49 protein-coding genes, 1 pseudogene and 1 CRISPR repeat array (1 of these 51 running past the window's edge) are annotated in these 57,671 nt (G+C 68.0%); of the genes and pseudogenes, 34 read left to right on the forward strand and 16 right to left on the reverse strand.

From position 1 onward, the window contains the following. The first annotated feature begins 153 nt into the window (after positions 1 to 153). Both CW348_RS14315 and CW348_RS14320 read left to right on the forward strand, forming a co-directional pair. A complete protein-coding gene (locus CW348_RS14315) occupies positions 154 to 1,386 on the forward strand; it encodes a VWA domain-containing protein (protein WP_011291895.1) in 1,233 nt (410 codons plus the stop codon). A 252-nt stretch (positions 1,387 to 1,638) separates the two neighbouring features. Next, complete coding sequence (locus tag CW348_RS14320) at positions 1,639 to 2,661, forward strand: acetylxylan esterase (protein WP_041427982.1); 1,023 nt, start codon at positions 1,639 to 1,641, stop codon at positions 2,659 to 2,661. A 387-nt stretch (positions 2,662 to 3,048) separates the two neighbouring features. Then, positions 3,049 to 6,069: direct repeats of the CRISPR family, unit length 28 nt; unit sequence GGTCCATCCCCACGTGCGTGGGGCTCAC. 386 nt (positions 6,070 to 6,455) lie between these two features. Here the strand turns inward: CW348_RS14320 and CW348_RS14325 are convergent. Together CW348_RS14325 and CW348_RS14330 are read right to left on the reverse strand one after the other, a co-directional pair. Further along, on the reverse strand, positions 6,456 to 7,259 hold the full coding sequence (locus CW348_RS14325; protein WP_061783507.1) for an SDR family NAD(P)-dependent oxidoreductase: 804 nt from the start codon (positions 7,257 to 7,259) through the stop codon (positions 6,456 to 6,458). A 71-nt stretch (positions 7,260 to 7,330) separates the two neighbouring features. After that, entirely contained in the window at positions 7,331 to 7,972 is a 642-nt protein-coding gene (locus tag CW348_RS14330) for a TetR/AcrR family transcriptional regulator (RefSeq protein ID WP_011291898.1), read from the reverse strand. 103 nt (positions 7,973 to 8,075) lie between these two features. On the opposite strand from CW348_RS14330, the gene CW348_RS14335 reads away from it, so the two are divergent. Together CW348_RS14335 and CW348_RS14340 are read left to right on the forward strand one after the other, a co-directional pair. After that, on the forward strand, positions 8,076 to 10,226 hold the full coding sequence (locus CW348_RS14335; protein ID WP_011291899.1) for an acyl-CoA dehydrogenase family protein: 2,151 nt from the start codon (positions 8,076 to 8,078) through the stop codon (positions 10,224 to 10,226). Beyond that, positions 10,227 to 11,363 (forward strand): nitronate monooxygenase family protein, encoded by a 1,137-nt coding sequence (locus tag CW348_RS14340; protein WP_011291900.1) that lies wholly within the window; start codon positions 10,227 to 10,229, stop codon positions 11,361 to 11,363. 59 nt (positions 11,364 to 11,422) lie between these two features. Here CW348_RS14340 and CW348_RS14345 read toward each other — a convergent pair whose 3' ends face one another. After that, positions 11,423 to 11,884, reverse strand: a complete 462-nt coding sequence (locus CW348_RS14345) for a nuclear transport factor 2 family protein (RefSeq protein WP_104613085.1) — start codon at positions 11,882 to 11,884, stop codon at positions 11,423 to 11,425. A gap of 155 nt (positions 11,885 to 12,039) precedes the next feature. On the opposite strand from CW348_RS14345, the gene CW348_RS14350 reads away from it, so the two are divergent. The 16 genes from CW348_RS14350 to dctP (CW348_RS14425) all read left to right on the forward strand — a co-directional run bounded on the left by CW348_RS14350 (position 12,040) and on the right by dctP (CW348_RS14425) (position 28,885). Beyond that, positions 12,040 to 13,491, forward strand: a complete 1,452-nt coding sequence (locus CW348_RS14350; RefSeq protein ID WP_016188667.1) for an aldehyde dehydrogenase — start codon at positions 12,040 to 12,042, stop codon at positions 13,489 to 13,491. A gap of 14 nt (positions 13,492 to 13,505) precedes the next feature. Continuing rightward, positions 13,506 to 14,354 carry an SDR family oxidoreductase gene (locus CW348_RS14355; RefSeq protein WP_016188668.1) on the forward strand — a complete coding sequence of 283 codons (849 nt, stop codon included), beginning with the start codon at positions 13,506 to 13,508 and terminating at the stop codon, positions 14,352 to 14,354. 5 nt (positions 14,355 to 14,359) lie between these two features. Then, positions 14,360 to 16,501 (forward strand): acetate--CoA ligase family protein, encoded by a 2,142-nt coding sequence (locus CW348_RS14360; protein WP_234351656.1) that lies wholly within the window; start codon positions 14,360 to 14,362, stop codon positions 16,499 to 16,501. After that, complete coding sequence (locus CW348_RS14365; protein WP_011291905.1) at positions 16,495 to 17,283, forward strand: SDR family NAD(P)-dependent oxidoreductase; 789 nt, start codon at positions 16,495 to 16,497, stop codon at positions 17,281 to 17,283. The genes CW348_RS14360 and CW348_RS14365 overlap by 7 nt, the downstream gene beginning before the upstream one ends. A gap of 281 nt (positions 17,284 to 17,564) precedes the next feature. Further along, entirely contained in the window at positions 17,565 to 18,860 is a 1,296-nt protein-coding gene (gene dctP / locus CW348_RS14370) for a TRAP transporter substrate-binding protein DctP (RefSeq protein WP_011291906.1), read from the forward strand. An 88-nt stretch (positions 18,861 to 18,948) separates the two neighbouring features. Beyond that, positions 18,949 to 19,485: a TRAP transporter small permease gene (locus CW348_RS14375; protein WP_011291907.1), complete on the forward strand. Its 537-nt coding sequence runs from the start codon at positions 18,949 to 18,951 to the stop codon at positions 19,483 to 19,485. 12 nt (positions 19,486 to 19,497) lie between these two features. Continuing rightward, positions 19,498 to 21,018 (forward strand): TRAP transporter large permease, encoded by a 1,521-nt coding sequence (locus CW348_RS14380; protein WP_011291908.1) that lies wholly within the window; start codon positions 19,498 to 19,500, stop codon positions 21,016 to 21,018. Between the two features lie 12 nt (positions 21,019 to 21,030). Next, on the forward strand, positions 21,031 to 22,242 hold the full coding sequence (locus CW348_RS14385; protein ID WP_011291909.1) for a cytochrome P450: 1,212 nt from the start codon (positions 21,031 to 21,033) through the stop codon (positions 22,240 to 22,242). A 5-nt stretch (positions 22,243 to 22,247) separates the two neighbouring features. After that, on the forward strand, positions 22,248 to 22,463 hold the full coding sequence (locus tag CW348_RS14390; protein WP_011291910.1) for a ferredoxin: 216 nt from the start codon (positions 22,248 to 22,250) through the stop codon (positions 22,461 to 22,463). Continuing rightward, positions 22,456 to 23,685 (forward strand): CaiB/BaiF CoA-transferase family protein, encoded by a 1,230-nt coding sequence (locus tag CW348_RS14395; RefSeq protein WP_104613083.1) that lies wholly within the window; start codon positions 22,456 to 22,458, stop codon positions 23,683 to 23,685. Before CW348_RS14390 ends, CW348_RS14395 begins: the two co-directional genes overlap by 8 nt. Then, positions 23,682 to 24,902, forward strand: coding sequence for a CaiB/BaiF CoA-transferase family protein (locus tag CW348_RS14400; protein WP_011291912.1), 1,221 nt, complete (start codon positions 23,682 to 23,684; stop codon positions 24,900 to 24,902). The genes CW348_RS14395 and CW348_RS14400 overlap by 4 nt, the downstream gene beginning before the upstream one ends. Continuing rightward, positions 24,899 to 25,495 carry a MaoC family dehydratase N-terminal domain-containing protein gene (locus CW348_RS14405; protein WP_011291913.1) on the forward strand — a complete coding sequence of 199 codons (597 nt, stop codon included), beginning with the start codon at positions 24,899 to 24,901 and terminating at the stop codon, positions 25,493 to 25,495. The genes CW348_RS14400 and CW348_RS14405 overlap by 4 nt, the downstream gene beginning before the upstream one ends. Further along, entirely contained in the window at positions 25,488 to 25,946 is a 459-nt protein-coding gene (locus CW348_RS14410; RefSeq protein WP_011291914.1) for a MaoC family dehydratase, read from the forward strand. The genes CW348_RS14405 and CW348_RS14410 overlap by 8 nt, the downstream gene beginning before the upstream one ends. Continuing rightward, complete coding sequence (locus tag CW348_RS14415; RefSeq protein ID WP_011291915.1) at positions 25,943 to 27,112, forward strand: thiolase family protein; 1,170 nt, start codon at positions 25,943 to 25,945, stop codon at positions 27,110 to 27,112. Before CW348_RS14410 ends, CW348_RS14415 begins: the two co-directional genes overlap by 4 nt. Before the next feature lie 17 nt (positions 27,113 to 27,129). Beyond that, complete coding sequence (locus CW348_RS14420) at positions 27,130 to 27,534, forward strand: Zn-ribbon domain-containing OB-fold protein (protein ID WP_011291916.1); 405 nt, start codon at positions 27,130 to 27,132, stop codon at positions 27,532 to 27,534. Between the two features lie 55 nt (positions 27,535 to 27,589). Continuing rightward, the gene (gene dctP / locus CW348_RS14425; protein ID WP_011291917.1) at positions 27,590 to 28,885 is read left to right on the forward strand and encodes a TRAP transporter substrate-binding protein DctP; all 1,296 of its coding nucleotides are present in this window, start codon (positions 27,590 to 27,592) and stop codon (positions 28,883 to 28,885) included. 98 nt (positions 28,886 to 28,983) lie between these two features. Here the strand turns inward: dctP (CW348_RS14425) and CW348_RS14430 are convergent, their stop codons facing one another. After that, positions 28,984 to 29,901 carry an alpha/beta hydrolase gene (locus tag CW348_RS14430; protein ID WP_011291918.1) on the reverse strand — a complete coding sequence of 306 codons (918 nt, stop codon included), beginning with the start codon at positions 29,899 to 29,901 and terminating at the stop codon, positions 28,984 to 28,986. A 130-nt stretch (positions 29,902 to 30,031) separates the two neighbouring features. On the opposite strand from CW348_RS14430, the gene CW348_RS14435 reads away from it, so the two are divergent. Further along, entirely contained in the window at positions 30,032 to 32,002 is a 1,971-nt protein-coding gene (locus tag CW348_RS14435) for an FAD-dependent oxidoreductase (RefSeq protein WP_011291919.1), read from the forward strand. 8 nt (positions 32,003 to 32,010) lie between these two features. Beyond that, the gene (locus CW348_RS14440; RefSeq protein WP_104613025.1) at positions 32,011 to 33,093 is read left to right on the forward strand and encodes an NAD(P)-dependent alcohol dehydrogenase; all 1,083 of its coding nucleotides are present in this window, start codon (positions 32,011 to 32,013) and stop codon (positions 33,091 to 33,093) included. Between the two features lie 424 nt (positions 33,094 to 33,517). On the opposite strand, the gene CW348_RS14445 is transcribed toward CW348_RS14440, so the two are convergent. Next, positions 33,518 to 35,146 (reverse strand): NAD(P)/FAD-dependent oxidoreductase, encoded by a 1,629-nt coding sequence (locus tag CW348_RS14445; RefSeq protein WP_011291921.1) that lies wholly within the window; start codon positions 35,144 to 35,146, stop codon positions 33,518 to 33,520. 488 nt (positions 35,147 to 35,634) lie between these two features. Between CW348_RS14445 and CW348_RS14450 the strand changes: the two genes are divergently transcribed. Genes CW348_RS14450 through CW348_RS14465 form a run of 4 tightly spaced genes read left to right on the forward strand, consistent with a single transcriptional unit; the run spans position 35,635 to position 39,690 of the window. After that, the gene (locus CW348_RS14450; protein ID WP_011291922.1) at positions 35,635 to 36,678 is read left to right on the forward strand and encodes an iron-siderophore ABC transporter substrate-binding protein; all 1,044 of its coding nucleotides are present in this window, start codon (positions 35,635 to 35,637) and stop codon (positions 36,676 to 36,678) included. Between the two features lie 47 nt (positions 36,679 to 36,725). Beyond that, on the forward strand, positions 36,726 to 37,757 hold the full coding sequence (locus CW348_RS14455; RefSeq protein ID WP_011291923.1) for an iron ABC transporter permease: 1,032 nt from the start codon (positions 36,726 to 36,728) through the stop codon (positions 37,755 to 37,757). Next, positions 37,754 to 38,794, forward strand: coding sequence for an iron chelate uptake ABC transporter family permease subunit (locus CW348_RS14460; RefSeq protein ID WP_011291924.1), 1,041 nt, complete (start codon positions 37,754 to 37,756; stop codon positions 38,792 to 38,794). The genes CW348_RS14455 and CW348_RS14460 overlap by 4 nt, the downstream gene beginning before the upstream one ends. Then, entirely contained in the window at positions 38,791 to 39,690 is a 900-nt protein-coding gene (locus CW348_RS14465; RefSeq protein ID WP_287464054.1) for an ABC transporter ATP-binding protein, read from the forward strand. The genes CW348_RS14460 and CW348_RS14465 overlap by 4 nt, the downstream gene beginning before the upstream one ends. On the opposite strand, the gene CW348_RS14470 is transcribed toward CW348_RS14465, so the two are convergent. The 7 genes from CW348_RS14470 to CW348_RS14500 all read right to left on the reverse strand — a co-directional run bounded on the left by CW348_RS14470 (position 39,653) and on the right by CW348_RS14500 (position 46,416). Continuing rightward, on the reverse strand, positions 39,653 to 40,864 hold the full coding sequence (locus CW348_RS14470; protein ID WP_104613024.1) for an SfnB family sulfur acquisition oxidoreductase: 1,212 nt from the start codon (positions 40,862 to 40,864) through the stop codon (positions 39,653 to 39,655). The genes CW348_RS14465 and CW348_RS14470 overlap by 38 nt on opposite strands. 108 nt (positions 40,865 to 40,972) lie before the next feature. Next, positions 40,973 to 42,226 carry an acyl-CoA dehydrogenase family protein gene (locus CW348_RS14475; RefSeq protein WP_061783500.1) on the reverse strand — a complete coding sequence of 418 codons (1,254 nt, stop codon included), beginning with the start codon at positions 42,224 to 42,226 and terminating at the stop codon, positions 40,973 to 40,975. A 90-nt stretch (positions 42,227 to 42,316) separates the two neighbouring features. Next, positions 42,317 to 43,474 (reverse strand): dimethylsulfone monooxygenase SfnG, encoded by a 1,158-nt coding sequence (sfnG, locus tag CW348_RS14480; protein ID WP_011291928.1) that lies wholly within the window; start codon positions 43,472 to 43,474, stop codon positions 42,317 to 42,319. A 129-nt stretch (positions 43,475 to 43,603) separates the two neighbouring features. Continuing rightward, on the reverse strand, positions 43,604 to 44,128 hold the full coding sequence (locus tag CW348_RS14485; protein WP_011291929.1) for a flavin reductase family protein: 525 nt from the start codon (positions 44,126 to 44,128) through the stop codon (positions 43,604 to 43,606). A 37-nt stretch (positions 44,129 to 44,165) separates the two neighbouring features. Continuing rightward, on the reverse strand, positions 44,166 to 44,708 hold the full coding sequence (locus tag CW348_RS14490; RefSeq protein ID WP_011291930.1) for an NAD(P)H-dependent oxidoreductase: 543 nt from the start codon (positions 44,706 to 44,708) through the stop codon (positions 44,166 to 44,168). Positions 44,709 to 44,728: 20 nt separating this feature from the next. Next, positions 44,729 to 45,895, reverse strand: coding sequence for an LLM class flavin-dependent oxidoreductase (locus CW348_RS14495; RefSeq protein WP_016188677.1), 1,167 nt, complete (start codon positions 45,893 to 45,895; stop codon positions 44,729 to 44,731). 59 nt (positions 45,896 to 45,954) lie between these two features. Further along, positions 45,955 to 46,416: a winged helix-turn-helix domain-containing protein gene (locus CW348_RS14500; RefSeq protein ID WP_016188678.1), complete on the reverse strand. Its 462-nt coding sequence runs from the start codon at positions 46,414 to 46,416 to the stop codon at positions 45,955 to 45,957. 543 nt (positions 46,417 to 46,959) lie between these two features. On the opposite strand from CW348_RS14500, the gene CW348_RS14505 reads away from it, so the two are divergent. The 8 genes and pseudogenes from CW348_RS14505 to CW348_RS14545 all read left to right on the forward strand — a co-directional run bounded on the left by CW348_RS14505 (position 46,960) and on the right by CW348_RS14545 (position 54,545). Next, entirely contained in the window at positions 46,960 to 48,054 is a 1,095-nt protein-coding gene (locus CW348_RS14505) for an LLM class flavin-dependent oxidoreductase (RefSeq protein ID WP_011291933.1), read from the forward strand. After that, entirely contained in the window at positions 48,051 to 48,917 is an 867-nt protein-coding gene (locus CW348_RS14510) for an ABC transporter permease (RefSeq protein WP_011291934.1), read from the forward strand. Before CW348_RS14505 ends, CW348_RS14510 begins: the two co-directional genes overlap by 4 nt. A 36-nt stretch (positions 48,918 to 48,953) precedes the next feature. Beyond that, positions 48,954 to 50,003 (forward strand): ABC transporter substrate-binding protein, encoded by a 1,050-nt coding sequence (locus tag CW348_RS14515; RefSeq protein ID WP_011291935.1) that lies wholly within the window; start codon positions 48,954 to 48,956, stop codon positions 50,001 to 50,003. Between the two features lie 121 nt (positions 50,004 to 50,124). Next, positions 50,125 to 50,774, forward strand: a pseudogene (locus CW348_RS14525) (ABC transporter ATP-binding protein). A gap of 108 nt (positions 50,775 to 50,882) precedes the next feature. Continuing rightward, positions 50,883 to 51,431: an RNA polymerase sigma factor gene (locus tag CW348_RS14530; RefSeq protein WP_227480866.1), complete on the forward strand. Its 549-nt coding sequence runs from the start codon at positions 50,883 to 50,885 to the stop codon at positions 51,429 to 51,431. Then, positions 51,424 to 52,206, forward strand: coding sequence for a methylated-DNA--[protein]-cysteine S-methyltransferase (locus tag CW348_RS14535; RefSeq protein WP_011291938.1), 783 nt, complete (start codon positions 51,424 to 51,426; stop codon positions 52,204 to 52,206). Before CW348_RS14530 ends, CW348_RS14535 begins: the two co-directional genes overlap by 8 nt. 393 nt (positions 52,207 to 52,599) lie before the next feature. Next, on the forward strand, positions 52,600 to 53,856 hold the full coding sequence (locus tag CW348_RS14540; protein ID WP_104613022.1) for an MFS transporter: 1,257 nt from the start codon (positions 52,600 to 52,602) through the stop codon (positions 53,854 to 53,856). Between the two features lie 80 nt (positions 53,857 to 53,936). Beyond that, a complete protein-coding gene (locus CW348_RS14545) occupies positions 53,937 to 54,545 on the forward strand; it encodes a hypothetical protein (RefSeq protein ID WP_011291940.1) in 609 nt (202 codons plus the stop codon). 34 nt (positions 54,546 to 54,579) lie between these two features. Here CW348_RS14545 and CW348_RS14550 read toward each other — a convergent pair whose 3' ends face one another. The 4 genes from CW348_RS14550 to CW348_RS14565 form a co-directional block, all read right to left on the reverse strand. Further along, positions 54,580 to 55,329 carry an HAD family hydrolase gene (locus tag CW348_RS14550; protein WP_104613021.1) on the reverse strand — a complete coding sequence of 250 codons (750 nt, stop codon included), beginning with the start codon at positions 55,327 to 55,329 and terminating at the stop codon, positions 54,580 to 54,582. A gap of 102 nt (positions 55,330 to 55,431) precedes the next feature. Beyond that, positions 55,432 to 55,968: a MerR family transcriptional regulator gene (locus tag CW348_RS14555; RefSeq protein ID WP_011291942.1), complete on the reverse strand. Its 537-nt coding sequence runs from the start codon at positions 55,966 to 55,968 to the stop codon at positions 55,432 to 55,434. A gap of 127 nt (positions 55,969 to 56,095) precedes the next feature. Next, the gene (locus CW348_RS14560) at positions 56,096 to 57,244 is read right to left on the reverse strand and encodes an acyl-CoA dehydrogenase family protein (protein ID WP_104613020.1); all 1,149 of its coding nucleotides are present in this window, start codon (positions 57,242 to 57,244) and stop codon (positions 56,096 to 56,098) included. Positions 57,245 to 57,458: 214 nt separating this feature from the next. Next, positions 57,459 to 57,671: the 3' portion of an acetyl-CoA carboxylase gene (locus tag CW348_RS14565; RefSeq protein ID WP_016188681.1), read on the reverse strand. The gene runs 36 nt beyond the window's last position; only the last 213 of its 249 coding nucleotides appear in the window; its start codon lies off the right edge, out of view — the gene reads right to left on this strand; its stop codon occupies positions 57,459 to 57,461.

The following is a 57,671-nucleotide window of genomic DNA, read 5'->3' on the forward strand; positions in this document are numbered from 1 at the left end:
GGCTGTGTCAAATGTGTAAAAACGACAAACCCACCGCCACCTCGACGCCCCCCCCCCCGCCCCGCCCGCCGACCCCCAGCACGCCCCCCCCGCAGTGCCCACCGCCGCCCCCCCCCCCGCCCCCCCCACCCCCCCCTGACACCCGAAAGCCCCATGACCAACCGTTCTGAACCCACCCCACTCCTGCCCGAACGAGCCCGCCGCTGGCGGCTCGTCCTCGGCGAAGCCGCCGAAAACGCCTGCGCCGCAGCAACCGGAGCCACAACCCCCGCCACAGGCACCGTGCTCAACCGCGACGACGCCCGAATCGACGCGGCCCTCGCCGCCCTCTACAACTACTCCGACACCGGGGGACGCCTCCGCGGCCCAGGGAAACGCAGCGCAAGCCTCGACTCCTCCGCACCCACCGTGGCCCGCTGGCTCGGCGACATCCGCACCTATTTCCCCAGCAGCGTGGTCCGGGTCATCCAACACGACGCGCTCACCCGGCTCAACCTCACCACCCTGCTGCTCGAACCGGAAATGATGGACGCCGTCGAACCCGACGTCCACCTGGTGGGCACCCTGCTGGCCCTCAAAGACGTCATGCCGGAAAGCGCCCGCGAAACAGCGCGCACCGTCGTGCGTCGCGTCGTCAACGACCTGGAACGGAAACTCGCCCACCACACCCGTTCCACCGTGCAAGGCGCCTTGGACCGCTCCGCCCGCACCACCCGCCCCCGCCGAGTCTCCGACATCGACTGGGACCGCACCATCCGCCGCAATCTCCAGCACTACCTGCCGGAACACCGCACCATCGTCCCGCAGACCCTTGTCGGCTACGCTCGCCGCAGCCGCGGCGTGCAACGCGACGTCATCCTCGCCGTCGACCAGAGCGGCTCCATGGCCTCTTCCGTGGTGTACGCCAGCGTGTTCAGCGCAGTGCTGGCATCACTCCGAACCCTGCGCACCTCCCTCGTAGTGTTCGACACCGCTGTCGTTGACCTCACCGACCAGTTGAGCGACCCCGTCGACGTGCTGTTCGGCACCCAACTCGGCGGCGGCACCGACATCAACCGGGCCATCGCCTACTGCCAAGGGCTCATCACCCGCCCCGCCAATTCGATCTTCGTGCTCATCAGTGACCTGTACGAAGGGGGAATCCGCGAAGAAATGCTGCGCCGGGTCGCAGAAATGACCGCGGCCGGAGTCCAAGTCATCGTGCTGCTCGCCCTCTCCGACGACGGGGCACCCGCCTACCACCACGACAACGCCGCCGCCCTCGCCGCCCTCGGCGTGCCTGCCTTCGCCTGCACCCCCGACAAGTTCCCCGACCTCATGGCTGCGGCCATCCAAGGCCAGTCGCTCACCGCCTGGGTCGAACAGAACATCTACGACGCCTCCTAGCCCGTTCCCCGCAGAATGTTCGTCGAGTGTGGCCGTGGCATGCGGCCACACTCAGACCGCTGCGGGCGTCAAACCACGGTGGTGCACCCGGCCAGCCGACACAGTAGGGGAGCGGCCGGTGACGCAACTACGCCCTACGCCGGGAACCGGATAATGGTGCGCGTGCGCCGCGGGGCACCACCCAACCCCCACCCCACTCCGGGTGTTCCTGCTGGCGTTTCGGTGCGGCCCTCAACGGTTGAAAGGACCGGCATGTACGTCGACCTCCCCCTGGACCGACTCCGGGAGTACCGGGCAGAACGCGAGGCCCCCGCAGACTTCGCCGAGTTTTGGGAACAGTCGCTCGCTGAGGCCCGCACACATCCTCTCGGCCTGCAGGTCACTGCGGTAGACACGCCGATCCGCACCCTCGACACCTACGACGTCGTCTTCCACGGCTACGACGGGCACCCGATCCGGGCCTGGCTGAAAACCCCCAAGGACGCCACCGGTCCGCTGCCGGTCGTCGTTGAATTCCCCGGCTACGGCAACGGCCGCGGCGACGTCGTGGAATCCCTGGAATGGGCTAGTGCCGGGTTCGCACACCTGAGCATGGACGCCCGCGGCCAAGGCGCGGCAGGCAGCCGTGCCGGGGCCACCCCTGACCCGGTAGGCAGCGCCCCATCCCATCCCGGTTTCATGACCCGCGGCATCGAAGACCCCGCCACCTACTACTATCGGCGAGTCATCGTCGACGCAGTCCGGGCGGTAGAAGCCGCACGGGCCCTCGACATCGCAGATCCGGAACGGGTGGCGGTGGTCGGCGGATCCCAAGGCGGCGGGCTGGCGCTCGCTGCCGCCGGACTCGTCGACGGCCTCGCCGGGGTGGTCTCTTGTGTGCCGTTCCTTTGCCACATCGACCGCGCCATCACTATCACCGACGCCCACCCCTACGCGGAGATCACCAAATACCTCTCCATCCACCGCACTAAAGCACCCGCCGTCCTGCGGACCTTGTCCTATATCGACGGCGTCCACTTCGCGGCTCGTGCTACCGCTCCTGCACTGCTCACCGTCGGACTCATGGACCCGGTCTGTCCCCCGTCAACAGTGTTCGCCGCTTACAACGCCTACGCGGGGCCGAAAGACCTGCTCGTGTGGCCCTACAACGCCCATGAGGGAGGCGGGGTAGAGGACCTGCGCGCTTCGATGGCTTTCCTTGCTCCGTTGCTCGACGGCAGACCAGTAGCAGCCCACAACACCGTCACCATCCATGACCAAGCAGCCACGGGGTGAACGCGTCCAGGCCTGTCTGCTCCTGGCAGCGGGGGAGAAACCGCAGGAGCCGAAAGGTCCGAAAGCTGCCTGAGAGGTAGTCGCCTCTACGCCCTCCACGAAAAGTGGGTGTGACGCAGCTCAAGGATCGAGGCAGGAATACTGGGGTGAGCTGACAAGACCAGGAATCACTTCGCAAAGTCGGTCTGGGGCGCGAAGAAGCAAAGACCGCTCTTCTCGTAGCGCGGATTCCGGGAACGGCATTACCTACGGGAAGAGTGGACAGCGTTCCCGAACTATGCCGGCGATTCGTGTGTGCTCCGCTATGCACTGTCGTCTTAGTGCAGAGCGCCAATAGTTCCGGCTAGGGGACAGCGGCCCGGTCGTCTCTATGACACAGTTCACTGACGATCCATCCCCACGTGCGTGGGGCTCACCGAGTGTTCGCCCTGGTCAACTCGTCGGTCGACGGTCCATCCCCACGTGCGTGGGGCTCACTCGTTGTACACAACGCGCGCACACCCGAACGCCGGTCCATCCCCACGTGCGTGGGGCTCACCGCTCCACCCGAAGAAGAACCGAGTGGGCAGAAGGTCCATCCCCACGTGCGTGGGGCTCACCCCCGCGTAGCTAGCGCGAGTCAGGTTCGGGTCGGTCCATCCCCACGTGCGTGGGGCTCACTGCATGCTGGACATCCCCATCCCGGACAGCGTCGGTCCATCCCCACGTGCGTGGGGCTCACTTTGTGTGGTTTACGCGAGACGATGAACTCGTCGGTCCATCCCCACGTGCGTGGGGCTCACGCACACCCCTGATGCCACCCCTGACAGCGATCCGGTCCATCCCCACGTGCGTGGGGCTCACAGCGTCCCGTCTTCCGCGCCGTGCCGTCTGCGCGGTCCATCCCCACGTGCGTGGGGCTCACCACAACGCTCGCTTCTGTCCTCGCCGCCGCGGCGGTCCATCCCCACGTGCGTGGGGCTCACCGAACTAATCGAGTGTCTGCAGCTCACCCCATAGGTCCATCCCCACGTGCGTGGGGCTCACTGCCTCGTCTGGCAGAACCCCGCTGGGAACACCGGTCCATCCCCACGTGCGTGGGGCTCACAACGTGGTGGGGGGATGGCACACGGGGGATCCCGGTCCATCCCCACGTGCGTGGGGCTCACTAGGCAATACAGAATCAGGGTCAAAATCGTCACGGTCCATCCCCACGTGCGTGGGGCTCACGCGGTCAGGGACGTGGTCCAGGCCCAGACGTTCGGTCCATCCCCACGTGCGTGGGGCTCACCAGCTCGCCGCCCTGGAGGCGACGCGGTTCGTCGGTCCATCCCCACGTGCGTGGGGCTCACGGGGTGGTGTTGACGATACGCATGAGGAAGGCCCGGTCCATCCCCACGTGCGTGGGGCTCACAACCTAGGGGAGCAGACATACCCCATAGAACGCGGTCCATCCCCACGTGCGTGGGGCTCACCGCCACCGGGATGGGTTACTCAGCGTGGCGTTCGGTCCATCCCCACGTGCGTGGGGCTCACACCCCTAGGAGAGCACGGAGCGTGATGACATGCGGTCCATCCCCACGTGCGTGGGGCTCACGGGCCGCTCCACCGCTGTTCCGCGCTGCTGCTCGGTCCATCCCCACGTGCGTGGGGCTCACTCCGGTGCGCACGCCACCGGCGCGCCCGCGGCCGGTCCATCCCCACGTGCGTGGGGCTCACGAGCGCCACGACCCAGAAAACCAGGCCACCGACGGTCCATCCCCACGTGCGTGGGGCTCACTTTTACACCTACACCTACACCTACACCGGACCCGGTCCATCCCCACGTGCGTGGGGCTCACCGCCACCGGGATGGGTTACTCAGCGTGGCGTTCGGTCCATCCCCACGTGCGTGGGGCTCAGTGGAGGTCGATGGGGGAGAACGGTTCGGCCTCCGGTCCATCCCCACGTGCGTGGGGCTCACCTCCTGTTCGGTCAGGGGGAGCGGGCGACCGGAGGTCCATCCCCACGTGCGTGGGGCTCACCCCCCGGCCGTCCTGGAGCCGAGCGGCCCCGCCGGTCCATCCCCACGTGCGTGGGGCTCACGCACCGCGGCGCGGACATGGCGGACCATCTCGCGGTCCATCCCCACGTGCGTGGGGCTCACCTTGGCGTCTAGTTGTTGTGCCACATCCAGCCCGGTCCATCCCCACGTGCGTGGGGCTCACCTTGGCGTCTAGTTGTTGTGCCACATCCAGCCCGGTCCATCCCCACGTGCGTGGGGCTCACCCAGGAACGCAGGGACACCGCGCTGGTCGGCGCCGGTCCATCCCCACGTGCGTGGGGCTCACATCCACCACGATTGGAACCGCGCGCCCCGCGGCGGTCCATCCCCACGTGCGTGGGGCTCACAACGAAAGGCCCCGTGAATCTCGCCACGGGGCCGGTCCATCCCCACGTGCGTGGGGCTCACGTCGGCAGTTCATCGATGGGGAGCCGAGACAGCGGTCCATCCCCACGTGCGTGGGGCTCACGCAATAACGGAAAGACCGTCACCTGGAAGAACCGGTCCATCCCCACGTGCGTGGGGCTCACAAAAAGGGGGGAGCGCGGCCGTTACCGCGCTCCCGGTCCATCCCCACGTGCGTGGGGCTCACCTGACCCTATCGGCGTCCTCATGTCGCTTATGAGGTCCATCCCCACGTGCGTGGGGCTCACGCACTCCCACACGGCTACAAGGCGGTAGTGCACGGTCCATCCCCACGTGCGTGGGGCTCACCTCGACCCAGCAGGCCACACCTACCGCGCCCACGGTCCATCCCCACGTGCGTGGGGCTCACCCAGTACACCACGATGGTCATGACCTATGCCGCGGTCCATCCCCACGTGCGTGGGGCTCACACATGGTCGAGGCTGTGCCGGCCTCAACGACGCGGTCCATCCCCACGTGCGTGGGGCTCACGGACGTGTCCTCGATCGACGGCACGAAGTAGACGGTCCATCCCCACGTGCGTGGGGCTCACTGGTCTGTGGTGGACATGGTCGGGGCGGTAACCGGTCCATCCCCACGTGCGTGGGGCTCACGTGAAATCCTCAACCTCCTCCTCCACCGCTCCCGGTCCATCCCCACGTGCGTGGGGCTCACTCCACGCCCATGACTGGCTGGCGGGGATCAGCTGGTCCATCCCCACGTGCGTGGGGCTCACGGCGATCGAGCACGGCGTTTCCGCAGATCACGCGGTCCATCCCCACGTGCGTGGGGCTCACTCCCTATCTACACGTAGAGTTTCGCCAGTTGACGGTCCATCCCCACGTGCGTGGGGCTCACCCCCACCACCTGGGCGACGTCGCCGGGATCGTCGGTCCATCCCCACGTGCGTGGGGCTCACTAGTGGAGGAGGCGACCCTCGGCCTCCAGGCGCGGTCCATCCCCACGTGCGTGGGGCTCACAGAAGCTGACCTGCAATTTTGTGGAGCGTTATCTCCTCGTTATTAATCTTGCAGGCGGCTTCATCATACAGATCACTCTAGATCGTTTTCAGTGGATGCGCTCTCTCGCGACTGATTTGTCCTTTTTGTGTGTATTTAAGAATGGCTGTTGTCCGTTGGCTGGGGTGGGGATTCACGGGCTATCTTCAAGCCGTTGAATATCAGTGGCGGGAAGCGGGGGAGGAGCATCCCGCGCTTCCCTTAGTGCGTTGGTAGCGCGCGGCAACGACCGGCAGGGCCTGCCGCACCCGTTAGTCCGCTGCGCGCTGAATAGCGGATCGATACCGTCCTCAACAGCCGCCTTCGGATTGACGATGGGGAAGCAGTTGGGGCGGCTGCCACGAGGGTCAGTCGGTGGGAATGGTCCCTACCGCGCCGCGTCCGCCGTCAACGGGGTAGATGCCCCCGGTGATCCAGGCGGCTTCGTCGCTGGCGAGGAAGAGGGCGAGGGAGGCGATCTCCTCCACTGTGCCGAGACGGCCCAGGGGGTAGTTGCGTGCGGCGATAGCGTTGGCTTCCTCGACGCTGCTGGCGGTCAGGCCGCGCTTTTGACGGGACAGTTCCACCAGCGGGGTGTAGACCCCGCCCGGGCAGATCGCATTGACCCGGATGTTGTGGGGTGCGTAGGCGGCGGCCATTTGCCGGGTCATGGAGATCACGCCGCCTTTGGCTGCGGCGTAGGGGAAGATGCCGGGGATGCCGATGAGCCCGCCGACGCTGGCCTGGTTGATGATGACCCCGCTGCGGCGTTCGACCATGTGCGGCAGCGCGTATTTGGAGGTCAGCCAGACGCCTTTGAGGTTGATGGCGATGACCCGGTCCCATTCTTCTTCGGTGGTGGTGTGGGCGTCGCCGGAGCCGGGGATGCCCGCGTTGGCGAAGACGATGTCGATGCGGCCGAAGTGTTCCAGCGTGGTGGTAGTCATTCGTTCCGCGTCGGCAGCGGAGGACACGTCGGCGGTGAGTGCGAGGGCGGTGCCGCCTGCGGCGGCGATGTCGTCAGCGGCGCTGTGGGCAGCGTCAGCGTTGCGGTCGACGCAGACCACGGAGGCTCCTTCAGCTGCGAAACGCAGGGCGCTGGCGCGTCCGAATCCCGATCCGGCTCCGGTGATGAGTGCGATCTTGTCCGTCAAACGGCCTGAAATGGCCATGGGTGCCTCCTGAAAACGCCGACAACACACCAAAAACAGTTCATTTGATTATCAGCAAATCGGTGTGGTGTCTATAGCCGGGCGGATTCCTCAACGCCGCGTTCCGCGGTGTACTCCTGCAGGGAGGAGAGGAGGAAGTCGACGAGCTGTCGGGCATAGCGGCGCCGCGCGTCGGTTTGGGAGCGGATGTGTTCCGGGGCGGCGATCGAGTGGTTGACGATTGCGCCGTGGAGGGCGTCGAGCAGCACCCCTATGGGGGTGTGCGGGCTGAGTTCTCCGCGGGCAACGGCCCGTTTGACGATGGCTCGGGAGGCGCGGATCTGCGATTCGCGGACCCGGTTCCAGCGTTCGGTGATGTCCGGGATGATGTGCGATTCGACGGCCATGCGCCGGGCAGCTAGTCCGTGGGGGCCGCAGAACAGGTCGAGGAGGAGGTCGGCGAACTCTACGAGGTCGGCGCGGACGTCGCCGTTGTCGATTTCAGCGATGGGGGCGAATCTGCTGGCGACGGCTTCGGTGAGGAGGTCGGCTTTGCTGCTCCAGCGCAGGTAGAGGGAGGCTTTGCCGACTCCGGCGGTGCGTGCCACGGCTTCCATGCTGAAGCCGGACCAGCCGGAGAGGCCGAACACCTGCAGGGCGGCTTCGATGATGCGCCGGTCGACGTCCGGGTCGCGGGGACGGCCGCCGCGGTCTTTGGGTGCGGGCAGGTTCATGGGTTCCAGACTCGCATATCTCGGGTCGCAGGGGTTGACTTACTGAACAGGTGCCGTTCATTATCAGGGTTAATGTACGGCAACCGTTCAGTAAAGAGGGGACGTGGCTACCGGAATCCGCGCTGAGGCCGAGGACTTCGGCCACACTGTTGCTGCTGTTCTCGACGCCCGGTGGGGGAATGCCACCGCGGCTCCCCACGGCGACCTCGCCGGGGTGTGGCAGGCCGCCGTCGAGCACGGCTGGTTCGAACTCGCCTCTGAGCGGGCTCTGGACTTCCTCATCGCCGCGGTGCGCGCGCTTGGCGTCCGCGCCTGCCCGCTGCCGCTCGTTGACGGCTACGTGGCCGGGCTGCTGCTCGGCGCCGACGTTAGTCGGCGGATTGCTTCCGGGCAGGTGCGACCGGTCGTGGCGGTCACCGGCACGGTGGATACGGACACGGTCCACCACTGCGAGGCCGCGCCGTGGGCCACCCACGTTCTGCTGCTGCACCCCGCAACGGGCCGGGTGCGGCTCGCCCCGATCGCTCAGGTCGAGCCCACACCTGGGCTGGCCGTGCCGTCCTGGTCACGGGTGACGGTCGCCGCACCGGAAGCAGAGATGCGGGTTGAGCCTGCGGTGGTCGAGGACGCGCTTGCGGTGTGGACGCTGGGACTGGCGGTGCGCGCGCTTGCCGCGGCGGAGCGCAGCCACGAACTCGCGGTCGCCCACGCCACCACGCGGGAGCAGTTCGGCAGGGTCATCGGCGGTTTTGGGGCGGTGCAGCAGCGGACCGCTGCCTGCCACATCGACGTGGCCGCCTCGAACGCGCTGGTGGCTGACGCGGTCGGCCACGGCCTGGCGGGCAGCGGGGAGTGGACGCTGGCCGCGGCACTGGCGGTGCGCCACATCAGCGATGTGGTTACGTCGATCATGTTCGGAGCGCAGCACACCCTGGGCGCGGTCGGTTTTTTCGAGGAGCACGAGGCGGCTTGGCTGTTCCGTCGCGTGCACGCCGATGTGGTCCGGTTGCGCGCGGTGTCCCGGTACGCGCTGCGGGTCAGCCGTGCCCTGGTGGAGCGGGGCCGTTCCCTGCCGTCCTTCCACTTGGGGGAGGCTGCGGAGCGGTTCCGCGCCGAGGTGCGTGCGCTGCTTGCCGAGCACCGCACGGTGGACGAGCACGGCCGGGAGGAGTACGACCGGGAAGGTCTGCGCGCAGCCATGGCGGAACGCGGACTGTTCAGTCTCGGCTGGCCTGAGGAGCTGGGTGGTCGGCGGGCTGGGGTTGCCGAGCGGGCCGTGCTGAATGAGGAGATGAAGTATGCGTGCGGCCCGGTGGACCGGGCGATGAGCGCCACCATGCTGCTCGGACATTCGATCCTGCGGCACGGCACCCCGCAGCAGCAGGCCGAGTTCTTGCCGTTGATCCGGCGCGGTGAGCTGCGTTTCTGCTTGGGCTACAGCGAACCGGAGGCCGGGTCGGATCTGGCGTCGCTGCGGACGCGGGCAGTGCGAGACGGCGACCACTGGGTGATCAACGGTCAGAAGGTGTGGACGACCCGGGCGCACACGGCCAGCCACGTGTGGTTGGCGGTGCGGACCGACCCGGATGCGGTGCCGCGCCACGCGGGCATCACGATTTTCCTGGTGCCGATGGACACGCCGGGGATCACGGTCCAGCAGCACACCGCGCTGTCCGGCGAGGTGTCCTGCACGGTTTTCTACGACAACGTGCGGGTGCCGGACAGTATGCGCGTGGGCGAGGTCAACGGCGGGTGGCGGGTGATCACGGACGCGTTGGCCGCCGAGCGGGTCGTCATGGGCGGGGTTGCGGCCACGCTGCTCCGGCAGCTCGACGACCTGTTGGGTTATCTGCGTGCTGATCCGCAGCGGCTGCTCGGTGCTGAGGATTCGGCAGCCCGGGACCGGTTGGAAGGGTTGGCGGCCCGGCTGCAGGCGACCCGGGCCTTGGTGTTGGAAGCGACCCGGGCGATGGCGGAAGGCAAGGCGTCGGATCTGGCTGCCCCCATGGCGGGGGTGTTGGGCGGGGAGCTTGCCGAGGATTTCGGTCAAGGCGTGCTGGAGCTGCTGGGGCCGGAGGCTGCTTTGGGAGCAGAAGTGCCCGGGGTTCCCGGCCACGGAGTGTTCGAACGGGCTTTGCGCACGTCGCCGATGTTCGTGATCGGTGGCGGTACCAACGACATCCAGCGTGCGATCATCGCGCGCGGCCTGGGGCTGCCGCGGGAAGAGCGTGCGGTGCGGGCGAAGGGGCGGTAGATGCGGACGGCGTTGACGGAATTGTTCGGTATCGACGTGCCCCTCGTCGGGTTCAGTCGGTCTCCGGCGGTGGTCGCGGAAGTGTCGAAGGCCGGCGGGCTGGGGGTGCTGGCCGCCACCGCGTACGGGCCGGAGGAGTTGGACGTCCAGCTCACGTGGATTGAGGAGCAGGTGCGGGGGCGCCCTTACGGGGTGGATGTGCTGGTGCCCGCATCGACAGTGGGGGACCGGCGGGAACTGGTGGCGAGGCTGCGCGCGCAGATCCCTGCCGAGCACATCGAGTTCGTCCGCTCACTGCTGGAGAAGTACGGGGTGGAACCGGGGGATCTGGCCCGGGGACATGGTGCAGCTGACGACCAGGTGGTGGGGGTTGCGCCTGAGGGGGTGGAGGCCCTCGTGGATGTGGCGTTCTCCCACGATATTGCGCTGATCGCGAATGCGCTGGGCCCTGCACCGCCGTTCCTGGTGGAGCGGGGCAAGCGGGAAGGGGTGGTGGTGGCCGCGCTGGTGGGGAATGCGCGGCATGCTGCCCGCCAGTTGGATGCGGGGGTGGATCTCCTGGTCGCTCAGGGCACGGAGGCGGGGGGACACACCGGCACGGTGGCGACCATGGTGCTCACCCCGGAGATCGTGGAGTTGGCGGGAGCTACCCCGGTGCTGGCGGCGGGTGGGATCGCTTCCGGACGGCAAATGGCCGCTGCTCTTGCGCTGGGTGCGGCGGGTGTGTGGTGCGGGTCGGTGTGGCTCAACAGTGTGGAGGACATTACCCCCGACTACATCAAGCGGAAGTTCCAGGCTGCGGAAAGCACGGACACTGTGCGGTCGCGGACGCGGACCGGTAAGCCGGCGCGGCAGTTGCGGAGTGCCTGGCATGACGAGTGGGAGCGTCCGGATGCTCCGGAACCGTTGGGGATGCCGTTGCAGATGATGCTGGCCAAGGACGCGTGGCAGCGCATTGATGCGGCGGCGGAGCAGGGGGTGGCGGGCGCGCACGCGTTGGGGTCGTTTTTTGTTGGCCAGGTGGTGGGGTCGTTCGGGGAGTTGCGTCCTGCAGCGCAGATTGTCGCTGACATGGCGGCGGAGTGTGCCGAGTGCATCACTGGCCTGCAGCGGGTGATTCACGGGGGTGCGGCATGACCGTGGGCTGGGTGGAGCAGAGCCGCCTGGCGGGGTGGGTTCGGCCAGGCGGCGCGGGCTCAGGCGGGCCAGCCGGTGTGCAGGTCGGTGCCGACGTGCAGCTCGATGGTTTTCTCGGCGATCAGCGGGGTGCCGTCGACGATGCGGATGCGGTCGAGGTAGGTGCCCCAGCCGAGGACCGAACGGTTGGTGCCGCGACCGGTGAAGAGGAAGTAGGAGGCGATCTCGACCAGGCCTGGGGCCAGCCACGTGGTGTGGGGCGAGGTGATGAAGTGCCGTTTCTCCGAGGGGTCGCGTTCCAGGAGTCGGCGGTAGAAGTCGGCGATGCTGGTGCGGCCTACGGCGGTGCCGCGCCCGGTGCGGAGGATGCCGTCGTCGGTGAACAGGGCGGCGACCGCTTCGGGGGTGGGGTTGTCCAGGGTGGCTGCGTAGCGGTGCAGGTGGTTGCGGGCGATTTCCATCTCTTCGAGGCGGCGGAGGCGTTCTACCAGGGTGTGCAGGATGGGGTCTGCGGCGGTCACAGTCTCTCCTTTGGGTGCGCGGACGGGCGGTTTCCTGGGGCGGTTGGGCAGCGGAAGCCCTTGACCCACCCTCATTAATGTGATTAATATCATAATTATCATTACTATTGTTTGTGTGGGGGAGTCACCTTCGGGTGAGGAGAGGGGAGGAACAGGTGTCACTCACGGAGCGTCCCCAGCTCTTCATCGGCGGACGCTGGGTTGACAGCAAAGGCGGCCGGAAAGTCGACGTGCACAACCCGGCAACCGGGGCCTACGTCGGCAGCACGGTCCTGGCTTCGACTGCCGACATCGACGCTGCGGTCGCCTCAGCCCGCGCTAGTTTCAACTCCGGGGTATGGGCCAACACTCCGCCTGAGGAGCGTGCCGCTGTCCTGCACCGTGCCGCCGACCTGCTCGAGGAACGCGCCCCGGAGCTCGCCAAGCTCATCACCTCGGAACTGGGCTGCCCCATCTGGTTCAGTGAGCGCGCCCACGTCCCCAACCCCATCCGCCACCTGCGCTACTACGGCACCCTCGCCAAAGACTTCGCCTACGACGAGCGCCGCAGCGACGGCACCAACACCAGCCTCGTCACCCAGGTCCCCGTCGGGGTCGTTGCCGCCATCACTCCCTGGAACGGGCCGTTGAGCACCCCGTCCCTCAAAGTCGCCCCCGCGCTCGCCGCAGGCTGCTCGGTCATCCTCAAACCGCCGCCGGAAACCCCGCTCACCGCCTACAACCTCGCTGACGCGCTGAGCCAGGCCGGGCTGCCCGACGGGGTCCTCAACATCGTCCCCGCCGACCGGGAGGAAGGCGCCTACCTTGTCAGCCACCCCGACGTCGACAAGGTCGCCTTCACCGGAAGCTCCGCCGCGGGCAAGAAGATCATGGCCGCCTGCGCTGAACGGATCGCCCGCGTCACCCTGGAACTCGGCGGCAAATCCGCTGCGATCATCCTCGACGACGCGGACGTCGACACGGTCGTCCCCGCGCTCCTGCCGATGGCGTTCATGGTCAACGGCCAGGCCTGCATCGCCCAGACCCGGCTGCTGGTCCCCCGCTCCCGCAAAGACGAGTTCATTGACGCGTTCGCCCAAGCCGTGGCTGCGCAGCGGGTCGGCGACCCGATCGACCCGGCCACGCAGATCGGCCCCATGGTGAGCAGACGCCAGCAGGAGCGCGTCGAAGGCTACATCGCCACCGGACGCCAGGAAGGCGCCCGGGTCGTTGTCGGCGGCGAGCGGCCCTCCCTGCCTTCTGAGCTGGCGGGCGGCTGGTTCGTCGCCCCCACCCTGCTCGCCGAAGTGCACAACTCGATGCGCGTCGCCCAAGAGGAGATCTTCGGGCCCGTGCTCGCCGTCATCGAATACGACGGGGACGACGAGGCGGTCGCTATCGCCAACGACTCGGTCTACGGCCTGTCCGGATCGGTGTGGAGCAGCGACGAGGAACGCGCGCTGGCGATCGCCCGGCGGATGCGCACCGGCATGGTCAGCATCAACGGTCGGCCCCAGGCCGCCAACTCGCCTTTCGGCGGTTTCAAACAGTCCGGCATCGGCCGGGAGATGGGCCCCGAAGGTTTCCACGCCTACCTGGAAACCATGTCCATCGCTGTCGGCTCCTGACCTCGGAGGACACCATGACCCAACGCCTGCGAGGACGTGTCGCGGCGATCACCGGCGGAGCCAGCGGGATCGGGGAAGCCACCGTGCGGCGCTTCCACACCGAAGGGGCGAGCGTGGTCATCGCCGACATCCAAGCGGAAGCGGGCCGGCGCCTGGCCGACGAACTGGGCGACCGCGCAGTGTTCGTCCGGACCGACGTCAGCGAGGAAGCGGACGTGGCTGCGCTCGTCGACACCGCAGTGGACCGCTTCGGGCAGCTCGACATCATGGTCAACAACGCCGGGATCATGGGTGCGCTCGGCCCAATCGACGCCACCCGCATGTCCGACGCCGACCTCACCATCGCAGTCAACTTGCGCGGCGTCATCTGCGGGATGAAGCACGCCGCCCGCGTCATGAAACCCCGGCGCAGCGGTGTCATCATCTCCACGTCCAGCCCGGCTGGAGTGCTCGGCGGGATCGGACCGCACATCTACAGCGCGGTCAAAGCCGGCATCATCGGCCTGTCGAACTCGGTAGCCGCGGAACTACGCCAGCACGGGATCCGGGTCAACACGATCATCCCCGGCTCGGTGGTGTCCCCCATGACCGCGGGCATCGTCGTCGACGATGCGCACAACCTCGCCGGAGCCCAGGAAGTGCTGGGCCGCACCGCGCTCCTGGGGCGCCCCATCCAACCCGCGGACGTGGCCGCCGGAATCCTCTACCTGGCCAGCGACGACGCCGCGTTCGTCACCGGCGCGGTCCTGCCGGTGGATGCGGGGCTGACCGGGGCGAGCTGGCCTTCGCCCTACACGTCGGGACGCTACGCAAAGCCCGTGGCCCTGCTGGAGGCCGGGCGGCGCATCGGAGGGGAGGAGTGACCGCCGTGGTGACCCCCCAGCGGTTGCGGGAGTTCTTCCACCCCCGTTCGTTTGCGCTCATCGGCGCGAGCGACAAGTCGACCTTCTCCGCGCTGCTGTACCGCAACCTGGTCGCGGCCGGCCACGGCGAGGTGACCTACCTGGTCAACCGCCGGTCGGACCAGGTTCATGGGCGGCGCGCGTATGCGAGCTGCCGTGACATCGGGTGCCCCGTCGACCTGGCTTTCGTCATGGTGCCCGCGCCCGCGGTCGGCGACGCCCTGCGCGACGCCGCCGCGGCCGGGGTGCGCAGCGCGCTCGTGCTCAGCTCCGGCTATGCCGAGGCAGGCGAAGAAGGGCGGCGCCGCCAGCGTGAACTGGTGGAGCTTGCCGCCGAGCTCGACCTGCTGCTGCTCGGCCCTAACGTGCTGGGGTTCACCAACGTGGCGGCGGGCGTGCCCGCCATGGTGCTCGCCGACCCGCCCACGACACCCGGCGGGGTTGCCCTTATTTCGCAGAGCGGCGCGAGCTGCGGTGCAATGAAAGACTTCGCGGCGCTGGCCGGGGTGGAACTGTCCTATGTGATCACCGTCGGCAACGAAGCGATGATCACTGTCGGGCATCTGATCGACTACCTCGTCGACGACGAGCACACTCGGGCCATCGCGGTGTTCATGGAAGGGATCCGTGAACCCGAGGTGTTCGCCGCGGCGGCCCGCCGTGCCGCGGAAGCGGGCAAAGCCGTGGTCGTCCTTAAAGCGGGCCGCAGTGAACTGGCTGCGCGGACCGCTGCCTCACACACCGGGGCGCTGGTCGGCGACGACCGGGTCGTCGACGCCGTGTTCGCCCGCCACGGGGTCATCCGGGTCGACACGATCGAGTCGATGCTGGTCACCGCCGGGGTGGCAGCGCACACCGGGCCCTTGGCCCGGCCGGGGGTGGGCGTGGTCTCCATCTCCGGCGGGGCCTGCGACATTCTCGCGGACCTCGCCCAGGCCGCTGGAGCAGCCCTCCCCGAGTTCACGGCGGAGACGACGGAGCGGCTGCGCACGGTGATGCCCTCCTACGGGAGCGTGCACAACCCGCTGGACATCACGGGCGCCGCCATCCTTGACCCGTCCCTGTGGGAGGAAGCGGTCGCCGCGGTCGGCAACGACCCCAATGTGGGGGTCGTGGTCGCGGTCAACAGCCTGCCCTGGCGGGACAGCAGTGAACCGTTCTACGGGCAGAAGTATGTGAACGCGATCGGTGCGGGCGCAGCACGCTCCGCCGCCCCCGTCCTCTACCTCACCCAGGTGACGCAGCCGATCGGCGCCCAGGCCCGGGCTGTCCTCGACGAGGGCGGGGTGGCGCACGTTGTCCCCGGCCTGCACTTGGGCATTACGGCCCTGGCGCACCTGGCGCGCTGGTCGCAGGACCGCGAACAGATCCTCCGTGAGGTGGTGCCGCCGCCACGGCGCATCCGTGACATGGATCCTGTCCCGCTGTCGGAGGTTGCGGTCCGCGCCCTGCTGGAGGAGGCCGGCGTTCCCGTGGTGCCCGCCCGCCACGTCCACTCGGCGGAGGAGGCCGAGGCGGCAGCCCGCGCCTTCGGGGGCCGGGTAGCGATGAAGATCGTCTCCGCGGACCTGCCGCACAAGAGCGACGTGGGCGGGGTACGGCTGAATGTGGACGCTGCGGCGGCAGCCGCTAGCTACGACAGCCTGCTGGCGGAGTGCACGGCGAAAGCCCCGCATGCCCGGCTTGACGGGGTTCTGGTCTCCCCGATGCGGGATACGGGACTGGAACTGCTGGTGGGCGTAACGCGGGACCCCCAGTGGGGGCTGGTGCTGGCTGTCGGTTTGGGCGGGGTGTTCGTCGAGGTCCTCGACGATGTCGCCCTCACTCCGCTGCCGGTCTCCCCGGACCGGATCCGCGCCTTGGTGGAGAGTCTGCGCGGCGCCGCCCTGCTGCACGGGGTGCGGGGCCAGCAGGCAGCTGATCTTGCCGCACTGTCTGCGACGGTCAGCGCGGTCGGCCGGCTCGCCGAGGAGCTCGGGCCGCGCCTGGAATCCCTGGAGATCAATCCGCTGCGTGTTGCCGGGGACCGCATCGAAGCCTTGGACGCGCTCATCACCTGGCGCGATGCCGCCCCCGCGGCCGTGGGAAAGGAGAGTCGTGCATGCTGACCGACAAAAGAGTCCTCGTCACCGGGGCTGGCGGCGGGATCGGGCGGGAGATTGCGGTGGAAGCGGCCCGGCAGGGCGCGGCCTGGGTGACTGTTGCGGACCTCAACCCGGCCGCGGCCGCTGAGACCGCGGAAATGGTTGCAGGGGTCGGGGCGCGCGCTCACGCGGTCGCCGTTGACCTGGCGGATTCCGCTCAGGTGCGGCGCATGGTGGAGGAGGCTGTGGCTGCGGGAGGCGGGCTGGACACACTCGTCAACAACGCTGGCGTGCTGGACTCGGCTTTCACCGACACCCCCACGGTGGAGGAGCTGCCGGAGGAGGCATGGGACCGGGTTTATGCCGTCAACGTCAAAGCGGTCTGGCTGGCCACCAAGTTCGCGGCACCCCATTTGCGGGCCTCGGAGCGCGGCCCGTCTGTGGTGAACGCGGCGTCGGTAGCGGGGATGACCGGCTACGGTTCCCCGGCCTACGCGTCGAGCAAGGGCGCGGTCATCCAGCTCACCCGTTCCATGGCGATTGCGCTCTCACCGCAGGTGCGCTGCAACGCCTACTGCCCCGGGTCGATTGAGACTCCGATGAGCCGGGCGCACCTGGAGGCGAGCGAGGACCGGGAAGCGCGGCTGCGCTCCATGATCGGCGCGCATTTGATCCCCCGTTTCGGCAGGCCCAGCGAGGTCGCCAAAGTGGTGTGCTTCCTCGCGTCCGACGATGCTTCCTTCGTCACCGGCGGGATTTTTCCCGTGGACGGGGGGACAACTGCCTGGCGCGGGCTTCGAGAGTAGGCGAGGGCTGTCGGACGCGGGCGTGCTCCGTGGCGAAAACACGAACACGGAGACCGCTTCAGTCTGCCGTGACCAGCATATATCACTCTAAGTAATCACATGTGGGCGGAGTGGCTGAAGTGAAAATTGCTGCTCAGGAACTCTTGACCGACGCCCAAACAAGGCTAATGATGATCATTAGCTTGGTGATATAGATCACTCGTTTGTCGAGTGTTGTGCGTCGTCGGCACCGCGGAGCCGTTGCCTCACAACCCCCCAAATCCAACCAACGGAGTTCACTCATGGTCACACGACGTGGAAACAAGGGTGCCGCCACTGCGGCATCCTGTCTCGCCCTCGGCGTGGTGGGCGCACTCACCCTCACAGCCTGCGCCGACACAGCAACCAGCGCCGGTGGCGGCTCCGGCCAGGGCGTCGAATACGGGGCCAGCAAAGAGGAGTACCAGGCCGCCTTCGCCGACCTGGACACCATCACCCTGACCACCCAGAGCCCCGCCCCCAAAGGCTCGGTGACCGGGGCGAACGTCGAAGCCTACTTCGAAGCCCTCACCGAATGGTCCGGCGGCAAACTGCAGTTCGACATCGCCTACGCCAACGCGATCGTCGACCCCGCTGAAGCCGACGACGCGCTGATCGACGGCCGCCTCGACATCGCCCAAGTCCTGCCGATCTACGAACCAGCGGAATACCCGGCCAACGCGGCCCTCATCGAAGCCAGCTTCCTCTCCGACCACAGCGTCGTCGTCGGCGCCCTGCAGTCCAACGCCTGGCCGCTCGAAGTCGCCTTCAACACCCCCGAGGTCATGCAGGAGTACGAGGACAAAGGCATCAAACTCCTGCTGCCGTCCTACAACTCCGGCTCCAACGCGCTGTTCTGCAGCAAGGAACGCCGCAGCCTCAAAGACCTCAAAGGCATGCAGGCCGCGGCCGGCGGACAAGCCCAGACCAAGGAGATCGAAGCCCTCGGCGGATCCGCCGCCTCCGTCGCCTACCCCGAGCTGTACGAGAGCCTGCAGCGCGGCGTCGTCGACTGCAGCGTCTCCAGCCTCACCGTGGGTGTCCTCGGCGGATTCATCGAAGCCGCCCCGCACGTCGTCGTCGACCCCGAGGCAGGCTTCGCGCTGGCCCCCGGCGCCATGGCCATCAGCCAAGCCACCTGGGACTCGCTGCCCCTCGTCGCCCAGCAGCTCATGTGGGACCGTCTCGACGTCTTCCTCAGCAGCAACATCTCCGACAAGATCTGGCCGAACATCGTCGAAGCCTCCAAGCAGGTCGCCGACGCCGGCGGCTCCATCGAAGTCTTCGAAGAAGACGCCCGCAAGGCTCTCAACGACGTCAACGCCGAACTCCTCGAGGAGCTGAGCACCACCCCGGCCATCGAGGACGGTGACGCGTTCGTCGCGCGGATCAAGGACGCGTCCGCCAAATGGTCGACGATCGTCGAAGACGAGCTCGGCTACACCAACGAGACCGACTACAACGGCTTCGCCGAGTGGTACACCGAGGACGCGGTCGACCTCGACCCCTACGTGGCCAAGGTCTTCGAGGAGATCCTCCTCGAACACCGCCCGTCGTGATCACGCCCCTCACCCCCGCACGGTCCGGGGCGGACCCCCGCCCCGGACCCCCTCGCCTCCTCACCGCTGTCCATTCCGCGGAGATGCCATGAGCGCACCATCGAAGCCCAAGGGCCGCCGCATCGCCGAACTCCTCATCGAAGTCCCCGCCGTAGTCGTGATGTTCGTGATGATGTTCCACATCACGGCCAACGCCCTGCTGCGCTTCTTCGCCAACAGCCCGCTGCCCAACACGTTGGAATACGTGCAGTACTGGTACATGCCGATCGTCGCCCTACTCGGGTTCGTCGCCGCGCAACTACGCGGCCAGCACATCGCGGCAGACCTGGTCTTCCGCATGCTGCCCCGGGCAGCCAAGCCCTACGTCACCGCGGTGGGCTGTGCGGCGAGCGCGCTCCTGGCCGCAGGGTTCGCCTGGTACGGCTGGCAGGAAGCCGTGCACGCCTGGGAGATCACGATGACCGCCGGGGTCAGCGACGTCATCTCCTGGCCCGTCTACTTCCTCGTCCCCCTCGCCTTCGCCAGCCTGACCGTGCAGTTCGCGTGGGCCACCGTGCGGGCTATCCGCCACCCCGACGCCGACGAGGACGACGAGCAACCGGGTACTGAGCCCGCTGCCGCGTAGTTGGAGACCACCATGACGAGCGCAACCGAAACCAGCGCGACCCTCGACAACACCAACCCGGCACGCTCCACGGAATCCACCGGAACGGTGAAAGAAGGCCGCCGGCCGTGGATCGTGGCCGCAGTGACGCTGATCGTCCTCGGCGGCTCCGCGGTCTGCGTGTTCCTTCCCCTCGTCCCCGAAGCCATCGGGGCCATGGCCTGCGTCATGATGCTGGCCCTGCTGTTCCTGCGGGTGCCGGTCGCCGTGGCCATGCTCATCCCCTCACTGCTCGGCCTGTACGCCCTGCGGGGGATGCCGCTGATCGAAAGCACCTTCAGCAAGCTGGTCTACAACGGTGTCGCCGAGTGGACCCTCAGCGTGGTCCCCATGTTCGTCCTCATGGGGCTGCTGCTGTGGCGGTCCGGCATGACCGACAGCATCTACCTGGCGGGACGCCACTGGCTCAACTGGCTGCCCGGCGGACTCGCCGTGGGCACCAACGTCGCCGGAACCGGCCTGGCCGCGGTGAGCGGCTCCTCCGTCGGCACCGCCTACGCCCTGGCCCGCATGGGCATCCCCGAGATGCTCAAAGCCGGATACGACCGCAGGATGGCGATCGGCGCGGTCATCGTCGCGGGCCTGCCCGGCCAGCTCATCCCGCCCAGCATCATGCTGGTGATCTACGCCGGCATCGCCGAGGTGCCCATCGGCCCGCAACTGCTCGCCGGTATCGGCCCCGGCCTGCTCGTGGCCGTCATGTTCACCCTGATGATCGTCGGCTTCGCCGTCGTGCGGCCGGAACTGGTCGGCAAGACCAAAGGCGCGGCAGTCGCACAGGACCAGACCACCTGGAAGGAGCGCCTGGTCAGCCTCGTCCGGATCTGGCCGGTGCCGCTGCTGATCGTCCTCATCATCGCCGGCATGTTCTCCGGTGTGTTCACCGCCACCGAAGTGGGTGCCGCCGCCGCCCTGTTCTCGCTCATCGTCGCCCTGATGTGGAAGCGCAAGAACCGGCCGTTTGCCGCCGTGGTGGAATCGGCGGTGGCCACCGTCAGCAGCGTCGGCGCGATCTTCTTCATCCTCATCGCCGCGGCCGCCCTGACCAGCCTGCTCACCCTCACCGGCATCAGCACCGGCATGGCCGACGCCGTGGAAAGCCTCGGCCTGGGCCGGGTGCAGTTCCTGCTGGTCATGGTGGTGGTCTACCTGATCCTCGGCATGTTCATGGACCCCATGGCCATCATGGTCCTGACCATTCCGATCCTGATCCCCACCCTGAACTCGCTCGACATCTCCCTGATGTGGTTCGGCGTGTTCACCGTGTTCATGGGAGAACTCGCCGTGGTCACGCCGCCCGTCGGCATCCTCGCCTTCATCATCCACGGAATGGTCAAAGACCCCGACGTGAACATGGGGCACAAGATCAGCCTCAAAGACGTGTTCGTCTCCGTCGGCTGGTTCCTGCCCATGGCGATCGCTGTCGCGGTGATCCTCATCCTCGTCCCGGAGATCGCCACCTTCATCCCCGACATGGCAGCCGCACAGAAGTAGGAGGAGCCTGTCATGCCCGCACCCATCCGCATCCAGCAGTGCCCGGTCAGCCACACCGACTTCAGCACGGACACGGAAATCTACGGCCACTACGCGATGCTCGACGCGGAGCGGGAAGCCAGCCGGTTCCGGTTCAACGACACCACCGACCGCGGCTTCCTCATGATCCAGCGCTACGACGACGTCGTCGAAGGCTTCCAGCACCACGAGACGTGGACCACCAAAGTCCGCAGCGCCATCAACCCTGACTCCCGTTCCGGCACGGCACTGCTGCCCCAAGACCTCAACGGGGAAGCCCACGCCAAACTCCGCCGGGTCCTCAACCCGTTCTTCTCCCCAGCCGCAGTCCGCCGCATGGAACCCATGGCGGTCGCACGCTGCATCGAACTGATCGAAGAACTCCAACCCAAGGGAAGCTGCGACTTCGTCGCCGAGTTCGCGATCCGCTACCCCACCGACCTCTTCCTCGCCCTGCTCGGGCTCCCCGTCAGCGACGGCGAGTTCTTCCTGCCCTGGTCGGAGACGGTCTTCGCCGGGTTCTTTGGGGAAGACCCGGCCAAAGTCGCGGAAGCCAGGAAGAACATCATCGACTACTTCACCGAGACCATCCGGGAACGCCGCGCCAACCCGCGCGACCCCAAGGAAGACATGGTCACCCGGCTCCTGGAAGCCCGCATCGACGGCACCCCCATCCCCGAAGAGGACATCCTCACCATCTGCTTGACGTTGATGCTCGCCGGGCTGGACACCACCCGCAGCGCCCTCGGCTACATCTACGCCCACCTGGCCCGCAACGACGCCGACCGGCAGGCCATCATCGACAACCCCGACCTGGTCCCCCGGGCCGTCGAAGAGTTCCTCCGCATGTACCCGCTGGTCTTCCAAGTCGGACGGGAAGTCCAGGAACCCACCGAGTTCCACGGCCTCGACCTGCAACCCGGCGACGTGGTGTGGCTGGGGATCGCCCAAGCCAACCGTGACCCGCGCAAGTTCCCCGAACCCGACCGGTTCAACCCCGACCGCAAAGGCGTCAACCAGCACATCGCGTTCGGTGCCGGGCCGCACCGCTGCCTCGGCATGCACTTGGCCCGTCTCGAACTCGCGATCGTGCTGCGCGAATGGCACCAGCGCATCCCGCACTACCGCATCAGAGAAGGCGTGACGCTGACCGAACGCGGCGGACAGTTGACCCTGCCCACCCTGCCCCTCGAATGGGAGGCCTAAGACCGATGCGTATCTCCATCGACTCGGCCCGGTGCATGGGCCACGGCCGCTGCTACGCGGTCGCCCCCGACCTGCTCAGCGACGACGAACAAGGCTTCGTCGCGCAAAGCGGGCAGACCTTCGACGTTCCCGACCACTTGCACGGCCAGGCCCGGGAGGCCGCCGACGCCTGCCCCGAATCGGCGATCTCGCTAGGGGAAAGCACGACTGCCGATGCTTGAACACCTCCGCGTTCTGGACCTGACCGACGAGCGAGGGCTGCTCTGCGGCCGCCTGCTCGCCGACCTGGGAGCGGACGTGGTCCAACTGGAACCCCTCACCGGGTCCTCGGCGCGGTCAGCCCCGCCGACCGCACACGGCGGGGCCGGCCCGTCGATGTTCTGGGAGACGTTCGCCGCCAACAAACGCGGCATCGCACTCGACTTGGACAGCGACGAGGGGGTCGCCACCGCCCGGGAACTCGCGGGACGCGCCGACATCATGATTACTTCCCTGCCGGAGGCCTGGCTGCGGGAACGCGGCCTGGACCCTGATGCGCTGCGCGCCGCCCACCCGCACCTGATCACCACGGTGATCAGCGCCTTCGGGTGGACCGGACCCAAATCCGGCTATGCCGACTGCGACCTCGTGGTCTGGGCGGCGGGCGGCCCGCTGGACCCGCACCGCGACGAAGAGCGCCCACCCTTGCGGATCAGCGTCCCCCAGGCGTTCCTGCACGCCTCCGCGGACGCTGCGGCAGGCTCCCTGATCGCGCTGCACGCCCGCGCCACCACCGGCCGCGGCCAGCTTGTCGACGTCTCCGCCCAAGCCAGCCTAGGCACCGCCACCCTCGCCCGGGTGCTCTCCCACGACGTGGGGGACCCCCAGCCGGAATGGCACCGCCAGCCCACCGCGGGCAAAGACCAGAGCGGCAGCGGCGCAGCCACCCCCAACCGGCTCAAAAAATGGCGGTGCGCGGACGGCATGGTGGAACTCCACCTGTCGATGGGACCCGCCTCAGGCGAGTTCACCAACCGGCTGTTCGCCTGGCTGCACTCCGAGAACGCGGTCAGCGACCGGATCGCCGCCTGGGACTGGACCACCCTGCCCCAGCGCATCGCCGACGGCGAGGTCACCGAAGCGGACCTGGCTGAGGCACGCGCCGCAGTAGCGGACTTCCTCGCCACCCTCACGAAACGCCAAGTGCTGGACGCAGCCATGAAACACCGGCTGCTGTGCATGGCGATCTTCGACGTCGCCGACATCGCCGCCAGCCCGCACCTGGACGAACGCGGCTACTGGGCGCAGGTGGACATCGACGGGGTCCCCGTCCGCATCCCCGGCACGCTCGCCCACGTCAGCGGCGACGCCCAACCCCGGGTGCGGCGACGCGCCCCACGGCTAGGCGAACACACCGCGGAAGTCCTCGCCGACTGGTTGACCGCGCAGGAGGTGAGCGTATGACCCGCGCCCTGGACGGCTTGAACGTCCTCGACCTGTCCTGGGTTGTGGCCGGACCCCTGATCGGGCGTGCTCTCGCCGACTTCGGTGCCCGCGTAGTCCGCGTGGAATCCAGCCGCCGGATCGAAACCGCCCGCCTCATGCAGCCCTTCCACGGCGGCAAACCCGGCGTGGAGAACTCCGCCCTCTACGGCAACTGCAACGCCGGGAAACTCGGGCTGACCGTCAACCTGAAAACCGAGGCGGGCCGCGGAGTCGTCCGCGACCTGGCCCGCTGGGCCGACGTGGTCATCGAATCCTTCTCCCCCGGGCAGATGGCCAAGTGGGGACTGGACTATGCCGCGCTCTCCCGCGACAACCCGTCCCTCATCATGCTCAGCACTTCGATCGCGGGCCAGACCGGGCCGTGGTCGGCGCTGGCCGGCTACGGCAACGTCGGTGCCTCGCTCAGCGGATTCCAGCACCTGGTCGGCTGGGAAGACCGGCTGCCCCTGGGCCCCTTCGGCCCCTACACCGACTACCTCGGCCCCCGGCTGGCGTTGGTCGTCCTCCTCGCCGCGCTCGAAGACCGCCGCCGCACTGGGCGGGGACGCTACATCGACGTGGCCCAAGTGGAAGCCGGCGTCTTCTTCCTGTCCCCCCAAGTCGCCCACTACGGGTTCGACGGCACAGTGGCGCAGCGCCGCGGCAACCGCGACGACGTGTTCGCCCCCCACGGCGTCTACCCATGCCAGGCCGAGGACGGCAAAGAACGCTTCGTAGCGATCGCGGCACGCAACAACGCAGAGTGGCGGCGGCTCGCTGAAACCATGGGCCGCAGCGACCTGGCTGACCGCGCTGATCTGCGCACCGCAGAGCAGCGGCGCGCCCGCGCCGACTTCCTCGACGAGCAGATCGCACAGTGGACGAAGACAAGACGCGCCGCCGACGTCGAACAGTGCCTGCAAGCGGTCGGTGTGCCCGCGCACCGGTCTGCTTCCAGTGCTGACTTCGCCGCCGACCCGCAGCTCGCGCACCGCGGCCACCTGGTGCGGCTCCCGCACCCGATCCACGGCCAGACCACCGTGGAAGGGCCGCGCTACCTGCTTTCGGACACCCCCGGCGAGGTCACCCGGCCCGCGCCGACGCTGGGCCAAGACAACGAGTACGTGCTGCGCGACATCCTCGGCTACTCCGAGGAGCGGATCGCGCAACTGACCGAGGACGGAGTGTTGGTATGAGCGGCGGCATGCAGACCGAGGACTGGAAAGCCGAATGGCAGCCCGTCGTCGACGCCGTGGGCCGCGACTTTTCCGACGGGGAGACAGTTTTCGGGGCTGACCCGGTCGAGCGCGGGGCGATCCGCCGCTACCTCGAACCGCTCGAGTTCGACTGCGCGCTCCACACGGACCCCGCCGTGGCCCGCGCCGCCGGGTTCGCTGACGTCACCATGCCCTACACGGGTGTGCTCACCTGGACGATCCCGCCGCTGTGGCAGCCAGGCGAAGTGCTGTTCGACAGCGACGACCGCAATGCGCAACCGGTGCGCAGCCCCATCAACAACCAGGACATGCCCCTGGGGCCGAAAACCACCGGTTTCTTCGGCACCGACATCGACATCGACTTCATCCGTCCGGTGGTGGCCGGGGAACGCATCGGCCGCCGCGGCCGCCGCCTGGTGTCGTGCGTGCCCAAGGAGACGTCAGTGGGCCGTGGCGCCTTCCTCACCTGGGAGAGCGACGTGGTGACCGAAACCGGTGAGGTCGTCGCACGGATCCGGATCGGCACCTACGCCTACGTGCCCAAGAACAAGACCGAGGCCAGTGATGACTAACCCCCTGATGCACCAGCGGTACTTCGAAGACGTCACCGTCGGCGAAGAACTGCCCAGTGTCGCCTACCCCTTGACCGTCTACCGGATGGTGATGGCGGCCGGAGCAACCCGCGACTTCAACTCCATCCACCACAACACCGAATACGCGCAGAGCACCGGCGCCAAGGAAATGTACGCCAACACGTCGTTCCTCCTCGGCACGTGGGAGCGGTGCGTCCGGGACTGGATCGGACCCGCCGGGACGATCCGCAGCATCCGCGGTTTCCGGATGCGGGCGTTCAACTACGTCGGCGACACCGTGCGTGTCTCTGCCACGGTCACCGGCACCCGCGTCGAGGACGAGGTGGGCGTGGTCGAGCTCACGATCCGAAGCGAGAACTCGTCCGGGGTCAGCGTCGGACCGGGAACCGTGGAGGTCACGCTGCCGCGTCGTGGAGAGGAGCAGGAGTGAACATCACCCCCACCGCTATCGCCGGGCTCGGCATGACCCAACTCGGCAAGGTCTACGGCCGCACCCCCGCCGAGTTCGCTGTGGAAGCCGTTACCCGGGCCGCCGCGGACGCGGGACTCGCCCTGGCCGACATTGACGGGCTCCTGGTCAACCCGGGGGTCAACAACGACACGGACCTGCGCCTGCAGTCCACCCTGCAGTTGCGGGACCTGCGGCTGCTGACCACGATCCAAGGCTTCGGCTCCTCGGCGATCCAAATGGTCCAATACGCCTCCATGGCGATTTCTGCCGGCATGGCGAACGTGGTCGCCTGCGTCTACGCCGATGCGCCGCTGAAAGAAGGCCGGGGCAGCGGGGCCGCCTACGCGGGCGGCAACCGCCCGCTGACCGGGGTGGAAGCACTGCCCGCTGCTGCCGGGTTGAAATCGGCCCCGGCCCGGTACGCGATCGCGGCCCGCCGCCACATGGAGACCTACGGCACCACCAGTGAACAACTGGGGGCGGTCGCGGTCGCCGCTCGCGCCTGGGCAGCAATGAACCCGCTGGCGCAGATGCGGGAGCCGATCACTATTGACGACCACCAGAATTCGCGGATGATCGCTGACCCGCTGCGGCTGCTCGACTGCTGTCTGGTCAGCAACGGTGCGATCGCCATCATCGTCACCAGCGCGGAACGCGCCGCCGACTTGGCCCAGCCGCCGGTCCACATCTGGGGCTGGGGCCAGGCTCACCCCGGCTACACCAGCTACCGCGACAGCAACTTCGGCCTGGTCAGCGGGGCCGCACAGTCGGGGCCCGCCGCACTGCGGATGGCTGGCGTCACCGTCGACGAGATCGACATCCGCGAAATCTACGACTGCTTCACCTACACCACGCTGCTCACCTTGGAGGACTACGGGTTCTGCGCCAAAGGCGAAGGCGGAGAGTTCGTGGCCAGCGGTGCCCTGGCCCCCGGGGGCAGCCATCCCACGAACACCGGCGGCGGAGAACTGTCCTCCTACTACATGTGGGGCATGACCCCGCTGTCGGAGGCGGTCATCCAAGCGCGCGGCCAGGGCGGGCAGCGACAGGTAGCCAAAAACGACCTGATCATGGTGAGCGGCAACGGGGGAGTCCTCGACTTTCACGCCACGCTCATCGTCAGCCCGCACGCCAAGACCCGATGAGCGAGGAAGGAGCCGCGATGACCGTCACCCCCGTCGTCCGAGACGACTACTCTGCCCCGTTCTTCGACGGTGCTGCACGGGGCGAACTGATGCTGCGCTACTCACCGAGCCGTGGAACCTGGTCGCCTCCCGAGGCCCGCCTGTGCGTGACCACGCACGCCGCGGACCTGGAGTGGCGGGCCGCTTCCGGTGAGGGAACGCTGGTGAGCTGGACCGTCATCCCCGGCCGCTCCCGCGACGGCACGCCCGTGCCCGACACGATCGTGGGCATCGTGGAGACCGCTGAAGGACCGTGGCTGACGCTGCGCATTGTCAACGCCGACGAGGTGCCCCCGGCCGTCGACCGGCCGGTGCGCGTGGAGTTCGTGCACCCCGACAACAGTGAGGCCGTCCCGGTGGCGCGGCTCGTCGCATCCCCCTGATCCTCCTGCGACCAGCAGGACCGTGGTGAAACTTCAACGGGAGGAGAGAGAACCAGTGGCTAACCCGCACACAAGCAGCCTGCAGCCGCTGAAAACAGCGGCGGTGCTGTCTACCGTGATGCTGATCGCTGCCGGCTGTGCCGAAGACCGGGGCAGCGGGGGGAGCGGTGGCGGCGGCCCGTCGGTTGACTACGGGGCGTCCAAAGAGGAGTACGCTGCCGCCCTAGCGGACATGGAACCAGTGACGCTGACCCTGCAGAGCACCGCGCCGAAGGGGGCGGCCACCGGGCGCCGGTTCGAAGAATACGCGGCGGCCGTGGAGGAGTGGTCCGACGGCAAGATCACGTTCGAGATTGTCTTCTCCAACGCGATCGCCCCCGCTAACGAGGTCGACGACGCGCTTGCGGACGGGCGGCTCGACATCGGCTCAGTGATGCCGTCCCTGGAGCCCGCCGAGTTTCCCGCCAACAACGTCATGTGGGATGTGAGCTTCGTCGGCCGCCAGACCCCGGTCGACGGGCTGCTGCAGTGGCACGGCGCGATCCTGGAGACCGCGGCCCAGGAGGACGCCCTCTACGAAGAGTTCGAAGCGCGGGGGATGAAACTGCTGCTGCCCGCGTTCCACTCGGGGGCGATCGCCTACTCCTGTACGAGTGAGCGCGCCGATTTGGACTCGTTGAAGGGCGCCACCATCGCTTCGCAGAGCCGAGTGCAGAACGGCCAGGTCGAGGCACTGGGCATGCAGCCGTCGACGGTCAACTACGCCGAGATGTTCGAAAGCTTGGAGCGGGGCGTGGTCGACTGTGCGCTGGGCACGTTCACCGTGGCCGCGCTCAACGGCTACATCCCCTCGGCCCCCTACTTCGTGGTGGACCCGGAGGTCGGTTTCGGCAACGCGGGCGGGTCGATCGCGATCAGTCTCGCCACGTGGGAGTCCTTGCCGCTGGCAGCCCAGCAGTTGCTGTACGACCGGCTCGATGTGCTGCTGCAAGCGAACTACGAGTCCACTTGGGACAACATTGCTGACAGCCTGACGCAGGTCGAGGAGAACGACGGCGCGGTGCTGCCGCTGGCGAAGGACGCGCGGGAGGCGCTGGCCGCCTACAACGAGCAGGCTTTGGCCGAGGCAGCGAACAACAGTGCGCTTCCCGACAGCGAGGCGTTCGTCACCGCCCTCGAGCAGGCGCTGGAGGAGTGGACGGCCAAGGTGGAGCAGACCGCTCCCGGGCTTGACGTCGGCTACGACGAGTTCCTGGAGTGGCACGCCGCAGGCTACCCCGACTTGCAGAGCTACTTCGACCAGTTGTGGAGTGATGCGATGCAGCAACGCCGCCCCGGCAGTGAGGCCTGACCTTCCGTGCGCGGATCGGTTCTCCGCCCTGTCCTGGTCCTAAGGGGAGGAGAACCGCGGTGGGGCACTGCGACCGCAGTGCCCCACCGGAGGGTTGGTTAGTGGTCTTCGGTGAGGAGCTGCAAGGCGTCAATCAGGTCGTCGACGGCGGCGCGTGCCGCGGGCACCACCCCGGTCAGGCGGAAGAAGCCGTGGGTGAGCGACGGGTATTCGGCGAGGCTGGCTTTCACCCCGGCTGCGCGGAGCCGCTCGGCATAGGCCACCCCTTCGTCCCGCAGAGGGTCGTGTCCGGCCACGACGATGTGGGCGGGCGGCAGGCCAGCCAGTTCGGCGCGGAGCGGGGACGCGAGCGGCAGATCGCGGCGTTCGGGGTCAGGCAGGTAGTGGTCCCAGAACCACCGCATCTCCGCGACGCCGATGGGGAAGGCGGTGGCGTGGGTCTGGTAGGAGGCGCGGGTGAAGTCGTGGTCGGTCACCGGATAAAGGAGCACTTGGAAGTCGAGGCGGGGCCCGTGTTCGTCGCGGGCACGCAGGGTGCAGGCCGCGGCGAGGTTGCCGCCCGCACTGTCCCCGCCCACTCCCAGCGGGCCGTTCGCGGCGATGGTGGCGGCAACATGCTGCACCGCGGCGTAGGCGTCGTTCACGGGCGTGGGGAAGGGGTGTTCGGGGGCGAGCCGGTAGTCGACGCTCACCACGGTCCAGGCGAGCCGGTCGGCGAGGAAGCGGCACAGTTCGTCGCTGTAGTCGAGGTCGCCGGTGACCCAGCCGCCGCCGTGCAGGTAGACGAAGGTGGCTCGCGGTGCGGCGTGGGGGGTGTAGACGCGCGCGCCGATCTGTCCGTCGGCGACGGGGAGGCGGATGTCGCGTACCGACCGCAGGTCGGGGCCGTTGGCGCAAGAGCTGTTGCCTGCGGCGACTCGGGCGCGCGCCTGTTCAGGGGTGAGGGAGGTGAGGGGAGGGGCCGCGGCCGCGGCTGCGGCCACGGCAGCGATTGCGGGATCCACTGGGGTGGTCATTGAGCCTCCGCTAGCGGGGGTTTCGGTAGCACCAAGCCACCACTTTTTTCTCAATTTCATAATAATAGTAATTATGAATTTTATCACAAATCTGCCTGTGGATGGCTGACGTCACGCGGAAAGGCGCCCTATGAAACCACGGGAAACGACACAGTTCACCCACCTCTTCACCCCCATCCGCGTAGGCCGCATGGACCTGCCCAACCGGATCATGGCCACGCCCCACGCCACCCCCATCGGCAACCTGTGGAGCCCCGACGAAGCGGAAGCCGACCGCAACATCGCCTACTGGGCAGCTCGGGCCCGCGCCGGCCTGGCATGGGTCGGAGGAATCAGCGCCGCCCTCGAAAACCACCTGGTCCCCGGATTCGAACCCACCGGTGTGGGCGCAGCCGCCCGCGGAGTGTTCCGCCTGCCGTACTTCCACGACCGCATCCGCAAACTCACCGACACCCTGCACGAGGCCGGGGCCTACGTCACCGCGCAGCTCATCATGCAAGGCGGCATGCCGCACGGCCCCTCGCCCACGGTCACCGCATACGTCGCCAACCAGGTCTCCCACGCCCTCGACCGCGACGAAATCGCCTGGTTCATCAACGAATACGCTGAATCAGCCCGCCGCGGCAAAGCAGCCGGACTCGACGGCGTCGAACTCCACGCCAACCACGACGACCTGCTGGAATGGTTCCTCTCCCCAGCCTCCAACCACCGCGACGACGAATACGGCGGCGACCTGGCCGGGCGGATGCGCTTCCTCCTGGAGATCATCGACGCCATCCGCGCTGAAGTCGGCCCCGACTTCACCCTCGGCGTCCGCATGAACCTCTACGAGGCCCTCGACGGCGGATACGACGCAGCCGAAGGCGTCGACATCGCCAAAGCCCTCGAAGCCACCGGAAAAATCGACTACCTGTCCGTCGTCGTCGGCGATAACTGGGGCGCGCCCAGCTACATCCAACCCCACTACTACCAGCCCGCCCAATGGGCAGACCTAGCCGCCCAAGTGACCCGAGCCGTCTCCCTGCCCGTCATCTACACCGGACGGGTCACCGACCCGCACACAGCCGAAAAAGTCATCGCCCAAGGACAAGCCGACCTCGTCGGCATGGCCCGCGCTATCATCACCGACCCGGAAATCATCACGAAAACAGCACAGGGCCGCGTCCACGAAATCCGCCCGTGCATCGGCTGCAACGAATGCATCCACCGCCGCCTCGTCGACAAGCTCCCCTTCGCCTGCGCCATCAACCCGTATGCTTCCCGGGAACTCGACGGCCCCCTACCCCCGGCCCGCACTCCCCGGCGCGTCCTCGTAGTCGGCGGCGGCCCCGCCGGCATGGAACTCGCCGGGCTGCTCGCCGAACGCGGACACGAGGTCACCCTGTGGGAACGGGAAGAACAGCTTGGCGGCCAGATGCGCATCGCCGCCCGCGCCGCCGAGAACGCCGCCTACCACGACTTCGTGACCTGGCAGGAAGGACGGCTCCGCCGCGCCGGCGTCACCGTCGAACTTGGCCGAACCGCCACCGTCGACAACGTCCTATCCTTCGACGCCGACGTGGTCGCCGTCGCCACCGGAGCCGTCCCACGGCGGCTCCCTATCCCCGGGGCGGACGCCCCCTTCGTCGTCGACGGCCACGCCGTCCTCGCCGGGACGGCACAGATCGGCGAACGCGTCCTGCTCACCGCCGCAGAAGACCACATGCAGCCGCTGACCATCGCCGGTTACCTCGCTGACCACGGCCACCACGTGCACCTCGTCTACCAGACCCCCGGTCCCGCACCCCTCGTCGGCAAGTACACCATCGGCGCCCCGCTCGCCAAGCTCACCGCCGCGGGCGCGGCATTCACCTTCATGCAGCGCGTCGTACAGATCGAGGAAGGGCGGGTGGCCACCCGCAACATCTACTCCGACATCCCCGGGGAGATCACCGGCTTCGACAGTGTGGTCGTAGCCGCCGGAGGCGTGCCCGACGACAGCCTCTACCACGAACTCAAACGGCACGGCAAGGCCAACGTGCACCTCCTCGGCGACGCCTACGCTCCCCGCCGCATCACGTTCGCCACCCAGCAGGCCTACGCCCTTGCCGCACTCGTGTAGGAGAACCCGTGAGAGCGGTCCGCTACGACGGCACAGGTCTCTACCTGAGCGACATCCCCGCCCCCGTGGCCGGCCCCGGACAGGTCGTCCTCGAAGTCACCGCCGCCGGCCTGTGCCACTCCGACCTGGTGGTCATGAGCCGACCGCCCGAAGCCCTGCCCTACAAGCTGCCGATCACCCTGGGACATGAAGCGGTCGGCGTGGTCGTCGACGTCGGCGCGGGCATCTCCGGCCTGGCCGAAGGCGACACGGTCGCGGTGTACGGTCCGCACGGCTGCGGCGCTTGCCGCACCTGCCGGAGCGGGGCAGAAAACCACTGTCCACACGCCCGGGCGGCAGGCATCCTGCCGCCCGGGCTGGGCGCGGACGGCGCACTTGCCGACTACCTTCTTGTCCCCCATTCCCGCCACCTGGTCCCCCTGCGCGGTCTCCACCCGGTCCGCGCTGCCCCGCTCACCGACGCGGGGCTCACCTCCTACCACGCGGTCCGGTCCGCGCTGCCCCGGCTGCCGCCCGACGGCACCGCCCTCCTCATCGGTATCGGCGGGCTCGGACACCTCGCGGTCCAGATCCTGCGTGCCCTCAGCAGCGCGCAGATCATCGCGGTAGACATGGCCGCCGACAAGCGGGAACTGGCGCTCCGCTGCGGGGCGGACACGGCCCTGCCCTCCACGGACACGGTCCCCGACCAGGTGCGGGACCTCACCGAAGGGGTAGGCGCTGACGTGGTCTTCGACTTCGTCGCCAGTGACGCCACCCTGCGCATGGCTGCACGCAGTCTCCGCCCCGGCGGGGAGATCAGCATCGTGGGGGTGGGGGAGGGGCGGCTGCCCGTGGCCGTAAACCTGGTGCCTCTCGGAGCGGTCGTCCGCACCCCCTACTGGGGCACCCAGTCCGACCTTGTCGACGTGCTCGCGCTCGCCCGCGAGGGACGGATCACCGTGGAGGTTGAAGAGTACGCGCTGGAGGAGACGCCCCTGGCGTACGAACGGCTGGCACGCGGCAACGTCCGGGGCCGCGCCGTGGTGAATCCCGCGCGCGCTCCGGGAAACGCCCCCGGGCAGGCATGCGCGGAAGAACAGCGGGGGTGACGAGGCAGACCGGCACCGGCCTGCAGTGCCCGGTCACCCCTGCCAGGGAGGAACAGTGTGCTCGCTAGAGACAGGCGCCGCCTCCTGCCGTGCTGCCTGGCAGGAGGCGGCGCCCACCACCGCAGACGCACACGGGCCGGCGCGTGCTCCCCAGGACGGCAGCCCGCGGGCCCGGGGAAGGACGCGCCAGCCTGCGCGGAGCGCGGGGACAGGGATCCCGCGTCCGGACAGTCCAGGGCGCACCTTGGGCGCGCCCCGGGGGAGAGAGCCGTATCGAACCGGCAGTCTGTCCAGCCCTGATACCGGTGGAGGACTCCACCTGTCAGAGGGAGGGCTGCGGAGCAGGAGGCTGAAAGGCGTTTCGATCGCGGCCCTGCCCGCTGTCGGGACCGTTCCGCAGCCGGACGGACCCGACAGCCGAGTGCTAGGTGAGGACGAAACCTTCGTAGCCCTTGGCAGCCACCTCGTCGCAGATCTGCCGGTAGCGGTGGAAGCCGCCGACGTAGAGCATGAACACCCGGGGTTTACCGGGGACGTTGGCGCCCGTGTACCACGAGGCGGTCATGGGGTAGAGGGTTTCGTCGGCGATCTCGTTGACGTGCTCCACCCACTCGTCTTCTTTCTCCAGGACTGCCTCGGATCGGGTGAGGCCGTTCTTGAACATGTAGGCGATGTGGTCGGTCACCCATTCCACGTGCTGTTCGATAGAGACCAGCATGTTGCTGAGCGCAGACGGGCTGCCCGGGCCTGCGATGAAGAACAGGTTGGGGAACCCGGCGGTGGACAGTCCCAGGTAGGTGCGTGGCCCTGCGGCCCACTTCTCCTTCAAAGCGACGTTGCCCACACCGCGGATGTCGATCTTGAACAGCGCCCCGGTCAGCGCGTCGAACCCGGTCGCCAGCACCAGGGAGTCGAGTTCGTACTCCCGTTCCGAGGTGCGCACCCCGCGCGGCGTGATCGTCTCGATCGGCGCAGACAACGTGTCGACCAGGTGCACGTTGTCCCGGTTGAACATTTCGTAGTAGTCGATTTCCAGGATGAGGCGCTTGGTGCCGAACGGGTAGCCCTTGGGGACCAGGCGTTCCGCCACCTCCGGGTCGCGCACGGTGTTGCGGATCTTGTTGCGGATGAATTCAGCGACCCGTTCGTTGGCGTCCCGGTCGCGCAGGATGTCGCGGTAGGCGGCCAGAATGTCGGGGCCGCCCTCCTGCCAGTAGCGTTCCAGGGTTTCCACCAGCTCTTCGTCGCTGACTTCCAGCGCGGACTTCGGCCCCTGGTAGCGGTGGGTTCCTCCGGGAGTGTTGCGGGACTCTTCCCGGAATTCGGCGTAGCGCTTCTTCAGGTCGGCGAGGAACTCCGGGTCGAGCGGCGCGTTGCGGGCGGGGACGGCAAAGTGGGGGGTGCGCTGGAACACGAACAGTTCCGCAGCCTGTTTCGCGATCTGTGGGCTCACCTGGATTCCGGACGACCCGGTGCCGATCACGCCCACCCGCTGCCCGGAGAAGTCCACGGGCTCGTGCGGCCAGTTCCCGGTGTGGTAGAGGTTGCCGGCGAAGTCTTTGAGCCCTGGGAAGTTGGGGAGCTGCGGGACGGAGAGCTGGCCGCTGGCCATGATGAGGTAGCGGGCGCGGATCCGGTCGCCGTGGTTGGTGTCGACCGTCCACGTGTTGGTGGCCTCGTCGAAGGCTGCCGCGGTCACCGTGGTGTGGAAGGTGATTCCGCTCCGCAGGTCGAATTTGTCGGCGACGAAGTTGATGTAGCGCAGGATCTCGGGCTGGGAAGCGTACCGCTCAGTCCAGTTCCACTCTTGGAGGACCTCCTCGGAGAACGAGTAGCAGTACTCGATGCTCTCGATGTCGCACCGCGCCCCCGGGTAGCGGTTCCAGTACCACACACCGCCCACGTCGCCAGCGGTTTCGATGACGTGCACGCTACGCCCGAGTTCCCGCAGACGGTAGAGGGCGTACAGGCCGGAGAAGCCGGCTCCCACGACCAGGACGTCCACTTCCTCTGGTGGTTGTCGGCGAGAGTCGACAGTCGTCTGCCCGGCCATAGTTCTCCTTTAACGTTTTGCGGAACATTAATCGGTGCGCATGAATGTTAACAATATTACTGTTGGCAGAAAAGGAGGTTTTGGCCTTGACTTAGAGGTTTTCCTGGTGTAGATAAGACCGGTTTCTGTGAGGCCTGATTGCGGGTGCTGAACCGGCAGTGTTGTGACAGGAATGCGTTTCGTAGCGGATTTCCGCGAGGCGGACGGGCGGACCGCTGTTGCGAGTGCGGAGTAGGGGAGTACGGGGATTTGCGGAGGGGTGGCGGACCGGTCGAAGCGGCGCTTCCGTATCGTGGGTCGATGGCTGCGGCCCTCGCGGGGCGGTACCGCCGTTGAGCTCCGAGTTAAGTAAGGTTAGACTTACCTTCGCTTGTGTGCATTGTCGCTTTTGTCGGGATTGGCGGTGGGGGACACGAGTCCCCACCCGCACAACCCCCGTCAACCCGACACCATGCCCCTCTCCTAACACAGCAGAGAAAGAAACCAGCATGCACTCGACGCTCCGCACCCTGCCCGCACGCCTCATGAGCGCGGGCATCGCCGCCGCTGTGATTCTCAGCCTCGCCGCCTGCGGGGGATCGAGCACGGACGGTGGTGAGGACACCGCCCCCTCGGCTGACGGCGCCTTCCCGGTCCGTATCGAAAGCGCCCTCGGCGTTGCGGAGATCACCGAAAAACCCGAGCGGATCGTCACCCTGGGCCAAGGATCAGCCGAAACCGCGATCGCGCTCGGCACCGTCCCCGTGGGTATCGAAAGCTACGAGTGGGGCAGCGACGAGACCGGCTACCTGCCGTGGATTTACGAAGCCGTCACCGAAGCCGGCGAAGAACTCCCCGTCCAGTTCACCGGCGGCGAAGACATCGACTTCGAAACCATCATCGAACTGGAACCCGACGTCATCCTGGCCCCCTGGTCCGGAATCACCCAGGAGCAGTACGACATCCTCAACGACATCGCCCCCACCGTCGCCTACCCTGAACTGCCCTGGACCATTGAATGGGACCAGCAGATCGAGATCATCGGCCAAGCCCTCGGTCAGAGCGAGGAAGCCCAGGAACTGATCGACGACATCGAGCGGCAGTTCGACGAGGCCGCCGCCTCCCGCCCCGAATACGCCGAGCTCACCTTCTCCTACATCTACACTGACGGTCCCGGCACCCTCGGTGTCTTCATGCCCCACGAACAGCGCGTGGCCATGGTGAGCAAACTCGGCCTGCAGGTCGACCCCGTCGTGGAGACCCTGCCGGAAACCGAAGGCACCGCCTCCGCAGTCATCGGCCTGGAAAACGCCGACAAGCTGAAGGACAGCGACCTTATCTTCACCTTCTACACCGACGCGGAGACCCGCAAAGAAATCGAATCCCAGGAGCTGTACGCGTCCATCCCGGCAATCGAACGCGGATCGGTAGTGGTCAGCGAAGACACGTCCTTCGTCACCGCCTCCTCCATCATCAACCCGCTCACCGTGCCGTGGGTCCTGGACCGCTACCTTCCCCTGATCGACGAGGCCGTCGCTCAACTCGACCGCTAACCACCAGGGTGCGGCCCTGCTGGGGCCGCACCCTGCTCCCTGATCCCATGGCAAAGGCGATCGTGACCACCCCACCGGCGCCACTCCAGGCCAGCCCCGCCCGCACCACCCTGCTGCTCGGCGGCACCCTCCTCGCGCTCGCCGCAGCGGTCCTGCTCAGCCTCACCGTTGGCAGCAAACCCACCACTGTCGCGCAGGTGTGGGCGGCCGTGACCGGCACCGCCGACCCCTACACGACCACCGTGGTAGCAAGCCGCTACCCCCGCACCATCCTCGGCATCCTCGCTGGCGCTGCCCTCGCCGCAGCCGGACTGCTCCTGCAAGGCATCACCCGCAACCCCCTCGCCGACCCCGGCCTGCTCGGCGTCAACGCGGGCGCGATGGCAGCCGTCGTCACCGCGATCGCCCTGCTTGGCCCCACCTCCACCACGGCAACAGTCTGGTGGGCGCTTCCCGGCGCCCTGCTCGCCGGCCTCGTCGCCTACCTCCTCGGCGGCCGGGAAAGCACCGGCAGCACCGTCCGCCTCGTCCTCGCTGGAGCTGTGATCTCCGCCGTGCTCACCGCCTACGTGCAAGCCGTCGCGCTGAGCATGCCGCACGTCTTCGACAACTACCGCTACTGGGTGGTGGGCTCCCTGGCCGGCCGCGGCTTCGACGTGATCGCCTCCGTCCTGCCGTTCCTCACCGCCGGGGCACTCCTCGCCCTCCTGCTCTCCAGCAGTTTGAACACGTTGGCGCTCGGCGAAGAAACCGCCACCGCGCTGGGCGCCAACCCCTTCCTCATCCGGTCCGGCGGCCTGGCTGCCGCCACGCTGCTCGCCGCCGGAGCCACCGCCGCAACCGGACCGATCGCTTTCGTGGGCCTGGCGGTCCCGCACGTGGTACGCGCCCTCATCGGGGGCGACTTCCGCACCTGCATGCCCCTCGCCCTCCTCGCCGGACCCACCCTGCTGCTGCTCGCCGACGTCGTCGGCCGCTTCCTGCTGCGCCCCGCAGAACTCATGGTCGGCGTGGTCACCGCGTTCGTCGGCGCCCCCTTCCTCTTCCACGCTGTCCGCCGCATGCGGGGGCCGTCATGACCCGACCGTCCGCCCTGAACCTGCGTGTGGGCTCCGCGGTAGCGCTGCCCGTCCACCTGCGCTCCCTGCTGTGGGCGCTGCTGCTGGCGGCCGCCCTCCTCCTCACCGTCGTGGCCACCCTCTCCCTAGGAAAGCTGGGGATTCCCCTCACCGACGTGGCCGACGTGCTCACCGGCAACGCTTCCCCCGTCCACATGTTCGTCCTCCACCGGTTGAGCGGGCCGCGCGTGACCGTGGCCATCGGGGTTGGGGCTGCGCTCGGCATGGCGGGAGCCCTGTTCCAGTCCGTCACCCGCAACCCGCTCGGCAGCCCCGACGTCATCGGCGTGAACTGGGGGGCGAGCGCGGGAGCCGCCCTCGTCGCCCTAGCGTTCCCCGGCACCGTCCCCGTGCCGCTCGGCGCACTGCTGGGCGCAGTCGCCGCTGTGCTGACCGTGGCCACAGTGACCGGAACCGGGCTGCGACACCCCGGACGGCTCGTCGTCGCCGGGATCGGTGTTGCCGCCATGTCCGCGGCCTTCACCCAGTTCGTGGTCGCTGCCCTCGCCCGCGACCAGGCCAGTGTGCTCGCCGCCTACGTCAACGGCACCCTGTCGGCACGCTCCTGGGAGCACGCGGCGACAATCTGGCTGGTGGTTGCCCTCGCTGTTCCGCTACTCGCTGCCCTCGCCCAACCGGTAGCACTCACCGAGATGGGCGACGAGCTGGCCGACAGCCTTGGCGCGCGGGCTACGCGGACCCGCACCGCCGCAATCACCCTGTCTGTGGTCCTGGCAGCGGGCGCAGTGAGCGTGGCCGGACCGATCGCGTTCGTCTCTTTGACCGCACCGCAGATCGCCCGCCGCCTCACCCGGCTCGCTGGACCCAACCTCGTGGTTTCCGCGCTCGTCGGTGCACTCATCCTCGCACTGGCCGACCTTGCCGTGCAGCACTTCCCGTTCACCGACGGGCTTCCCGTCGGAATCGCCACCCTGGCCGTGGGCGGCATCTACCTGGGCTTCCTGCTGGTACGCGAGTGGCGGAGAGGAGCACTGTGAACCAGACCGCGACCAACGAAGAACCGTCCCCCGCGGCGGAGCAGGACTTTCCGCGGCGCGAACTGCGCGCCGAACACCTCACCCTCGGCTACGGAACCGCCCCCGTGGTGCGCGACCTCACCGTGGACATTGCCGAAGGCGAGTTCGTCGCGATCGTCGGCCCCAACGGCTGCGGCAAGTCCACCCTGCTCAAAGCCTTGGGTCGGGTCCTGCGTCCGCTGTCCGGCCGAGTACTGCTGCACGGCCGCGACATCCGCAAACAGCGATCCAAAGACGTGGCCCGGCAACTGGCGCTGCTGCCGCAGAACCCGGCTGTCCCCGAAGGGATCACCGTGCGCTCCCTCGCCGCGCGAGGCCGCCACCCCTACCACACGCTGCTGCGCCAGTGGAGCCCTGACGACGAGGCGGCCATCGACCAGGCCCTGGAACTCACCGGGCTAGCCGCGCACGCCAACAGCCTGGTGGAAACCCTGTCCGGCGGCCAGCGGCAGCGGGCATGGGTAGCAATGATCCTCGCGCAGAACACCGGGACCATCCTGCTGGACGAACCCACCACGTTCCTCGACATCGCCCACCAGTACGACCTGCTGGAACTCTTCGCCGACTTGAACCGGCAGGGCCGCACTGTGGTCGCGGTGCTCCACGACCTCGCGCAAGCAGCCCGGTTCGCCAGCCGCCTCATCGTCGTCAACGCGGGACGCATCGTCGCCGACGGCACCCCTAGTGACGTGCTCACCGCTGACCTCGTGCACCAGGTGTTCGGCCTCGCCTGCGACGTGATCGCCGACCCCCGCACGCACACCCCGCTCATCATCCCGCACGAACGGCACCCGGACCTGTGCCGGCAACCAGCCCAGATCAGATCTGACCGTGCCGCGGTGGACGCTGCCCGGTAAGCGCGAACCGGCCGAGATGCTGGATCTTCCACCGGATGGGATCGTGCAGGGTGTGGGTGCGCGCATCCCGCCAATATCGGTGCAGGTTGAGCGGATCCGCAGCGGACCGGGTGCCCGCCACCTCGAACAAGGCGTTGGCGACCGTGACCGCGGCCCGGCCGCCCGCCGCTTTTGCGGCCGCGACCGCAAGGGACGCCTCGGCCACGGTAGCGGCGGTCGGGTGGGCGTCGGCCGCATCCACTGCCGCCGCAGCACGCTCCAATAGGGCCTCGGCGGCCCGCACCTGGAGTTCCAGCTCCCCGAACTGCTGGACCACGAGGGGGTCGCCCGTCGCCGTGTCGCTTCCGCTCTCCACATAGGGCCGGCTCCGGGTCCGCACGAATTCTGCCGCCCGCTCTAGTGCGCCGCGAGCCAGGCCGATGTCGATCGCGGCATGCCCCAACTGGGCGAACGGTCCATAGGGGAAGGGGTGGGTAAACGAGCGGTAGTGCGGGACCACCCACGCGGCGGAGACGTCCACCCCGGTGAGGCGGACAGTGCCGCTGCCGGTGGTGCGCTGCCCCATGCCGTCCCAATCGTCGACCACCTCCACCCCGGGGGTGTCAGCGGGCACGAAGACCGCGTGCGGCTGGGGGTCCGCATGCCCGGAAACCGGCAGGAGAGCTGTCACTGCCAGCCACTGGGCGAACAGCGAACCGGTCGCGTAGTACTTGACCCCGGTGATCCGGTACCGGTCGGCCCCGGTCCGCTCCAGTGTGGTCCGCTGGTCGTGCGAATGCTTTCCGGTGCGCTCAGCCTGGGCGTTGCCGACCAGCGCCCCATTGAGCACGTCGGTGAACACTTTTTCTTGCAGTGTCGGGCTGCCGTTGCGGCGCAGTGAGTAGAGGAACGCGAAGTGGGGTTGGAGGATCTGCGCCACACTGAGGTCAACTGTTCCCACCAGGCGCATCACTTCGGCCACGGTTGCCGCCGCTACTTCCGCGCCGCCCCGCGAAGCGGGCACGGTGATTCCCAGCAGGCCGCTCGCGCGGATCTCCGCGAGCTCCGGCCACGGCAGTCTCCGTTCTGCGTCGCGCTGGTCGGCTTCGGCGGCCAGCCGCGGGACGAGAGCGTGGGCGGTCTGCAGCGCGTCACTGTCATCGGTGATGAGACGCGCAGTGACCGTGTCGGTCATCGGGGGTCCTCCTTGTGGTGTGCCAGACCGGGGTGTGCGACTGTCCGCTGGAGGGCCGCAGCGGAAGCGTCCGGCCTTAGAGCAGGCCGGACGCCGTACGGGAAAGGATCAGGTGTACCAGGTGGGTTCAGGGATCTCGTTGAGCAGCGTGTAGCGTCCCACTTCGCGTCGCTTGTAGGCCACTGGGTCGTGCAGGCTGTGAGTGCGCAGGTTGCGCCAGAACCGGTCGAGCCCCACCGACGATGCGGTGGCCCGCGCACCTGTGACTTCGAAGATGCGGGACGTGACCTCCAAGCCGACGTCGATAGCCCGCTGCTTGGCGGCCGCAACCCGGACCGCGATCTCGCCGCGCTGGCGTGCGGTCACGGCTTCCCGGTCGCCGTGGAGGATCTGGGAGAGCTGCGTGCCGACCTGGTCGGTGAGCGCCTCCACGGACCACAGCTTCGACTGCAGGTCCCCGTAGGCTTCGAGGATGTACCACTCGTCGACCGCGGACTCTTTGTTGTCCCTGCCGTAGGGCCACGGCCGGGTCGTGGACCGGGTGTAGGCGGCGGCGGTCTCCAGCGCCCCCTGGGCGATCCCCAGGTACAGGTTGGTGAACACGAGTTGGATGGCCGGCAGGTTCAGCGTGTTGTAGACGAGTGGGCGGAACTCCCGGTTGACGTAGCCTGCTGCGTCGTCCCAGGAGATGCGGACGTTGGTGATCCGGACGCTGCCGGATTCGGTGAGACGCTGGCCGATGTTGTCCCAGTCGTCTGCGAAGACGATCCCGTCCTGGGCGGAGGGGACGATCGCGAAAATGTGCTGGTCTGTTCCTTCCAGTACGCCTTCTAGCACGGTGAGGTCGGAGACCTTGCTTCCAGTGGAGAAGGTTTTGCGTCCGTTGAAGACGAGCGTGTCGCCGTCTTCGGTGATCACGAGGTCGTCGTCGCGGGGGTTGACTGCGCCACCGAAGAAGTACCGGTTGGTGGTGGCGAGCTCCTCGACTGCGGCGATCTGCTGCGGGGTGCCGAGGAACCGCACCGCCCACGACCACAGGTAGTGGTAGCCCAGCAGTTGCCCGATGGACCCGTCGGCCTTGGAGACTTCCCGGGTCACCCGGTAGGCGGTCTCCCAGGTCTGTCCGCCGCCCCCGTATTCGACCGGGCCGAGCAGGGTGACCAGGCCCGAGTCTTTGAGGAGTTGGACTTCGGCGTACGGGGTTTGGCCGGCGCGGTCGCGTTCCACAGCGTCGGCGGCGAGGATCGCGCCGACTTCGGCGGCCCGGGTGAGCCACTCGGCTGGGGTGCGCGGGGCTGGGCGGTCGTTCCAAGACCCGGCCGGGGAAGTTTCGGCGGGCCGTTCGGTCTGTTCCGTGCTCATGGTGCCTCCTCATCCGTGTGCGGAGAATCAGGACAGGTGTGCGGGGAGACCGGCCCCGGCGGGAGCGCCGGGGCCGGGGGACAGACCAGGTCAGGCGTGCTGGGCGGCGCGGACTGCTTCGGCGACGGGGGCGCCTTCAGCGAGGCGCTCGTCGACTTTCTGCTCCAGTTCGCGGATGATCGGCAGCACGGTGGCACCGAAGTTGGCGACGTCCTCGTGGTAGTGGAGGAATCCGAGGAGGAGCAGGTCCGCGCCGCGCGCCTTGTACTCCACGATGCGGCGTGCGATCTGCTCGGGGGTGCCGATCAGTCGGGTGCGGAAACCGTCGTTGTACTGCACGAGGTCGTCGAAGGTGGAGTCAGCCCACATGCCTTTGCCGTCGGCGGTGGACTTTCCGGCTTGGCGGACCGCGTCGCGGAAGTCGGCTACGGCCCGCCGGTCGGCTTTGGCGATGATCTCGCGCAGCACTTCGCGGGCTTCTGCTTCGGTGTCGCGGGCGATGACGAACCCGTTGAGGCCGAACCGGATCGTGCGTCCCGCCCGGGTGGCGTGGTCTCGGACCTCGGTCACCTGTTCGGTGAATCCTTCGAAGTCGGTGCCGTTGGAGAAGTACCAGTCGGCGTTGCGGCCAGCGGTTCCGCGGGCGGCCGTGGAGTTGCCGCCGAAGAAGATCTCAGGCAGTCCCCGGCCGGGCACGTCCAGCGGTTTGGGTTTGAGGTCGTAGCCGTGCAGCCGGTAGAAGTCGCCGACGAAGTCGCGTGGGCTGCCTTCCCACGCGGCGCGGAGGTAGCGGATGAACTCTTCGGTGCGCCGGTAGCGTTCGTCGTGCTCCAGCCAGGGTTCGCCGAGCGCGAGGAACTCGTTTTTCAGCCAGCCGCTGACCACGTTGATCGCGATCCGGCCGTGGGTGAGGTGGTCGGCGGTGGCGACCCACTTGGCGAGGACACCCGGGTGCCACAAGCCGGGGTGGACTGCTGCGATGACGCGCAGCCGCTCGGTGGCCAGGGCGAGGGCGAGACTGAAGCTCGTGGATTCGTGCTGGTGGTCGGCCCCGTAGCTGGCGATGTACCGCACTTGGGTGAGCGCGTAGTCGAAACCGTTGTTCTCGGCGAGGACCGCGAGTTCGCGGTTGTAGTCGTAGCTCCAGTCGGTGCGCTGCTCGATGGTGCTGGTGACGAGGCCGCCGCTGACGTTGGGGACCCAGTAGGCGAACTTCAGCGGTGCGGGCTGGGACGGCTGGTCGGTCACGGTGGTGTTCCTTTCCGGCTAGTGCTGGTGGAGGGCGGACGCAGAAACAAGTCTTTATTTCCTACTTGAAAAGTAGGTTATTGGCGGATGGGACGGTATTCCGCAGTCCTCCCAGGGAGACGCGGCCCTTTAGAACGGGGTGAATCCCCCGAACGATCCGCGGTGGTAGAGGAGCGGAGACCGGCGCGGATCATGGACTGTGCCGGCGACGACGCGGCCCACGACCAACCAGTGGTCCCCGATGAGGCGGGTCGCGGCCCGGGAGCACACCAGCCGCGCGGTCACCCCGTCCAAAGCAGGCACCCCGTCCCGGTCGCGGGACCAACGGGTCGGCGGAGCGAACCGGTCCACTCCTTTGGCGGCGAAACGGGTGGCCAGCTCGGTTTGGTCTGCACTGAGCAGGTGCACGCCGAAGAGGCTGGCCTGGCTCAGCCGAGGCCACGTGGACGACGTGGTGGCGACATAGAAGGACACGAGGGGCGGGTCGAGGCTGACGCTGGTGAAGGACGTGGCAGTCAAGCCGACGGGGTGGCCCGCCACGTCAGCCGTGACGATGACGACCCCGGCAGGGTGGTGGCGCAGGAGCTGGCGGAACTGGTCCGCGGCGATCGGAGGGCGCTGCGCCGGGCGCACAGCGGTATGGGAATTGCCCATCGAGACTCCTCGAAGTGCGGTCTGGCAGCGGCGACAGCTACACGGCTGTCCGACTGTGATGGCGTGCGCGGATGTGGGGGGCGACCTGAGCCGTCCAGGAAGCCACCACGGAGTCCAGCTCCGGGCTGGCTGATCCGTCCCGGGGCACGGTGTCGTGGAGGACAGCGAGTCCGGGCGACGGGACATGCGCGCCGAGCTCGACAAGCAGGGGGCGCAGGTGCACTTCGACGGCGAGAGTGTGCGCCGCAGAGCCCATGACGAGCAGCGGCAGGGCGGTCGCACCGGCAAGGGCACCACTAGGGAGCAAGTCCAGGAAGACCTTGAGTAGCCCGGTATAGGTCGCCTTGTAGGTCGGGCTCGCGACGACGAGCAGCTCGGCCCGGCTCACCTGCTCCAGTGCCGCAGCGACCTCGGCAGGCGGGCCGGGCAGCAGCAGCGACGGGGCCAGTGGGGCAAGCTCGACCAGTTCGGGGTCACCGGGGAGTCCGAGTGCGCCCGCTACGTGGCGGGCCGCGGTCAGCGCCGCAGTGGCGGTACGCGACTGCGGACGCGGATTCCCGACGAGGACAGTGATGGACACGGTGGTTTCTCCTCGGTTTCTTAGGAAGCGGGAGCCGACAGCCGCGGGCTGCCCACGAAAGGTACGTGCACGGGCGCGGCGTCAGTATCAGCGGCAGGGGGGCGCCACAGCCCACGCTGCCGCAGCAAGGGAAGCACGCCTTCACCGAACCAGTAGGCCTCTTCCAGGTGCGGGTAGCCGGAGAAGATGAACTCGGTGATGCCCAACCGGTGGTATTCCTCGATGCGGTCGGCCACCTCGGTGTGGCTGCCGACGAGCGCGGTTCCTGCCCCGCCGCGGGCCAGCCCAACCCCGGCCCACAGGTTGGGGGAGACCTCCAGACGCTCGCGGCTGCCGCCGTGGAGGGCGAGCATGCGGCGCTGGCCTTCGGATTCGCTGCGGACCAGCCCGGCTTGGACCTGCGCCACCGTGGCGGGGGAGAGGCGTTCCAGCAGGTGGTCGGCTGCACGCCACGCTTCAGCCGCGGTGTCGCGCGTGATGACATGCAGTCGGATCCCGTAGGTGAGGGTCCGTCCGGCCTGGGCGGCCAGTTCCCGGACCCGGCCGATCTTCTCTGCGACGGCAGCGGGAGGTTCGCCCCACGTCAGATAAGTGTCGACGTGGCGGGCCGCCACGCGGAGGGCAGCGGGGGAGGAGCCACCGAAGTAGAGGGGAGGCCGCTGCGGGGGCGGCTGGTGGAGTACCGCTTCCTCAACCGTGAGGTGCGCGCCGCGGAAGGTGACAGTGTCCCCCTCCCACAATCGGGTCACGATCTGGAGGAACTCGTCGGTGCGGGCGTAGCGCGCTTCCTTGTCGAGGAAGTCGCCGTAGCTGCGCTGCTCTGCGCTTTCTCCGCCGGTGACCACGTTGAGGAGCAGCCGACCGCCGCTCAGCCGCTGGTAGGTCGCTGCCATCTGCGCAGCCAAGGTGGGCGATACCAGTCCGGGGCGGAAAGCGACGAGGAATTTCAGTCGCTGCACCGCGCCGAGCACGATCGCCGTGGTGATCCACGCGTCCTCGCACCATGCTCCGGTCGGGGTGAGCACGCCTTCGAAGCCCAGGTCCTCAGCGGCGCGGGCGATCTGGGTGAGGTAGCCGGCTGAAGGGGGCCGCGAGCGCCAGGCGGAGGCATCTGCCGGGTCGCCGTCAGCGACGAGGCCGCGGCTGTCGCCCTGCGTGGGCAGGAACCAGTGGAAGGTCAGGGACATGAGCGGCGTCCTTCTGTTGCGCGGAGCAGGAGGGCGGAGCTGGAAGGCTGGGATGGGTGTCAGCGGGGCCGGTAGACGTAACCGACCCGCCGCACGGTGACGAGCCGTTCGCCTAGCGCGCCGAGCTTGCGGCGGATCCGGTGGACGTGGACGTCCACCGAGCGGGCCGTGGTATGCGCTTCGGGAGCCCACACCTGGTCGAGGAGTTCTTGGCGGGTGAACACCCGCCCGGGAGCTGAGGCCAGGTGGGCGAGCAGCCGGAATTCCTGGTAGGAGAGGCTGACGGGTTTTCCGTACGCCCACACTTGCCATGAGTCGCGGTCGATGACCAGAGCGTCGTCATTCAGTGGACCGGTGGCGGTGCTGTCCGTACCGTTGGCGGCCTCGACGACATGGCCGACGACGACCATGACTTTGCGCCGGTCTGTCAGCGGGATGACGCCGAGGAGCCGCTCCTCGTCACGGTGAGGCAAGGCAGCGTCAGCGTCGCGCACCGGGCGGTGGATGTCGCTGGTGAGCATGGCACCATGATGCGCCAATAACTCAATTAAGTCTACCTGTTTAGTGGGTTTTATTTTTGTTACCTCCGCGGCCAGGGGAGGCTGTGTACGGGCACCGCGGCTCTCTGCCCGGAGCAGACCAGGCGCGCCAGGCGGCGGGCCCGCCTCCCCAGGGGGCACTAGCGCGCCCCGCCGAGGAGCTCTGCCAGGCCGTCTGAACGGGGGAGTGCGGTACTCCGAAGCTTCACCAGAATGCGCCCCGGTGGGTCCAGGGTGCACTGCCCGGCCTGTGGACGCCGCCACCCCGGGTCAGGGTGCTTCGGTAGGCAGACCTCAGGGGAGCTGGCAGGCGGACTGGCGATCACCCCAGGAAAAACGCGGTGTCAACGCGCGATGAGGCCCCTGTTGCTCTGCAATGAAGGAGCTTTTCGGAAGGGTGTCTGCGTCGCGACAGGCAGGCGGTCGACAGGCGCATCCTGGGCAGGCGTGCCATATAAGAGTTTTCCTACCTATATAGTTGGTTTTGTCTGTAGTGCGACGCCTCCGCGAAAGGTGGGCTCCCGCATGCGTTTCCACTGGTTCCTGCCGACTACCGGGGACGGATACGCGGTCCGCAACTCCACGATCCGTCTCGACACCGGTGACACCCCCGCGCCTGCGCGCCAGGCCACCCTCGGCTATCTCGCCCAGGTTGCCCGCGCCGCAGAGAGCGCCGGTTTCACCGCGGCTCTCACCCCCACCGGTGCGGGCTGCCCTGACCCCTGGACCATCTGCGCAGCACTCAGCCAGCACACCGAGCACCTGAAATTCCTCGTCGCTTTCCGGCCCGGCTTCATCCTGCCCACCCTGCTCTCCCAACAGGTGCGGGCCTTCCAGGACATCTCCGGCAACCGACTGCTCGTCAACGTCGTCACCGGGGGAGACCCGGTCGAACAGCGGGCCTACGGCGACTTCCTCGACCACGACCAGCGCTACGCCCGCACCGCCGAATTCCTCACCGTGCTGCGCCGCTCCCTCACCGGAGCACCCGTCGACTTCACCGGACGCTACTACCAGGTGGAACAGTGGGGACCCGCAGACCCGCTCGACCCCGCACCCGACATCTACTTCGGCGGGGCCTCCCCCGCAGCTGAACAGGTCGCCGCCACCCACAGCGACGTCTACCTCATGTGGGGCGAGCCGCCGGACATGGTCGCCCAGCGGATCGACCGAATGCGCACCCTGGCCGCCAACGCCGGCCGCACCCTCCGATTCGGCATCCGCCTGCACATCATCGCCCGCGACACCTCCGCCGAAGCCTGGCGGGAAGCCGAACGGCTCCTCCACGGCATGGACCCCGAGCGCATCGCAGCCATGCAGCGCTACTACGCCCGCATGGACTCCGTGGGCCAAGCCCGCATGGCCAGCCTGCACGGCGGCTCCACCCGCTCCCTCGAAGTCGCCCCCAACCTGTGGGCGGGAATCGGCCTCGTCCGCGAAGGAGCAGGAACCGCGCTCGTCGGCTCCTACGACGAAGTAGCCCAACGTCTCGTGGACTACCAGGCCCTCGGCATCGAAGAGTTCATCCTCTCCGGCTGGCCCCACCTGGAAGAGGCCTACCGCGTAGGCGAATACGTCCTGCCCCGCACTCTCGCAGCCACCGCAGCGCCAACGCCATGAACACTGCCGTCCGGCCCCGCACCGGCCCCACAGACCGCGGCTCCGGGACCCGCCTCAACTCCGACAACTCCACCCGGAGCCGCTTCCACCTTTCCGCAGCCGCCCGCTCCCTCGGGCTGCGCGCCCTCGCTGTAGGCGGCTTCCTCCTCCTGTGGTGGGCAGTAGCTCGCGCCGAGATCTGGCCCCCGGTCATCCTGCCCCCGCCCCACGCTGTCTGGGAGCAGGCCGTCGCAACCACCACCGAAGGGTTCAGCGGATCCACCCTGCCCGAACACCTGTGGGCCAGCATGCGACGCATCCTCACCGGCAGCGGATACGGCACCGCCGGAGGAATCCTGCTCGGCCTCCTCATCGGACTGGTCCCCGCCCTGCGCGTCATGCTGGGGCCGCTCATCTCCTTCGTGCGTGCCCTGCCCCCACTGGCCTACCTCAGCCTGCTCGTCATCTGGTTCGGCATCAACGAAGAACCCAAGATCTGGCTGCTCATCATTGCCTCCCTGCCGCCCGTTGCCGTGGCCACCGCTGACGCGGTCCGCAACGTCGGCCCCGACTACCTCCACGCGGCCCGCTCCCTCGGCGCACGCTCCTGGCGGCTGCCGCTGTGGATCGTCCTCCCCCACGCGCTCCCCGAAGTGATCACCGGGGTCCGCATCGCGGTCGGCGTGGCCTACACCTCCGTCGTCGCCGCCGAGACCGTCAACGGGCTTCCCGGTATCGGCGGCATGATCCGCGAAGCCCAGCGCTTCAACCAGACCGACATCGTCATCCTCGGACTCTTCGTCATCGGCCTGTCCGGGCTGCTCATCGACGGCATCCTGCAGCGCATCGACCGCATCCTCGCCCCCTGGCGGGGCCGAACCTGACCCGCACACCAGATCCGCTCCCCCTAGGAGAACCCCATGATCTCATCGCGATCCCCCCGCACCCTGACCACGGTGCTCGCACTCGCCGCCACCCTGCTGGCCTCCGCGTGCACAGCCGCCGAGGAGAGCACCGACCCTGCCGACGGCGTCCCCGCCCAACTGCGCATCGGCTACCAGTCCATCCCCAACGGAGACCTCATCGTCAAGCACTACGGCTGGCTGGAAGAAGCCCTGCCCGACACCGAGATCATCTGGAGCAGGTTCGACTCCGGCGGCGACGTCAACACCGCCTTCCTCGCTGGAGAACTCGACATCGCCTTGGCTGGAAGCGCCCCCGTCACCCGCGGCCTGTCCCAGCCTCTCGACATCGACTACCAGGTAGCGTGGATCCACGACGTCATCGACGACAACGAAGCCCTCGTCGCCGTCGAAGGCATCACCGAGGTCGCCGATCTGGCCGGCACAACGGTCGCCGTCCCCTTCGCCAGCACTACCCACTACCACCTCATCGCCGCCCTCGACGAAGCCGGCCTCACCGTCGACGACGTCACACTCCTCGACCTGGAACCCCCAGACATCCTGGCTGCCTGGCAGCGCGGCGACATCGACGCGGCCTTCGTGTGGTACCCGGTGCTCGGGCAACTGCGCGCCGCGGGCGGCACGACCCTCATCACCAGCGGAGAACTCGCCGACCGCGGCAAGGTCACCGCAGACCTCGGCGTGGTCAGCACCGACTTCGCCACCGCCTACCCGGAAGCGCTCGCCACCTGGGTAGAGCAGCAGAACCGGGCCGTGGCCCTGATCCAGGAAGACAAGGCCGCCGCGGTCGAAGCCATCGCCGCCGAACTCAACCTGGACGCCGAGGAAGCCGAAAAGCAGATCGACCAGCTCATCTTCCTCAACGCCGCAGAACAAGCCTCCCCCGATTACCTCGGCACCCCCGACCACCCCGGCCGGCTGGCCGAATACCTCCGGCTGACCGCTGAGTTCCTCGCCGACCAAGGGGAGATCGACGCGGCACCCGCCTTGGCGGACTTCCAAACCGCCCTCGCGCCCCAAGGAGTCGCCCGTGTCCTGGAGCCCTAGCCCCACGACCGCCGCCCTGGAACTGCGAGAGGTCGGCCACGACTATCCGAGCCGCGACGGCACAGTCCCCGCACTCGACGGCATCACCCTCTCCCTCGACCAAGGACAGCACCTCGCTGTCGTGGGCCCCTCCGGGTCAGGGAAGAGCACCCTGCTACGCCTGATCGCCGGCTTCCAGCAACCCACCCGGGGCACGCTCACCGTCCACGGCACACCCGTGACCGGCCCCGGGCCTGATCGAGGCGTCGTCTTCCAACAGCCCACCCGTTCCCCTGGCTGAGCGTGCTCGCCAACGTGGAGTTCGGCCTGCGCATGGCAGGCGTCCCGCGCAAAGAGCGCCGGGAGCGCGCCCTGCACCAGCTCGCACTGGTCGGGCTGGCCGACACTGCGCGGATGCGCCCCTACGAGCTGTCGGGCGGGATGCAGCAGCGGGTCGCCATCGCCCGCGCCCTCGCCCCGGACCCCGGCATCGTGCTCATGGACGAACCGTTCGGCGCACTCGACGCGCTCACCCGAGAACGCATGCAAGAAGAACTGCGCCTGCTGTGGCGGCACACCCGCAAAACCCTCGTGTTCATCACCCACGACGTGGAGGAGGCGGTCTTCCTCGGCACCCGGATCATCGTCCTCAGCGCCCGCCCCGGCCGGATCATCCTCGAGGAGAGCTCAGACCTGCCCTACGAGGAGAATCCCCGGGCAGCACCCGGTTTCGCGCGGCTAAGGGAACGCATCACCGAGGCGGTGCGCCACGCCGCCCACCAGGCCCACTGAACACCGACACGAGCAGAGAAAACACCCGCGCACCGGGGAGAGCGCACGACCGCGCCGGGAACCGATGTGCGGGTGCAACCTTTCCGGCGTGCCCGGGGTTACCAGAGTGTGAGCACCATCGCGGAGACCGCCGACGACGCCGACCGCTGGTTCATCGAGCTGTACGACCAGCATCGCAGTGCAGTGTTCTCGGCCGCGCTGCGGCTCTGCGCCCGCTGGGCGGATGCCGAGGACCTGGCTGCTGAGACATTCGTGCGGGCATACCGGGCTGCCGGAAGCTACGGCCCGGAACGCCGCTCCCAGATGCGACCCCGGGCCTGGTTGATGACCATCCTGTGGAACGTGTGGCGCAACCGGGCCCGCACTGCTGCCCGCAAACCCCCGCCAGCACCCCTCACCGACGACGTCGACCTCGCTGATCCCCGGCAGGACGTCGCTGAAATCGCCGAACACCACGAGACCAGCGGGGCGCTTGCCACACTGCTCAACCAGCTCTCCACCATGCAGCGGGAAGCGATCGTGCTGCGGTATGTGGCCGACCTGTCCCTGAGCGAGGTTGCCGCGGTCCTCGGTATCCCCGAGGGCACCGCGAAATCCCACATCTTTCGCGGGCTCGCCAAGCTCCGCGCACTCACCCGGGGAGGTAGCTATGCGTGAAGAACCATTGGAACAGCAGCTCGCAGACCTGGCCGTCGACGCCCCCGCCGACTTGATCGACCGGATCGTGGCCCGCTGGGTCACCGTGGAGAGCCCGATCGGGGAGCTTTTCGTCGCCTACACCGACCACGGCATCGCCTATGTCCGGCGGCACGGAGCCGAAGCAGCCGAAGAGTTCCGCCGCCGCTTCCAGCGGCCGCTGGTGCGCGCCCCCCGGCCCCCGGCTGGACTGGTGTCGGCGCTGCGGCGCGGACGCAGCAGCACGCTCACTTTTGACTTGCGGGGCCTGTCCGACTTCCAGGTTGCGGTGCTGCGCGCCACTCGGACCATCCCGCGGGGTGAAGTGCGCCCCTATGCCTGGATCGCCCAGAAGATCAACCGGCCTAGAGCAGTGCGCGCGGTGGGCACGGCGCTGGCCACCAATCCGGTCCCCGTGCTGATCCCCTGCCACCGTGTGGTCCGCTCCGACGGTTCCCCCGGCGAGTACATTTTCGGGGCTGAAGTCAAGCACCGCCTGCTGCACGACGAGGGCACCAATCTCGAGGAGCTGCATACGCTGGCCCGGCGCGGCATCTTCTACGTGGCTAGTGACACCACCGGAATCGTGTGCCATCCGACGTGCCGCCACGCCCGCCGAATCACCCCGCCCCACCGGAAAGGGTTCCGTACCTTCGCCGAGGCCGCTGCCGCGGGATACCGCCCTTGCCAGCACTGCCAGCCCGCTCCCACGGTAGCGACGCCAGCTCCAGGGCTGTCCCGCGACGAAGAGCGGTGACACGGCGGGAAGCGCTTCCGTTCCGGAGACCGACCTTGTTGGGGGAAGGGCGAACGGGAAGAACGGGGGATTTTCCACCGGGATCCACGCTGGCGGCAGGCGGAAAACGCGGGTGTTCCCGGTGAAGCCGACACAACAGACAGGAACGAACAGAATAGAACAGCGAATTGGTGGCCCTACCTCTCCTTGGTGTGGTAGAGCCGTGTCCCACGGGGATCCTGCTGAATGCTTTGCTGTCGCCGGTGAAGCACCCCTAGGCGTGGGAGCGCTCCCAAATAAGGGATCATCATTCGCCTAGGCCGTACGCTCCGACTACATCAGGACTGATTCCGGCCAGACCACCACCGGTCTGCCGCCGCAACAGAAGCCCGACCCGGGAACGGGGGAATTCGTGTGGGAATTGCGCGGGAAACATCCGGCATAGGCCGGCTCATCCTCGGTGTCTTCAACGCCGCTGCCTTCGCCGGCCTCTCCACGGTGGTCCTGCCACTACTGCTCGACCAGCGCGGCGTCACCAAACCAGAGATCGTCATCTTCTACGTGCTGTTCGCCCTCGCCGCCATGGCGGCCAGCCTCCTCGGAGGCGGATGGTGCCGCCGACACGGGCGGTACCGGACCGGGATCGCCCTCGGCGCCACCCTCGGCCTCGCCGGAACGGCCTTCCTCGCCGCCCCCACCCCCGGGTGGGCGATCTACCCTGCCGCCTGCGGCATCGCTGTCGGCGGCCTCATCTACCCGTCCTTCGTGGCGCTACTCGACAACGGAACCCGCTCCGAAGCCCGCGTCATGAGCCTGGTACGCACCGTATTCATCATCGGCTACATTGCCGGGCTCGGCCTCGCCTCCGCCATGTTCCTCGCCGAACAAACCCTGGGCCCGCTCTTCCACCCCATCTACGGAGGCATGGCCCTCTACGGGCTCATCCTGCTGATAAGCGTCACCCTCCCCGCGGTCGCCCACCCCAAGCCGACCACACCCGAAGACCCGGCAGCCCGCGGCCGCAAGAAAGAATGGTGGCTGGTGGCCCTGGCCGTGGCCGCGGTCTTCCTGCTCCGCGGCGCCGACAACCTCCGTCAGGTCTACCTGCCGCTCTACGCCCTGAGCGCAGGCATCGCGGAATCCGTCATCCCCAGCCTGTTCGCCCTCACCGCCTTCGTGGAGATCCTCGTCCTGGTCCCCCTCGCCACCGCCGCCGAAAGATACGGCAGCGTGCGCACCCTCGTCGGGGTCTGCGTGATCGGCACCCTGTCGTTCCTCCTCGTCGCGGTGGGCACCGGATACGGCGGACTCCTCACCGCCCAGGTGCTCTACGCCGTGTTCACCGCCGGATTCCAAAGCATCGCCGTGGTCATGCTTGGCCAGGTCACCCGTGCAGGAGTCTCCGGCGGAATCGGCGCATTCGTGGCCATCTTCCACCTCGGCTCCGTGATCGGTGTGACCGTGCCCCTCGTCGTCCCCGGCTACTCCGCGGCGATCTTCTGGATCGGCTGCGGACTGTGCCTCTTGGCGGCCGCAGCCGTGGTCGCAGTAGGCGGAGACCTCGACCCCGCCCACCGCGAAACCGCGAAACAGCCATCCCCCGCAGCGCACAGGAGCGTGGAGAAAACCGTCTCAGCGCCCGACTGGCACGATGGTCCTGCGACCCAGTGACACCGGCCCCAATGGCAGCACAATTGCGTCTAGGGTGCCCAGTGTCCCACCACCCCTGAACCACAAGAACAGGACCGAAAGTGACCGGAATCACCCCAGCTCCGTTGCGCGCCTTGCGGCGCCGCGTAGCAGTACTCGTCGGCGAAGTACTCTCCCCTGGAGTTCTGGTCACGGTTGCCCTGCCCTTAGTCGGCTGGACCGGCACCCGCAGCCTCACCGGTGTCGGCTGGGGGCTCTTTGCTGCCCTCTGCTGCGTGGCCGTCCCCTACATCGTGCTGTTCCTCGGAGTCCGACGCGGCTACTGGCAGGACCACCACTTGAGAGACCGCCGGCAGCGCACGGTGCCGTTCCTCATCGCCACCGGCTGTGCCCTCACCGGCTGCGCCGTACTGCTCCTGCTGGACGCCCCCCGCATCGTCCTGGCCCTGGTCGTCGCCATCCTGGCCGGACTCGTCAGCACCAGTGTGGTGAACAGGTGGTGGAAGATCTCCGTGCACACGACAAGCGCTGCCGGGGTCGCCACTGCGCTCGCGTTCACCTACGGGCTCATGTGGGGAGTGGCCGCTCCCGCGGTCGCGCTCGTCGCCTGGTCGCGGGTCGAACTCGATCACCACACGGTCGCCCAAGTCGTTGCGGGCGCACTCCAAGGGGCGGTGGTGTGCGGCACAGTCTTCGCGCTCCTGCATTGACCACGAAATCCCGCAGCGCGCCTGTTCCCCCGGATCAAGGGAGCCGCAGCTCCCCGGTCCCGGTGAGAAGCCGGACGACCGCGGCCGTGTCCGTCAGGTCATCGAGCACGGCGTCCGCTCCCGCAGCAGCAAGATCAGCGCGGCTGCTGCGCCCGGTCGCCACCCCGACCGCCCGCACGCCCGCGTCGTGGGCGCCGCGGATGTCGTGCGGGGTGTCGCCGACCACCACCACGCTCGCAGAATCGAACGGCCCGTGCCGTTCCCCGGCCCGGGCCATCGCCCAACGCACCAGGTCCGCCCGGTCGACACTCTGGTCCCCGTAGCCGCCGAGAGACAAGTCGAGATACCCGGCCAAACCGAACGCAGCGAGCTTCGCTGCAGCCAGATCCCGGATATTGCCTGTGACCACCGTCTGCACAGCGCCAAACCGGTGCAGGGCCTGAAGCGCCGCATCAGCACCAGGCAACGCACGTCCCACTTCGCGCATCCGCGGACGCAGTTTCTCCGCCGCCTGGACGAGCGCTGCAGAGAACCGGGAGACCAGGTCGGGGCACGGCCTGATCCCGTTGCGCTGCAGCGTCTCCGTGATGATGGCGAGCTCGGTGCGTCCCGCCATCTCCGCCACCGCCTCCGGGAAACGGCCCACGACGGAAGCGAAGGCGTGCGCATACAGCTCCTGACTGACCGTGCCCACGGTGAGGAGGGTGCGGTCGATATCCCACAGGACAAGACAAGGGGAGGGGATGGTGGTCACGGTGCCGATGGTCTCATACCGCCCCACCATGGCGGGGGAGAGGGCAGCCTACCCCCCACGTAGCCGCAGTGTCGGAGACGTTCCCCGCCCAGCTCTGGGCGCGGACCGCTCCCCATGCCTGAGGGAGCGGTATTAACGCTGACCCGTGGGGGAGGAGGCGGAACCGGCGGCCTGGGCTTCCTCTCCCAGCAGGCGCAGCAGCTCCGCGGCACCGCTGTTCGCCTCCCCGCCGCCTTCAGCGGCTGCGCGAATGAGGTCGTGCAACCGGGAGAGCAGCCGAATCCGCTGTTCCAGCACGGCCATCTTGGTGGCGAGCATGGCATGGGTGCGCGCGGAAGCCTCACCGGTGCGCTCCTGCGTCCCCTGGCACAGCTCCCGCACCTCTTCCAGGGAGAAACCCAACTCCTTGAGGAGCAGCGCCCCCTGGACATAGGAGAGGTACTCCGGCGGATATCGGCGGCTCCCACCGGCCGTGCGTTGGGGCGTGGGAAGGATCCCCAGCTCCTCGTAGTAGCGGATCGTGCGGGGAGAAACCTGGGCGCGCCGTGCGAGCTCGCCGATACTGAGCAGGCTCCGGGCAGTACCGGACGACGGCGCAGAAGCGTCCTGCTGCTCAGGAGACGCAGACGAGGACGTCCGCGCCGCCCCGGAGGAGATGCGCGTGGACATCGGTGGACTCCCAAACACTCAGAGAATTAACGGATCACGTCAAACACCGTCCAACTTAGCGGGAGCACAGCGGCCACACGGCGGATGGCAGGTCTCACGTGCGCGGAACGCCGGATGATTCCCAGACTCAAAAACCGAGATCACGGCCGATGATCTCTTTCATGATCTCCGTCGTCCCCCCGAAGATCGTGTGCACCCGGGCATCCCGCCACAACCGGGAAATCGGATACTCGTCCATGTATCCGTAGCCCCCGTGCAGTTGCAGACACGTGTCAGCGGTCCGCTTCAGCAACTCAGTGGTCCACCATTTGGCTTTGGCCGCATCCACAGGGCTCAGCCTGCCCGCGTTGTGGGCGAGGACCGCCCGGTCGACATAGGTCTGGGCGATATCCACCTCGGTGGCCATTTCCGCCAACTGGAACTTGTTGTGCTGAAAACGGCCGATCTCCTGGCCGAACGCTGTACGCTCCCGACAGTACCGGATCGTCCACTCCACAGCGGCGCGTGCCGCAGCGACCGCGATCACCGCGATCGACAGCCGCTCTTGCGGCAGATTACGCATCAGATAGCCGAACCCCTGGTTCTCCTCACCGAGAAGATTGGCCGCGGGAACCCGCACATCCTCGAAAACAAGTTCGGCAGTGTCCTGGGCGTGCAGCCCCACCTTGGCGAGGTTACGACCCCGGCGGAACCCCGGCATGCCGCGTTCCACCACCACAAGGCTGATGCCGCGGGCCTGGGCCGACGGATCAGTCTTCGCGACGACGATCACCAAATCCGCGTGGATCCCATTGGTGATGAACGTCTTCGTGCCGTTGAGCACATACGAATCGCCGTCCCGGACCGCGGTAGTGCGCACCGCTTTGAGGTCGCTGCCCGCCCCCGGCTCGGTCATCGCAATCGCGGTCACCAGGTCCCCGGAACACAGTCCGGGAAGCCAACGCTGCTTCTGCTCCTCGGAAGCCAGCGACAGCAGATAGGGGGTGACCACATCGTTGTGAACCCCGAAACCGGAGCTCAGCGAGAGCATCCCGGCACGCGCACACTCCTCGGTGAGAATCGCGTTGTAGCGGAAATCCGGTTCACCCCCGCCACCGTACGCGGCAGGGATAGCCGTCCCCAGAAAACCGGCACGACCCCCCTGCCGCCACAGCTCCCGGTCAACGATGCCTTCCGCCTCCCACCGTGCATAGTGGGGGACAGCGTGACGCCGGAGAAACTCCCGCACCGCATCCCGGAACTCGACGTGAGCGGGTTCGAAGAGTGTGCGTTCCATCGCAGCTTTCCCAGGCCGTGGACTACCGTCCGATCCATTCTTCCCTGCCCTCCTGCTGCGGACGGTCTCGCCCCACCTTTGGCCCAACCGCTACGCCCTTGAACGCTGCCGGCCGGTGCGGGCATGACCCGCCGACAGGGGAAGGGCTGTCCCGGCCCGGCACGACAGCCCAGCGCCCCCTGCTGGACGGACCAGCGCGGAGCCGGCTTAAACCCTACGGTTCAGCAATACGCGCGATAGTGTCCCCTTCCGCCAGCTTCTGGCGGTCATGCACCGCGAATTCAGCGAGTGTCCCGGAAGAAACCGACTTGACCTCAGTGAACTGCTTTGCTGCTTCCACCATTCCGATGGTCTGTCCAGCCTCAACCCGCTGGCCTTCCTCCACAAAGGGCGGCGCATCGGGCTTAGGGCGCCGGTAGAAGTGACC

Origin of the sequence: Thermobifida sp., from assembly GCF_017577275.1 — a bacterium.
GTDB lineage: Bacteria > Actinomycetota > Actinomycetes > Streptosporangiales > Streptosporangiaceae > Thermobifida > Thermobifida fusca.

Bases quoted from the DNA above. Each gene is read 5' to 3' on its own strand.
- CW348_RS14320 (WP_041427982.1), top strand. From the start codon at position 1,639: ATGTACGTCGACCTCCCCCTGGACCGACTCCGGGAGTACCGGGCAGAA.
- CW348_RS14365 (WP_011291905.1), top strand. From the start codon at position 16,495: ATGCTGACCGACAAAAGAGTCCTCGTCACCGGGGCTGGCGGCGGGATC.
- CW348_RS14325 (WP_061783507.1), bottom strand. From the start codon at position 7,259: ATGGCCATTTCAGGCCGTTTGACGGACAAGATCGCACTCATCACCGGA.
- CW348_RS14555 (WP_011291942.1), bottom strand. From the start codon at position 55,968: ATGTCCACGCGCATCTCCTCCGGGGCGGCGCGGACGTCCTCGTCTGCG.
- CW348_RS14400 (WP_011291912.1), top strand. From the start codon at position 23,682: ATGACCCGCGCCCTGGACGGCTTGAACGTCCTCGACCTGTCCTGGGTT.
- CW348_RS14405 (WP_011291913.1), top strand. From the start codon at position 24,899: ATGAGCGGCGGCATGCAGACCGAGGACTGGAAAGCCGAATGGCAGCCC.
- CW348_RS14395 (WP_104613083.1), top strand. From the start codon at position 22,456: ATGCTTGAACACCTCCGCGTTCTGGACCTGACCGACGAGCGAGGGCTG.
- CW348_RS14355 (WP_016188668.1), top strand. From the start codon at position 13,506: ATGACCCAACGCCTGCGAGGACGTGTCGCGGCGATCACCGGCGGAGCC.
- CW348_RS14315 (WP_011291895.1), top strand. From the start codon at position 154: ATGACCAACCGTTCTGAACCCACCCCACTCCTGCCCGAACGAGCCCGC.
- CW348_RS14510 (WP_011291934.1), top strand. From the start codon at position 48,051: ATGAACACTGCCGTCCGGCCCCGCACCGGCCCCACAGACCGCGGCTCC.
- CW348_RS14500 (WP_016188678.1), bottom strand. From the start codon at position 46,416: ATGCTCACCAGCGACATCCACCGCCCGGTGCGCGACGCTGACGCTGCC.
- CW348_RS14560 (WP_104613020.1), bottom strand. From the start codon at position 57,244: ATGGAACGCACACTCTTCGAACCCGCTCACGTCGAGTTCCGGGATGCG.
- CW348_RS14375 (WP_011291907.1), top strand. From the start codon at position 18,949: ATGAGCGCACCATCGAAGCCCAAGGGCCGCCGCATCGCCGAACTCCTC.
- CW348_RS14475 (WP_061783500.1), bottom strand. From the start codon at position 42,226: ATGAGCACGGAACAGACCGAACGGCCCGCCGAAACTTCCCCGGCCGGG.
- CW348_RS14435 (WP_011291919.1), top strand. From the start codon at position 30,032: ATGAAACCACGGGAAACGACACAGTTCACCCACCTCTTCACCCCCATC.
- CW348_RS14330 (WP_011291898.1), bottom strand. From the start codon at position 7,972: ATGAACCTGCCCGCACCCAAAGACCGCGGCGGCCGTCCCCGCGACCCG.
- CW348_RS14420 (WP_011291916.1), top strand. From the start codon at position 27,130: ATGACCGTCACCCCCGTCGTCCGAGACGACTACTCTGCCCCGTTCTTC.
- CW348_RS14450 (WP_011291922.1), top strand. From the start codon at position 35,635: ATGCACTCGACGCTCCGCACCCTGCCCGCACGCCTCATGAGCGCGGGC.
- CW348_RS14385 (WP_011291909.1), top strand. From the start codon at position 21,031: ATGCCCGCACCCATCCGCATCCAGCAGTGCCCGGTCAGCCACACCGAC.
- CW348_RS14485 (WP_011291929.1), bottom strand. From the start codon at position 44,128: ATGGGCAATTCCCATACCGCTGTGCGCCCGGCGCAGCGCCCTCCGATC.
- CW348_RS14445 (WP_011291921.1), bottom strand. From the start codon at position 35,146: ATGGCCGGGCAGACGACTGTCGACTCTCGCCGACAACCACCAGAGGAA.
- CW348_RS14380 (WP_011291908.1), top strand. From the start codon at position 19,498: ATGACGAGCGCAACCGAAACCAGCGCGACCCTCGACAACACCAACCCG.
- CW348_RS14390 (WP_011291910.1), top strand. From the start codon at position 22,248: ATGCGTATCTCCATCGACTCGGCCCGGTGCATGGGCCACGGCCGCTGC.
- CW348_RS14455 (WP_011291923.1), top strand. From the start codon at position 36,726: ATGGCAAAGGCGATCGTGACCACCCCACCGGCGCCACTCCAGGCCAGC.
- CW348_RS14515 (WP_011291935.1), top strand. From the start codon at position 48,954: ATGATCTCATCGCGATCCCCCCGCACCCTGACCACGGTGCTCGCACTC.
- CW348_RS14430 (WP_011291918.1), bottom strand. From the start codon at position 29,901: ATGACCACCCCAGTGGATCCCGCAATCGCTGCCGTGGCCGCAGCCGCG.
- CW348_RS14460 (WP_011291924.1), top strand. From the start codon at position 37,754: ATGACCCGACCGTCCGCCCTGAACCTGCGTGTGGGCTCCGCGGTAGCG.
- CW348_RS14410 (WP_011291914.1), top strand. From the start codon at position 25,488: ATGACTAACCCCCTGATGCACCAGCGGTACTTCGAAGACGTCACCGTC.
- CW348_RS14535 (WP_011291938.1), top strand. From the start codon at position 51,424: ATGCGTGAAGAACCATTGGAACAGCAGCTCGCAGACCTGGCCGTCGAC.
- CW348_RS14495 (WP_016188677.1), bottom strand. From the start codon at position 45,895: ATGTCCCTGACCTTCCACTGGTTCCTGCCCACGCAGGGCGACAGCCGC.
- CW348_RS14550 (WP_104613021.1), bottom strand. From the start codon at position 55,329: ATGGTGGGGCGGTATGAGACCATCGGCACCGTGACCACCATCCCCTCC.
- CW348_RS14470 (WP_104613024.1), bottom strand. From the start codon at position 40,864: ATGACCGACACGGTCACTGCGCGTCTCATCACCGATGACAGTGACGCG.
- CW348_RS14505 (WP_011291933.1), top strand. From the start codon at position 46,960: ATGCGTTTCCACTGGTTCCTGCCGACTACCGGGGACGGATACGCGGTC.
- CW348_RS14340 (WP_011291900.1), top strand. From the start codon at position 10,227: ATGCGGACGGCGTTGACGGAATTGTTCGGTATCGACGTGCCCCTCGTC.
- dctP (WP_011291906.1), top strand. From the start codon at position 17,565: ATGGTCACACGACGTGGAAACAAGGGTGCCGCCACTGCGGCATCCTGT.